Raw genomic sequence first — 55,580 nt, forward strand, 5'->3', positions numbered from 1 at the left:
GGCGCTTCTCCGGCGGCGGAGGCATGGGCTTCGGCGGCGTCCTCGCCTCCTCGATGCTCGGCACGATCGCCGGGTTCGCGATCGGCTCGGCCATCGCGGGCGCGTTCCTCCCCGACGCGGGAGGCGACTACGCCGGCGGTGACGGCGGGGGAGACGCCTCGGCCGACGGCGGAGCGGATGCGGGAGGTGCGGACGCCTCCGGTGCGGACGCCGGAGACGGCGGCGGCTGGGGCGACTCCGGCAGCGGCGACTTCGGTGGCGGAGGCGACTTCGGCGGGGGCGGCGACTTCGGAGGCGGCGACTTCGGCTTCTAGCCTCGTTGCAGAGGGCCCCCGATCACGGACAGTGGTCGGGGGCCCTCGCTCGTTCCGGGCTAGTCCTCGTCGGTCAGCATCGCCTTCACCTGGCGGCGGAGGACCTTGCCGATCATGCTCCGCGGCAGCTCGTCGACGACGGTGATCCGCTTGGGCACCTTGTAGGGGGTCAGCGCCTCCCGGACGGCCTTGCGGGCGGCTGCGACGTCGAGCTGCGCGCCCGGCTCCAGGACGACCGCCGCCGCCACGGACTCGCCGCTGCGCGGATCGGGCAGGCCGACCACCGCCACCTCCTTGATCTCGGGCAGGCGGAGCAGCACCTCCTCCACCTCGGACGGCGAGACGTTGAAGCCGCCCGTGATCACGAGCTCCTTGATCCGGTCGACGATGCGCACGAAGCCGTCCTCGTCGATCGTCGCGATGTCGCCGGTGCGGAACCAGCCGTCGCCGGTGAAGGTCGCCGCCGTCTCGTCGGGCTTGCGGTGGTAGCCCCGGAACACCTGCGGACCGCGCACGACCAGCTCGCCCTGCTCGCCGGTCGCCACCTCCGTGTCGGGATCCTCGGGGTCGACGATCCGCACGTCGGTGCCGGGCAGCGGAAGCCCGACCGTCCCGGCGCGTCGCGTCGGACCGACCGGGTTGGCCATCAGGACCGGAGAGGTCTCCGAGAGGCCGTAGCCCTCGACGAGCGTGCCTCCGGTCAGCGCCTCGAACGACTCGACCAGCGCCGGGTCGAGCGGCATCGCGCCGGAGATGGCGATCTCGATGCCGCGGAGGGAGACGCCCCGCTGCTGCGCGCTGCGCGCCAGGCGCTCCGCGATCGGCGGAACGGCCGGGAGGAAGGTGGCGGGGTGCTTCTTGACGACCTTCAGCACCAGCTCCGGGTCGAACTTCGGGAACAGCACCAGGCGCGCGCCCATGCTCATCGCGAAGGTGAGGCAGAGCGTCAGCCCGTAGGCGTGGAACATGGGGAGCACCGCGTAGACCACGCAGTCGCCGCGGCGGACCGTCGGCACCCAGGCGCGCGACTGGGCGGCGTTCGCCGTCAGGTTCGCGTGGGTCAGCTCGGCGCCCTTGGGCGTGCCGGTCGTGCCGCTCGTGTACTGGATGACCGCGAGGTCCTCCGCGACCGGGCGCGGGTGCGCCGGGTCGATCCGCCGGCGCAGCAGCGTCTCCCAGTCGATCGCGCCGCGGACCGGCCCGGTCAGCGCGGCGCGCGACTCCCGGGCCTTCTTCAGCGGCAGGCGGAGGGCTGCGCGCATCGAGGCGGGCATCGCGCGGGTGAGGTCGACGGCGACGACGGTCTCGACGCCGAGATCGGCCGGGAGGTCCTGCACCGTCGGCACGACGCGGTTCCAGGCGATCGCGACACGAGCGCCGTGGTCCTCGAACTGGTGGCGCAGCTCGCGCGGGGTGTAGAGCGGGTTGTGCTCGACCACCACGGCGCCGAGCCGGAGGACGGCGTAGAAGGCGACGACGTGCTGCGGGCAGTTCGGGAGGACGAGGGCGACAGGATCGCCCGCGCGGACGCCCAGGCGGCGGAGGCCCTCTGCGGCCCGCTCCACCTCGTCGGCGAGCTGGGAGTAGCTGGTCGAACGGCCGAAGAACTCGAGCGCGACCTGGTGGGGATACCGCTCGGCCGACTCGGTGACGATGTCGACGAGCGAGCCGGTCGGGAGCTCGAGCTCCGTCGGCACGCCGGGCGCGTAGCTGCGGATCCAGGGGCGGGGCGGGTGGGTGCTCACCCGCCCCACTCTAGGAGGAGGTGCCGGGGCTCAGGCTCCCTGAGCCACCGCGTCCTCGATCGGGGTGGGACCGGAGACGATCTCCCACGTCTTCGCGATGGAGGTCGGCTGCGCCAGGGCGGCGATCACCGTGGCGGCGACGTCCGCTCGGGGGATGCTCCCCTTCTCGACGGAGGTGCCGAGCGTGATCGTGCCGGTGCCCTCGTCGTCCGTCAGCCCGCCCGGGCGGAGGATCGTGTAGTCGAGGCCGGAGTCGCGCAGTGCCGCGTCGGCGTCGCGCTTGGCCTCGACGTAGGCCTTCCAGCCCTCCTCCGTGTCCTCGGGGAGCGGCTCGTCCACACCGATCGCGCTGACCTGCACGAAGTGCTGGACCCCGACGATCGCGGCGGCCTTCTGGCTGAGGACGGACGCCCCCAGGTCGACGGTGCGCTTGCGCTCCGGGCCCGAGTCGGGTCCGGCTCCGGCGGTGAAGACCATGCCGTCGACGTGGCCCAGCGCCTCGGCGAAGGCCTCGGGCGTCGTGTCCTCGAGGTCGTGCACGAGCGGCTCGCCGCCCAGCCGGACGATGTCCTCGGCGTGATCGGGGTTGCGGATCACTCCGACCGACTCGTGGCCGGCGTCGTAGAGCAGGTGCAGGATCTGCTGCCCCACCTTGCCGTGGGCTCCGATGACGGCGATGCGTGTCATGGACGTTCCTCTCCTCGTCGGGGCGGGTCGCCCCGTGTTCGTGGTCCACTCCATCCTGCCGCGGCGTCCCTGGACGCCCCCAGGCCTTGACGGCGTCCGGGCGCCGGGCCGTCAGGCGGCGAGGCGGTCGTCGCGTCCGGTGATGGCGAGCAGGCGGCTCTGGAGGGAGGCGGCGTCGTCGACCGGCACGGGCGCGGCGTAGAGGCCGCTCGCGCGCAGGGTCTCCTCCTGGGGTGCGAAGAGCTCCCAGACCGCTGCGACGAGCTCCTCGTCCAGCCGCTCGTCGCTGCCGGTCGCGCGGGCGAGGTCCCAGGCGTGGACGGTCACATCGGCCGTCTGCTCCTGCAGCAGCTCGACGGCGCTGACGGTGTCGCGCCCCAGCTGCACGGTCGCCGCCGGGTCGACGGTGCGGACAGCGACGCGCAGGCGGTCGGTCACGCGGCGCCACTCGCTCCTCAGATCGGTGGCGACGGACTCGAGTCGCAGCGCCGACTCGTCGCCGCCCGAGAGGAGCGTGTGCGCGCGCTGCTGCTCGCGGACGACGTGCAGCACGAGCGCGCGCGTGTCCCACTCGGTGTCGGGCGTGGGGGCCGACCAGTCCTCGACGGCGCTCAGCCGGAGCTCGAAGGCGCGGTGGGCGCGGTCCTGCAGATCGAGCCAGCGGCTCATCTCGGCGCCGGGGCCGGTCTCGGTGGCGGTGGGGGAGTCGGGCTGCTCGTGCGTCATGGTCTCTCCGGAGCGTCGTGGTGCTCGGGTCAACCGCGAGTGGTCGGCGCTCATTCCCGGCCGGCCCGCGCGCAGCGGTCGAGCGGCCGATGTCGGTGGTGCGTGCGAGCATGTCCCAGGGCGTGGGCGAGCAGGACGGAGCGGCGTGAGCAGGCAGGACGGCACGGCGTGAGCGAGCAGGACGGCACCGCGTGAGCAAGCAGGACGGCACGGGGCGGCAGGTCACGACCGAGCCCTTCGACGACCCGCGCGCGAGCATCATGCACATCGACATGGACGCGTTCTTCGCCTCCGTCGAGCTGCTCGACCGGCCGGATCTGCGCGGGAGGCCGGTCATCGTGGGGCACCACGGAGCGCGCTCCGTCGTCACAGCGGCGACCTACGAGGCGCGCCGCTACGGCGTCAACTCGGCGATGCCCATGGCGGTCGCCCTCCGCCGCTGCCCGCAGGCCGTGGTCCTCGAGCCGCACATGGAGCGCTACCGCGAGGCCTCTCGCCGCGTCATGGCGATCTTCGACTCCTTCACGCCGCTGGTCGAGCGCCTGAGCATCGACGAGGCGTTCCTCGACGTCGCGGGTGCCCGCCGCATCTCGGGCTCGCCGTTCGCGATCGGCACCGAGATCCGCCGCCGGGTGCACGCCGAGCTCGGGCTGACCTGCTCGGTCGGGATCGCCAGCACCAAGTTCGTCGCCAAGCTCGCCTCCGGCCGCTCCAAGCCCGACGGTCTGCTGGTCGTCCCCGCCGACGGCGTCCGCGAGTTCCTCGATCCGCTGCCCGTGAGCGCGCTGTGGGGAGTCGGCGCGAGCACGGAGGAGGCGCTCGTCCGCCGCGGTCTGCGCACCGTCGCCGACGTCGCGACCACCCCGCTGCCGTCGCTGGTGTCCGCCCTCGGCGAGGCGACCGGGAGGCGCCTGCACGCCCTGGCGAACGGGGTGGATCCGCGGCCGGTCGACACCCGCCAGATCGAGAAGAGCGCCGGACACGAGATCACGTTCGCCGACGACGTGGCCGACCCCGAGCTCGTCCGTCGTGAGCTGCTGCGGCTCTGCGACAAGGTCGCCGTGCGGATGCGCCGCTCGGGAGTGCGCTGCCGCACCGTCGCGGTGAAGGTGCGCTTCGGCGACTTCAGCACCCTCACCCGCTCCCGCACGCTCGTCGAGGCGACGGACGTGGCCCGGGTCCTCTACGAGGCCTCCTCCGCGCTCCTCGAGGCGGCCAACCCGATGCGGCGGCCCGTGCGGCTGATCGGCGTGCGCGGCGAGCAGCTGGTCGAGGGCGACGACGTCGCGTTCTCCCTGTGGAGCGACTCCGACGACTGGCGCGACGCGGAGCTCGCGGTCGACGGCGTGGCCGCCCGCTTCGGCTCCGGGGCCGTGCGTCCCGCCTCGCTCCTGTCCCGGTCGGCTCCCGAGTCGGCCAAGGGGATCGACCTCAGCGACACGCTCGCTACGCGGAACCGATCGTCAGACTGATCGGGCGGTGGTCGGAGCCGTTCGGCGGCAGGACCGCGACGGTCGCGGCGGTGACGCCGTCGGCGAGCGCGTGGTCGAGCGAGACGAGCGGCAGCAGGGACGGCCAGGTCGCCGGGAAGCCGACTCCGCCCGTGCGGACGAGACCCGCCTCCGCCAGCACCGGAGCGAACAGGTGGTCGTCCGTCGGCGTGTTGAAATCGCCGATGACCAGCGTCCGCTCCGACTCGTCGTCTCGGAGAGCGGTGGCGAGGTTCGAGAGCATGGTGTCCCGCTCCTCGTGGTCGCCCGGCCGGAACGAGGCCAGGTGCACCACGAACAGGCGAGCGCTGCCGACCGGCGTGTCGACGTCGACGGCGAGCGCGCGCTCCCAGCCGAGACCGAGGTCGAGCGGCTCCTCGTCGGTCAGCTCGGTCCGGCTCCAGACGCCGACGGTGCTCGAGACGGACGAGTACGGGTACTCGTCGGCCAGCTCGGCGTCGACCGCGTCCACGGCGTCTCCGTCGAGCTCCTGCAGCGCGATCACGTCGGGGCCGCGGGCGGCGAGCGAGGCGGCGAGCCCGCCGGCGTCGCCGCTCGTCTCGATGTTCTGGCTGACGACGGTGAACGAGCCGGAGCGCACGGCCGGCGCCGGCAGTGCGACCGGCAGCACCAGCACGCCGTAGACCATCGCCAGCACGGTGACCGCGGCCGCCGTCCGGCGCGACCGGAGGGCCGCCGCGGCCGCGATGAGGAGCAGCACGAGGAGCCCCGTCCAGGGGATCCCGACCTCGAGGACCGACAGCCAGCCGATCGGATCGGGCAGTGCGCGGTGGAAGGCGAGGAAGGCGGCGAGCACGAGGCTCGCGACCGCCACCGCGGCCGAGCGCACGGGGCGGCGGCGGCGGGTGCGGGCGGACATCCGTCGATCATGGCAGCAGGTCCCCGGAGGTCCATGGACGAGTCCTGTGCGCCCCGGCGGGCCGCTTGTCGCCGCGGAGAGCCGCGGAGTACCGTCGCACCATGCCCAACATCGCAGTCTCCCTGGCCGACACCGTCACCACCGCGGGTACCGCGACGATCTACGGCGAGCCCGTCACCGTCGACGGCGTCTCGCTCGTCCCCGTCGCCCTCCGCTGGTTCGGTTTCGGCGGAGGCAGCGGCTCCGAGGACGGCCAGGAGGGCGGCGGCGGAGGCGGCGGCGCCACGGTCATCCCGATCGGCGCCTACATCAAGGACGACCTCGGCCTGCGGTTCCAGCCGAACGTGATCTCGGTCCTCGCCGTCGGCATCCCCTTCGTGTGGGTGACCGGCAAGGCCCTCGCGCGCATCATCCGCGCCCTCAAGAAGTAGCCGGAGCGGCCCCGCGTCAGCTGGCGCGCTGCTGGCGCGCGGGGTACCACTTCTTCTTCGTCCGGCCGAAGCCGACGATCAGACGCTCGGCGTCGTCCGGCCGGCGGGGGTCGTAGATCACCGCGGCGGGCTCACCGGCCATCCACGCGTCCCCCCGCTTCAGCGGGTACTTCTGCGCGCGCTTCTCCACACCCTCGGCGGTCCGGTAGACGACCAGGAGCCTGCCCAGATCCCGTGCCGAATCGCGATCGCCGCGTGCCGGATCCGGCCCGACGACGCGCGCCGGCACCCGCGTGCCGTAGCTGAGCAGCTCGCGGCGGATCCGCGCACGGCGCTGCCAGAGCAGGGCCTGCAGCAGGACGATCAGCAGCACGGCCAGGACGACGACCACCGACCACGACATGACGTCTATGATTGCCGATGAACACGGGAGTCCGGTGCACCGGGCTGAGAGGAAGGCAGCAGCCTTCGACCGTCGAACCTGATCTGGGTCATGCCAGCGAAGGAACGTTTCGATCTCCTCTTACCAACCCGTGCCCTCCATTCGCTTCCACGAAAGGGCACGTCAGTGCAGAACACGAACGCGCAGAACACGAACGCGCAGAACACGAACGCGCAGAACCTCACCTCCTCCGCCCCGGCCCGGCGCGATCTGCGCTGGCGGGTCGTCGACATCGTGGTGGCGAGCGTCGTCGCCGTCGCGAGCGGGATCGTCTTCTGGGCCTGGGGCCTGGCGACGAACGTCCTCGGCCTCGCCTTCGAGTTCCTGCCCGGGCTCGGCGGGCTCCTCGGCGGCGGCTGGCTCTTCGCCGGCGTCCTCGGCGGCCTGATCATCCGCAAGCCCGGAGCCGCGCTCTACACCGAGCTGGTCGCCGCGGCCGTGTCGGCTCTGATCGGCACCCAGTGGGGCTTCACCGTGCTGATCTCCGGACTCGTGCAGGGACTCGGCGCGGAGATCGTCCTGGCGCTCTTCCTCTACCGCAGCGGCCGTCCGCTCGTCGCGATGCTGGCCGGTGCCGGTGCCGGGCTGGCCCTCGCGATCAACGACCTGCTGTCGTACTACGCCGTCAACGACGCGCTCTTCAAGACCGTCTACGTCGCCTCCTCGATCGTCTCGGGCGCGCTCCTGGCCGGGCTGCTGTCCTGGTTCGCGGTGCGGGGGCTCGCGGCCTCGGGAGCGCTGGACCGCTTCGCCTCCGGGCGCGAGGGCCGGACGGTCGAGGGAGCCGGCGCGGGCGCTCGATGAGCGGCGCTTCCGTCCGGGCGCGGGGCTGGAGCTGGCGGCACGCGGGACGCTCCCGCGACGCCCTCTCCGGCCTCGATCTCGCGCTGGAGCCGGGGGAGCGCGTGCTGCTCCTCGGCCCCTCCGGCGCGGGAAAGAGCACGCTGCTGCACGCCCTGGCCGGCGTCCTCGGCGGGGAGGAGGACGGCTCCGCGGCGGGCGAGCTCGAGATCGACGGAGCCGCGCCGCTCACCCGGCGCGGTGTCGCGGGGCTCGTGCTGCAGGATCCGGACACTCAGGCGGTCCTGGCGCGGGTCGGCGACGACGTCGCGTTCGCCTGCGAGAACCTCGGCGTGCCGCGCGAGGAGATCCCCGCGCGGGTTCGGGAGGCGCTCGGCGACGTCGGTCTCGACGTCCCGTTAAACCACTCCACCTCGGCGCTCTCGGGCGGGCAGAAGCAGAGGCTCGCCCTGGCGGGCGTGCTCGCCATGCGTCCGCGGCTCCTGCTCCTCGACGAGCCCACCGCCAACCTCGATCCGGACGGTGTACGCGAGGCGCGGGCGGCGGTGGAGCGCACGGCCGCCCGCACGGGGGCGACGCTGATCGTCGTCGAGCACCGGGTCGACGTGTGGGTCGGCCTCGTCGACCGGGTCGTGGTGCTCGGGCGGGACGGCGCGGTCGTCGCCGACGGCGCTCCAGTCGAGGTCCTCGATCGAACGCACGACGTGCTCCGCGCCTCCGGCGTCTGGCTGCCCGGTGACACCCCCGCCCGGCGCGGGGCGAGCGTGCTGCCCTCGCCCGCCGCCCTGAGCGCGCACGACCTCGCCATCGGCCGGCCCGTCCTCGGGCGCCGCCGCTCGACCATCGTGGCCTCGGGGCTCGAGCTCGCCGTCGACTCCGCGCGGGCCACGGCCGTGCTGGGACCCAACGGCGCGGGGAAGTCGACCCTCGCGCTCACGCTGGCCGGTCTCCTGCCGCCGGTCGCGGGGCGGGTGACCGCCTCCGAGTCGCTCCGCGCCGGTGCGGGCCCGGAGCCGATCCGCTGGACCTCGGCTCAGCTCGCCGGACGGATCGCGATGGTGTTCCAGGAGCCGGAGCACCAGTTCCTCACCGCTCGCGTGCGCGCCGAGCTCGCGCTGGGCGCCCGCGACGAGACGGAGCGGCATCGGGCGGAGGAGCTCCTGGAGCGCCTCGGCCTCGCGCACCTCGCCGACGCCAATCCGTTCACCCTCTCCGGAGGCGAGAAGCGGCGCCTGGCCGTCGCGTCCGCCCTCACCCGGTCGCCGTCCGTGCTCGTCCTCGACGAGCCGACGTTCGGGCAGGACCGCCTGACCTGGGAGGTGCTCGTCGACCTCCTCGCCGAGCAGCGCGACGCGGGCACGGCGGTGCTCGCCGTCACCCACGACGAGGCGCTGGTCGCCGCCCTCGCCGACTCGGTCGTCACCCTCGGCGCCCGCGAGGTGGTGTCGGGATGACGCTCCTCGACTCCGTTCCCGCGCGCAGCCGGATCGCCCGGGCCAACCCGGTGGCCAAGCTCCTCGCCAGCCTGGTCATCGCGTTCGCGCTCCTCCTCACGGTCGATGCGGTCTCCGCGGCGACGGCGCTGGCGCTCGAGCTGCTGGTTCTGCCCTTCGCGGGGCTCCGGGCGGGCGAGCTCGTGCGGCGGACGGCTCCCGTCTGGATCGCGGCTCCGCTCGCCGGCCTCTCGACTGTTCTCTACGGTCGCGACAGCGGCGCCGTCTTCGCGGAGTTCCTCATCGTCTCGGTCACGGAGGGATCCGTCGCCCTCGGGCTGGCCATCGCGCTGCGCGTCCTGGCGATCGGACTGCCGAGCGTGGTCCTCATCGCCACCACCGACCCGACGGACCTGGCGGACGGCCTCGCGCAGATCCTGCGCCTGCCCTCGCGCTTCGTGCTCGGCGCTCTCGCCGGCATGCGGCTCGTCGGTCTGCTCGTCGACGACTGGCGCACCCTGTCGATGGCCCGCCGGGCCCGTGGGGTCGCCGACGGCCGCGGGCCCGTCGAGGCGCTCCGCAGCCTCGCGGCCCGCACGTTCTCGCTGCTCGTGCTGGCCATCCGGCGGGGGAGCAGGCTCGCGACGGCGATGGAGGCGAAGGGCTTCGGCTCCGGCGTCCCGCGCACCTGGGCGCGGCAGTCGCGCCTCGGAGCCGGCGACCTCCTGCTGCTCGCGGGCGGAGTGCTGATCGCTGCCGTCGCCGTGACCGCCGCCGTCGTCACCGGCTCCTGGAGCTTCGTCCTGCATGGCTGAGCGGATCCTGCCGCTGACGGATCACACGGCGGGCGACCTCGCCCGCTCCGTGATCGCGCGGCGTCGTCGGACGGTGCTGCTGGACGGACCGAGCGGCTCCGGCAAGTCGACGTTCGCGCGCGCGCTGGTCGAGCAGCTCCGTCTCGCGCCGGCGGCACCGTCGGTCGCGCTCGTGCGGATGGACGACCTCTACCCCGGCTGGACGGGCCTGGACCGGGCGTCGCGGGAGACGGCCGGGACGCTCGTCCGCCCCCACGGCCTCGGCCTCGCGGCGCACTGGCGGCCCTGGAACTGGGCCGCGGGGACGACGGCCGGGCGCCGCGTCGTCCGCGAGACGCTTCTCGTGCTCGAGGGCTGCGGATCGGCCGGCGCCGCCGCGCGCCGCCACGCCGATCTGGTGGTCTGGCTCGAGGCCGACGACGAGGTGCGGCGCGTGCGCGCGCTCGAGCGCGACGGCGAGCTCTTCGCTCCGCACTGGGACGCCTGGGACCGCGACTTCCGCTCCTACTGCGCTCGGGAGCGGCCCCGGGAGAACGCCGACCTCGTGCTGGACACGGGCGGCGGGGGAGCGGTGCGCGGCTGAGGGGTCCCCTCCGAGCGCGGCGACGCGCGGATGCCGGTGGGGGGCTCTCCCTCGGCGGCGATCAGGCCCAGCCGAGCTCGTGCAGACGGTCGTCGTCGATGCCGTAGAAGTGCGCGATCTCGTGGACGAGGGTGACGTGGATCTCGTCGCGCAGCGCGTCCAGATCGTCGCACGCGGCGAGGTGCGGCTCGCGGAACAGCACGATGCGGTCGGGCATCTCGCCGAAGCCGTAGCGCTCGCGCTCGGTCAGGGCGACGCCGTCGTAGTAGCCGAGCAGATCCAGGGTCCCGTCCTCGGGCCGGTCCTCCACGACGAAGACGACGTTGTCGAGCCCGTCGACCATGTCGTCCGGGAGCGCGTCGAGCTCGGAGATCACCAGGGCTTCGAAGGCGTCCTCGTCCAGCTCGAGCATCCGGGACCTCTCTGCGTCGGCGATCGCTGCCGGTCGCCGGATGTGCGAAGAGGCCCGGAGTCGGAACTCCGGGCCTCTTCCGCTGCATGCACAGCCACTGGGGTGAGTAACGGGGCTCGAACCCGCGACCTCCTAGACCACAACCAGGCGCTCTGCCAACTGAGCTATACCCACCAGGAGCGTGTTCCGGCGGGGTGACCCGCCGAAGCAACTGTACGAGAGTACTACATCCGCGAGGCGAACTCGTCCACGACGGCGGCCGACACGGCCTGCACCTCGGCGGTGCTCGGCCCCGGCTGCTCCACGAATACGGCACGGCGGTAGTACTGCAGCTCTCGGATGCTCTCGAGGATGTCGGCGAGAGCGCGGTGTCCGCCGTGCTTCTTGGGCGCGTTGAAGTAGATGCGCGGGAACCAGCGCCGTGCCAGCTCCTTGATCGTGCTGACATCGACGTTGCGGTAGTGCAGGTGACCGTCGAGGCGCGGCATGAACTTCGCGAGGAAGGCGCGGTCGGTGCCGATCGAGTTGCCGGCGAGGGGGGCCTGCTGCTCCGCCGGGACGTGCTTCAGCACGTACTCCAGCACCTCGTACTCGGCCTCCGCGACGCTGACGCCGGAGGGGATCTCGACCAGCAGCCCGGAGGTCTCGTGCATCGACCGGACGAAGTCGCCCATGTTCTCGAGCGCGGTCGCGTCGGGCCGGATGACGAGGGAGAGCCCCTCGTCGAGCGGGTTCAGCTCGAAGTCGGTGACGACGACGGCGATCTCGACGAGCTCGTCGACGGAGAGGTCGAGCCCCGTCATCTCGCAGTCGATCCAGACAAGACGGTCGGGGGCGCTACTCATGCGGGGCAGTCTATCGGCGGCCGCCGACACCCGGTCCGGCCGTCCCGCTCCTCCTACACTGGACCCTCGTGATCACGCTCGCCTGCTGCCTCCTGATCGTCAACGCCGTGTGGAACGCGATCGTCTGGCCGCCCTTCCTCCGCCGCGTCCGCAAGGACCCGCGGGCGCGCGACGCGGACGGCCGCGCGACGACCTTCCTCCGCGTGCACACGGTGCTCATCGGCGTGTCGCTCGCCCTCGCCGTGGTCTCCCTGGTCGTGGGAGTGCTGGGACTCGTCCGGGGCGCCTAGGCCCCGGCGGGCGCGGCCTCTGCGCTTCGGTATCGTGGTCGCAGTCCGCCCCCGTAGCTCAGCGGATAGAGCAGGAGCCTTCTAATCTCTTGGTCGCAGGTTCGATTCCTGCCGGGGGCACCATCGGATCGGGAGCGCGCCGGTCGCCGTCCCTAGTCTTGTCCCGGTGGCGTGCGGATCAGCGTCGACGCCTCGCGCCCGTCCTTCGACCGCGTCGCGGCCTCTCCTCGGGCGGCGCTGCGCTCCTCCGAGGAGTGACGCCCGGCACCCACGGGGTTTTCCTACGCTCCGGTGACCCTCGGACGAGGACTCGCGGTCGCCCCACCAGTAACACACCGGCAAATCGGAGGCAACACCGGCGTGTTTCCCACCCGAAGTCGTTTGAGTGTCATTCAGGCACCTAGTCTTGGGGTGTCCGGAATTACAACGACGTAACGAACGGAGGTACGACCATGCTGCTCCTCGCCATCCTCGGTGGAATCGCCGTCGCGTGGACGATCGTCGCGGCGCCCCTCGCCGTACTGGTCGGCCGAGTCGCCCGTGCACGTGATGCACACAGCTAGTCAGTACACGCACCGCCCGCACCACGGAGAAGGCCCCGATCGCACTCGCGATCGGGGCCTTCTTCTCGTGGTCGGGAGCACTCAGACCGAGCTGCGCTCCTGGCCTCGGTCGTCGTCCGAGGCGGACCGCTCGAACCGGGCCTCGTCCGCCCGGACGACCGCCTCGTCGTCGGCCGGCACGTCGTCGCGGTCTCCGTCGGCCGGAGCCGACGGCGTCGCGTCGTGCTCCGCGTCCGGCTGCGGCTCGGCGGCAGGAGCCGAGCGCTGCGGGTCGACGGGCGGCAGCTCCTCCACGGGACGCTCGCGCGACGGCACCTCCAGGCGGTCGACGTCGGCGAGCAGGCGGCGGGTCTCCTCCTGCGAGGCGTCCCCGGCCGACGCGGGGAGGACGATCGTGGGCGTCTGCGGGGCTGCAGAGCCGGAGGCGGAGCCCGCGCCGACGACGACCGGTGCGACGGCGGTCGGTGCGGCGGCCGGGGGAGCGGTGCGCTGGGGAGCGGCGTCGGCGGTGCTCGCGGCCCGATCGGACGACGGAGCGGACTCGGCGGAGCGGTCTCGACCCGTCTCCGAGAAGCGCCAGCGCTCGAGGTCGGCGAGGAAGGCCTTCCGGGCGCGCCCGGGCTTGTCCCGCCACTGCACGAGGCGGTCGCGGAACTCGCCCACGCTCGCCTGCGTCTGGTAGCCGCCGGTGCTCGACGTGTGCTTCAGCTCGGCGAGCTCGTGAGCGGCCCAGTTGGCCGCGACGCCGGAGCCCTTGACGGGCAGGAGGCGCAGGTGCGTCTCGGCCTGCGCGGACGCGCGGTCGCTGAGGACGCGCTCCGGGCTGCTGAGGACGTTCCAGGCCGAGGCGTCGACCGCGGCGTCGACGAGCGTCGCGATGACCGCGTTCTTCCGCTCGTGATCCTGCTGACGGATGAGGCGCGCGATGGACGCTCGGAAGACAGAGGCGATCACGATCGCTCCGACCACCACGGCCAGCAGGACCACAGCGGCCGTGAAGACCGCCTGGTGTCCGTCGCTCGTGCGGATCCAGGACATGAACTCGTTCCACCACTGCATGGGGCGAACGCTATCCGGGGCGGTCGCCGCGGCCCGGTCGGCACGCCGCCGACCGGGCGGATCGGCGCGTCAGGCGACGCGGAAGACCTCGATCGCGTCGTCGACGCTCCAGAACTCGCCGAGCTCGGCGCCGGCGGGCATGCCCGCCCGCAGCAGCCGGGCGCGGTACCGCTCGCCGAGCGGATCCTCGACCAGCTCGATGTGACCGACCACGGCGCCCGAGCCGGTGCTCACGCGCCACAGCCGGGCGTTGACCCGGGTGAGCGTCGGCGGGGTGCGGGTGGCGTGCAGCGTGGACAGGGACATCGGTTCCTCCTGCTCGAGTCTCGGAGCACCCACCGGCCGAGTGCTGTCGCAGACTACGGCCGACCACCGACATCCCCGCCGGGGCGTCAGCGCAGGGTCGTGCCGTGCACCGCGAACTCCTCGATCGCGTCGATCTCCTCCTGCGAGAGGGGGCCGGCGTCCAGCGCGGCGACGTTCTGCTCGAGCTGCGCGACGCTCGACGCGCCGATGATGGCGCTCGTGACGGTGGGCACCCGGAGCACCCAGCTCAGGGCGAGCTGGGCCAGCGACTGGCCGCGCTGCTGCGCGATCGCGTTCAGGCCGCGGGCGCGCGTCAGGTACGCCTCGTCGATCCGGTCGGAGGAGAGGAAGCGCGACGTCGCCGCACGGGACCCCTCCGGCACGGTGCCGTCGAGGTAGCGGTCCGTCAGGAGCCCCTGCGCCAGCGGCGAGAAGACGATGCAGCCGGTGCCGAGCTCGTCGAGCACGGGGAAGAGGCCGTCCTCGGGTCCGCGGTCGAAGAGCGAGTAGCGGGGCTGGTGCAGGAGGAGCGGGACTCCGCTGCCCGCCAGTGCCGCCTGCGCGGCCCGGGTCTGCTCGGGCGAGTAGTTCGAGATGCCGGCGTAGAGCGCCTTGCCCGACTCCACCGCCGAGACGAGAGCGCCCATGGTCTCCTCGATCGGAGTCTCCGGGTCCGGACGGTGCGAGTAGAAGACGTCCACGTAGTCGACGCCGATCCGCTGCAGGCTCTGGTCGAGCGAGGAGAGCAGGTACTTGCGCGAGCCGCCGTCCCCGTACGGGCCGGGCCACATGTCGTATCCGGCCTTGGACGAGATGACGATCTCGTCTCGGTACGGGCGGAGGTCCTCCGCGAGGATGCGGCCGAAGGCCGTCTCGGCGGCGCCGTAGGGCGGTCCGTAGTTGTTCGCGAGGTCGAAGTGGGTGACGCCCAGGTCGAACGCGCGGCGGAGGATCGCGCGCTGCGTGTCGAGGGAGCGGTCGGATCCGAAGTTGTGCCAGAGGCCCAGCGACAGGGCGGGCAGCAGCAGGCCGCTCCGTCCTGTGCGTCGGTAGTCCATGCGGTCGTAGCGGGCGGGGGCGGCGTCGTAGCTCACGGCGCGACTCTATTGCAGGGGGCGGATCCGCGGAATGCAGGAGGTGGTGAGCGTGTTGGACCGACTGACGCCTCCGGCACCCCGGACGCGTCGACGCGACAGGAAGTGAGTCACACGCAATGCGCACATTCGTACTCGCCGGAGGATGCTTCTGGTGTCTGGACGCCGTCTACCGCGTCCTCGACGGCGTGACCGACGTCGTCTCCGGCTACACCGGCGGCCGCACGACCGAGCCCGACTACGAGGACGTCTGCTCCGGGCGCACCGGCCACGCCGAGGCCGTCGCCGTCACCTTCGACCCCGAGGTCATCCCCGAGCAGGTCGTCCTCGACGTCTTCTTCACCCTTCACGATCCGCGACAGCTGAACCGCCAGGGCAACGACGTCGGCACGCAGTACCGCTCGGCGATGTTCTACTCCTCCGACGAGGAGAAGGAGCTGTTCGAGACCGCGCGCGACCGTGCGTCCGAGTGGTGGGACGGCCCGATCGTCACCGAGATCTCGCCGCTGGGCGTCTACTACCCCGCCGAGGACTACCACCAGGACTTCTTCGCGAAGAACCCGGGCCAGGGCTACTGCATGGCGGTCGCACTGCCCAAGGTGAACAAGATCCGCAAGTCCTACTCGAGGTACATCACCGCGTCGTAACGCTCCTCCACAGGGGACGATCCGCTCGTCCTCTCCCCAGAAGGGCCCGCCTCCACCTCGGAGGCGGGCCCTTCGTCGCGACACTGGCACTGCGGCGCCCGAGCGGTACCAGCCCCCTCCGCCCGGGCGCCGTGCCCGTCGCAGCCGTGGCGGGGCAGGAGTAGAGAGGACACGACCATGACCGACACGCTGACCGTCATCGGGACCATCGGCACCGAGCCCCGGAGCATCGACACCTCCAGCGGCACCGCGATGACCAGCTTCCGGCTCGCCTCGACGCAGCGGCGCTACGACCGCTCGGAGCAGCGCTGGGTCGACGTCTCGACCAACTGGTACACCGTCACCGCGTTCAACGGCCTGGCCGGCAACGCGCTGTCCTCCCTGTCGCGCGGCGACCGGATCCTGGTCACCGGGCGGCTCGGGGTGAGGGCCTGGGAGGCGGGAGGCAAGGCCGGTACCGATGTGGTCCTCACGGCAGAGGGCATCGGGCACGACCTCGCCTGGGGGACCAGCAGCTTCACGAAGACCGTCGGGCGCGCCTCTGCTCCCGCCCCTGCCGCCGAGCCCGCGTGGAGCGAGGAGGCGCCGCGCGAGGGCGCCGCGGCGGGGGACTGGGGCGCGTCGGGCCTTGACCGCGGTGATGCCGCGCCAGAGCCGCCGGTGGCGGCGGGCGTCGGCGGAGGCCCTCCCGGTCTCTCGGTAGGATCCGGGGAGACCCCGTTCTGATCCGGGGGACCGGAGCGAGAGCCGTCCCGGTCGGGAGGAGCCGGGCGTGACACGGAACCGAGCGGCCCGCATCGCGCTCGTGCTCGGCGGTCTCGCCGTCTGCCTCTCCGGCTGCACGTCGCCGTCGGCGCCGGACCCCGTAGTGTCCTCCTCCGCGGCCGAGGCGCCGGCACCGGCGGAGTCCACCGCACCCGTCGCCTTCGTGCCGGGCGGGACGACGGAGCAGAACCTCCCCGTGTTCGAGCAGACCCTTCGCGCGGCGGCCGAGCCCGATCCGGAGGTGAGCGGCTCCAGTGTGGTCGACGCGCTCGTCGCGGCGGGGTTCTCCCGCGAAACGATGCAGCTGACGGCCGACGAGACCTCGGTCGGACTCGACGCGGACTCGGTGCAGGTCTCCGTCAAGCTCGGGGAGTCGTGCCTCATCGGCCAGTACGGCCCGAAGAGCGGCGGGGTGCGGGCGGTGATCGCGGCTCCGATCGCGACCGGCGCCTGCCTGGTCGGCCGGACCGTACCGATCCAGCGCTGACGCGCTCGCCTCGACCGGGGTCCGCTCTGCCATGCGCCCCGGTCGGGGTCGGAAGGGACGAAAGGATCCTCGACAATGCCCCTCGCCCGTCGAGTCCGAGAGAGCCCGGTGTTCGCCCGACGCTCCTGCAGGACCACTCCGACCGGTACGGATCCGAGCGTGAGCACCGCCTCGTGCGAGCGGACAGGTCGGCGATCCCGGTGGTCGGCGGCGCCCTCCCCTCCCCGGGACGCCGCTCCGCACGGTTAGGCTGCCCGGACCGACACGTGGGCCCCAGCGCGGGCACCGCGACGGACGTGCCGACGGGAGTGCTCGGCACGAGGACCACGACGAGGGGGAACTCGCCATGACCACATCCCGACCGCAGACGACGACGCGAGCGAGGTGGAGGCGCACCGCCATCGCGGTCGCGAGCACGGCAGCCGTCGTCCTCGGAGTGACGACAGGAGCCGGAGCGGCTGCCGCAGCGGAGAAGCGTCTGCTGACGAAGGTCACCCCCTACAACTGGTCGACCACCGAGACGTTCTCGGCCGCTCAGACCGCTCCCGTCGCGGGAGACGTCACCGGGCTCAACGTCACGCTGTCCGACTCCGCCCGGCCGACGGGGAGGTACCCAGCGTTCACGACGTACAACTGGGTGATCGGCGACTACGCCCTCACAGGGGCGGTGGACCTCGACGCCGGGGATCGCACCTTCCGCATCGACCTGAAGCAGCCTCTCTCCTCGTTCGGCGGTGGGACTGTCGCCCTCCAGATCACGGCGCAGAAGCAACCGCTGGAGGAGAACCAGAGTCCGATCGGCCAGCCGGTCGACAGCGGCTTCGAGCTGACCACGTCGGCCACCCTCTCCGTCGCCGGAGCCTCCGGCGCCGGCGGTGTCGGCGGGGTCGACCTCAGCAGCAGCGCACAGACGCTCCAGCGGAGCGCCGCGTACTTCGCGTACGAGAAGGTCGACACGGCTCTGGACGTCAAGGGCGGCGACACCGTCGTCCTCGAGTCCAACCGGGACGGCTTCTACGACCTCCAGGGGCTCGCCGCCTACGTCGGTCCCAGCAGGACCGAGCGGATCCCCGCCCAGGTGGTCGCGGACAACGATCAGTCCAAGGTCACCGTGACGATCCCGTCCAGCGCCTACGACGCCTACAAGGACCGCGTGAGCAGCCTGCTCCAGGTCACCGGCATCAGCAACGGCAGGGTGGAGCAGCCCCGCGGAGCGACCATCACGTCGGACGCCGCGGTCCGTGTGACGGGAAGCGGAGCCACCACCCCGCCGGTCACGCCGTCCCCGACGGCCACCGCGACCACCCCGCCGGTCACGCCGACCCCGACCACTCCTCCGGTCACGCCCACGCCGACCGCAACGCCGACGGCCCCGCCCGCCGGCTCGCCGGTCGTCTCGCGCATCTCGGGCACCGACCGTCAGGGCACTGCGGTCGAGGTGTCCAAGCGCACCTTCCCGGCGAACGTCCCCGTCGTCTACGTCGCCACCGGGCAGAACTTCCCGGACGCGCTCAGCGCCGGACCCGCCGCGGCCAAGGCGGGCGGGCCGCTGCTCCTGGTCGACCGCGACTCGATGAGCCAGGTCGTCCGCACCGAGCTGACGCGTCTCAAGCCCGCGAAGATCGTCGTCGTCGGCTCCGAGCTCAGCGTCGGCAGCCAGGTCTACAACGACCTGGCCGGGTATGCGCCGAAGGGGAAGACCACACGCATCGGCGGAGTCGACCGCTACGACACCTCGAAGCTGATCCTCCAGGACGCCTTCAGGGGCGTCTCCTCGATGGCCTGGCTGGCCACGGGCGAGAAGTTCCCCGACGCCCTGAGCGCCAGCGCCGCAGCCGGCGCGAATCGCGCTCCGGTGGTGCTGACCAACGGAACCGGCTCCACGGTGGACCCCCTCACCCAGCAGATCATCAGCGGCCTCAAGGTCAGTAGCTTGACGATCGCGGGCTCGACGCTCTCGGTCAGCGCCGGCATCGAGCGCTCGATCACGGGCCCGGTGATCACCCGCATCGGCGGGACCGACCGGTACGACACCTCGGAGAAGCTGAACAAGGCGGCCTTCACCTCGGCGACGACCGTCTACCTCGCGACCGGTGAGAAGTTCCCCGACGCCCTGGCCGGAGCCACGGCGGCGGGCTACACCAGGAGCCCGCTCTTCGCGGTCCAGCCCACCTGCGTGCCCCGGGCGGTCCTCGCCGACATCACCGCGTCCAAGGCGACGCAGGTGATCCTGCTCGGCAGCACGGACACGCTGTCCGAGGCGGTGGAGCGCCTGACGCCCTGCAGCTGATCCGCACCGTCGTCCGCTGACGCGATCCGCCCTCCCCACCGGCCCGGCCGGAGCGGAGGGCGGTCCGCGTTCAGGCGCTCCCTCCGACGCGGACCGGCGAGTTCCCGTTATCCTCGACTGGTGCGGACGGTCCCGCGGCCTGCGCTCCGCGTCGGCCGGGGCCCGGCGTCCCGCCCCGGTCCGAGCCTCCGTCAGCGCCTCCGCGCGGAGCAGGGGACCGGCGGGCGACCCGACTCCGCGCAGACCGACGGACTTGAGGACTGGGCATGGCTGAATACATCTACTCGATGGTGCGCGCGCGGAAGGCGGTCGGCGACAAGCTGATCCTGGACGACGTCACCATGTCGTTCCTGCCGGGAGCGAAGATCGGCGTGGTCGGGCCCAACGGCGCCGGCAAGTCGACGATCCTGAAGATCATGGCGGGGCTGGACACGCCGAGCAACGGCGAGGCGCGGCTCAGCCCGGGCTACACCGTCGGCATCCTGATGCAGGAGCCCGAGCTCGACGAGACCAAGACGGTGCTCGAGAACGTCCAGGAGGGCGTGGGCGAGATCAAGGGCAAGATCGACCGCTTCAACGAGATCTCCCTCGCGATGGCCGACCCGGACGCCGACTTCGACAGTCTCCTCGCCGAGATGGGGACCCTGCAGGAGGCGATCGACGCCGCCGACGCCTGGGACCTGGACTCGCAGCTGGAGCAGGCGATGGACGCGCTGCGCACCCCGCCGGGGGACTCCCTCGTCACCAACCTCTCGGGTGGCGAGAAGCGCCGCGTGGCGCTCACCAAGCTCCTCCTGCAGAAGCCCGACCTGCTGCTGCTCGACGAGCCCACCAACCACCTCGACGCCGAGAGCGTGCTCTGGCTCGAGCAGTTCCTCTCGAAGTACCCCGGCGCCGTGCTCGCCGTCACCCACGACCGGTACTTCCTCGACAACGTCGCGGAGTGGATCGCCGAGGTCGATCGCGGACACCTCTACCCCTACGAGGGCAACTACTCGACGTACCTCGAGAAGAAGAGCGCCCGCCTGGAGGTCCAGGGCAAGAAGGACGCCAAGCTCGCCAAGCGGCTCACCACCGAGCTCGACTGGGTGCGCAGCAACGCCAAGGGCCGTCAGGCCAAGTCGAAGGCGCGCCTGGCGCGCTACGAGGAGATGGCGGCCGAGGCCGAGAAGACGCGCGTGCTCGACTTCGAGGAGATCGTCATCCCGGTGGGCCCCCGTCTGGGCTCCCAGGTCATCGACGCGAAGAAGCTGCACAAGCAGTTCGGCGAGCGCGTCCTCATCGACGACCTCAGCTTCACGCTGCCCCGCAACGGCATCGTCGGCGTCATCGGCCCGAACGGCGTCGGCAAGACCACGCTCTTCAAGACGATCGTCGGCTTCGAGCCGCTCGACTCGGGCGACCTGAAGATCGGCGAGACGGTCGACATCTCCTACGTCGACCAGAGCCGCGGCGGCATCGACCCGCAGAAGAACCTGTGGGAGGTCGTCTCCGACGGGCACGACTACATCACCGTCGGGAAGACCGAGATCCCCTCCCGCGCCTACGTCTCGCAGTTCGGCTTCAAGGGCCCGGACCAGCAGAAGAAGGCCGGCGTCCTCTCCGGCGGCGAGCGGAACCGCCTCAACCTCGCGCTGACGCTCAAGCAGGGCGGCAACCTGCTCCTGCTCGACGAGCCCACCAACGACCTCGACGTCGAGACCCTGGGCAGCCTCGAGAACGCGCTCCTCGAGTTCCCGGGCTGCGCCGTGGTCATCACTCACGACCGGTGGTTCCTCGACCGGATCGCGACCCACATCCTCGCCTACGAGGGCACCGAGGAGGACCCGGCCAACTGGTACTGGTTCGAGGGCAACTTCGAGGCGTACGAGGAGAACAAGATCGAGCGCCTCGGCCCGGACGCGGCGAAGCCGCACCGCTCCGCGTACCGCAAGCTCACCCGCGACTGATGCGCCTGCACGTCGCCATCCCGCTGCGCTGGTCGGACTTCGACGCCTACGCGCACGTGAACAACGCCGAGATGCTGCGCCTGCTCGAGGAGGCGCGCATCCAGGCGTTCTGGAAGCCGGACTCGCCGCAGCCCGGCGGGATGGCGACGGCGGTGCTCGACGCACGGCCGGGCGCCGAGTCGATCAGCCTCATCGCCCGGCAGGAGATCGAGTACCTCGCGCCGATCCCGTACATGCGCGCGCCGATCGACGTGGAGCTGTGGATCGGGCGGATCGGCGGGGCGAGCCTCGAGGTCTGCTACGAGCTCTACTCGCCCGCCGGCGTCGTCCCGCGGGTGCTCTTCACGAAGGCGGCCACCACTCTGGTGCTGGTCACGGCCGCGACGGGCAGGCCCCAGCGCATCCCGGAGGAGCTCCGCGAGGCGTGGGGCCCCTATGTCGAGGAGCCCATCACCTTCTCGAAGCGGGGCTGAGCTCAGCCCAGGGGGACGCGGACCATGCCCTCCTGGGCGACGCTCGCCACGAGCACGCCCTCCTGCGTGTAGATGCGCCCGAGCGAGAGCCCGCGTCCGCCGGACGCGCTCGGAGCCTCCTGCACGTAGAGGAGCCACTGGTCCACGCGCGCGGGGCGGTGCCACCACATCGCGTGGTCGAGGCTCGCTATCCGCAGGCCCGGCGTCGTCCACGCCGCACCGTGCCGGCGGAGCGTGGATTCGAGGATCGTGTAGTCGCTCGCATAGGCGAGGGCGGCGCGGTGCAGCATCGGATCGTCCGGCAGCGGTCCGAGCGAGCGCATCCACACGCTCTGGTGCGCGACCCGCTCGGGGTCGGCCCGGAGGTACACCGGCTGCTCGACGTGCCGCACGTCGAAGGGGCGCTGCGTGGCCCAGAAGCTGCCGACCGGGTGGTCGACCCCCGCGAGGATCTCAGCGGTGCTCGGCAGCGACTCCGGGTCGGGGATCCCCTCCGGCATCGGCGCCTGGTGGTCGAGGCCCTCGTCCTCGGTCTGGAACGAGGCGATCATCGAGAGGATGGGGCGTCCGTTCTGGTAGGCCTGCGTCCGCCGCGTGCAGAAGGAGCGGCCGTCGTGGATCCGGTCGACCGAGAACGTGATCGGCAGGGAGACGTCCCCGGGGCGGAGGAAGTACCCGTGCATCGAGTGCACGGAGCGCCCCTCGACGGTGCGACCGGCCGCGATGAGCGACTGCGCGAGGACCTGGCCGCCGAAGACCCGCCCCTCGGGCATCCACTGCGAGGGACCCGTCGAGATGTCCTCGCTGGTGCGGGCGCCGGTGTCCGTCAGGTCGAGCGCGGTGAGGAACGAGGACAGGGGATCGGGCACGGTACCTCCGGGGTGTCGGGCGGTCGGGCGAGCGGCCTCGGGTAAGTTTATCGACGCGATGAGTTCGTCCTTCTCCCTGGCGGATCCGCCCAGCCTGTCGGATCTGCGCGTCTTCCTCGGCCGTTCGGCCCGGGTCGAGGACGGTGCGGTCCGGCTCCTCGCCGACGACCACGTGCTGGCCGCCTACACGCCGATCCTCCAGCCCCGCGGTCTGCTCGACCGCTCCGCGACCGTGCTGGGCCTGCGCGTCTTCGCGCTCGACGAGCCCGCCGGCTTCGACCGGGTCGTGCCGATCCGTGCGCTGTCGGACCGCCTCGCCCGCCTGCAGTGGGAGCCGGGCGGAGCGGACGGCAAGCCGGTCGTCCTGCCCGACGGCGACGACGCGACGGCGGGGCCCTGGGCGGGCGTCTCCCCGCCCCGCGGTGGCTGGACCCGGCGCGAGCCCGTGGACCCGGGCTTCCTGGAGCGCGTCGCGCGCGAGGGGATCGACGAGATCGCGGCGGCCGTCGGCTCCGAGACGGGCGAGCAGATCGTCGGCCGCGTGCGGTCGAGCGTCTGGGGCCGCCCGCTCGACGGCCTCGAGGACGTCCCGGCGGGAGCGGCGTTCGCCCTCTTCGCGCTCGGGTTCCTCGGCGCCGACGACCCGGTCGCCCTGCTCGAGAGCGGCGCCTGGCGCCGCCTCACCTCACGGCGCGGACACGTGCTGGTCCGCACCCCGGGCTGAGCGGCTACTCCTCGAAGGTGTTCACCATCGCGTGGGCGGCGCGCTCCAGGTAGTCCCAGAGCAGGGCGTCGTCGGCCGGAGCGAGCTCGAGATCGTCGACGGCCGTCCGCATGTGCTGGAGCCAGTGGTCGCGGGCCTCGGGGTTGATCCGGAACGGCTGGTGCCGCATCCGCAGGCGCGGGTGGCCACGCTCCTCGCTGTAGGTGCCCGGGCCGCCCCAGTACTGCTCGAGGAAGCCGGTCAGCCGCTGGATCGCGCCCTCGAGGTCGTGCTCGGGGTACATCGGCCAGAGGACCTCGTCCTCGCGGACGCCCTCGTAGAAGCGGCGGACCAGGCGCTCGAACGTCGGCCGGCCGCCGATGTGCTCCCAGAAGCTGCGCAGTGGAGGCGTGCCGCCGATCTGCAGGCCGCTCACGAGCGCGCTCCCGTCGGGCCGGAGGTGCCGCCGCCGTCCTGGGGCGGCGTCCCGCTCCCGCGCCGCAGCGCGCGGGGGAGTCGCACGGGCTTGCCGTGCTCGGTGCTGATCGTGGGGGAGGGCGTGGTCCGCGGCGGTTTGGCGCCTCCGACGCTCGTCGCCCCCTCGAAGCCCTCGAGGACCACGGTGGCCAGCGAGGGGAGCTTCACGTCGAGCGCGTCGAGCGACTTCTTCAGGCGCAGGCGCAGCTCGCGGGCGACGTCGTCCTTGGCGGTGGTGCGGGTCTTGACCACGACCCGGATGACCAGGGCGTCGTCGGCGATGGACTCCAGGCCCCAGAGCTCGGGCTTGTCGATGATCCGGGCCCGCCAGCGACTGCTCGCCGCCAGCTCGTTCGCTGTCGCGAGGACCGTGGACTGCACCTGCTCGAGGTCCGTCTCGTAGGGCACGGCCAGGTCGACGATGACGCGCGACCAGCCCTGCGACATGTTCCCGACCCGGACGATCTCGCCGTTGCGGACGAACCAGAGGGTGCCGTTGACGTCGCGGATCTGCGTCACCCGGACGCCGACCGACTCGACCACGCCCGTCGCCTGCCCGGTGTCGACGACGTCGCCGACCCCGAGCTGGTCCTCCGCGACCATGAACAGCCCGTTGAGGACGTCCTTGACGATGTTCTGCGCGCCGAAGCCGAGGCCCGCGCCGAGGGCGGCCGTCAGCAGGGCGAAGGAGCCGATGAGGTCCTTGTCGATCGTCGTCACGATCATGACCAGGGCGATGACGACGATCAGGATCGAGCTCAGGTTGTTGAGGATCGACCCGAGCGTGCGCGTGCGCTGCACCACCCGCACGGCCGCGAGCGGCGACGCGGCGATCGACTGGGTGTCCTCGACGCGCTGGCGGCGCTTCACTCCCGACACGATCTGGTCGACGACGCGGCCGATCACGAAGTGGGCGATGACGCGCACCAGCAGCGCGCCCAGCACGATCCCGAGGATCGCGACCACCTTCCAGAAGGGCTCGGACTCGAAGAAGGAGACGGTGGCGGCGACAGGGTCCGGGGTGGAGGTCTGAAGAAGCAGCATGACCGCTCCAGGCTACGGGACGCCTCCCTCCGAGACGGGTGCACGAGCTCCGCGCGCGTATAGATTCGAGTCGGGTCCGCTCGGACCCGGACACCGCCCTGGGAAGGACGCCCGATGCTCCACTCCACCCGGACTCCCGCCGAGAAGCGCCGCCTCTTCCGCGAGCGCCTCGCCTCGGGCGAGCTGCTGCAGCTGCCCGGCGCGTTCACTCCGCTCTCCGCGCGCCTCATCGAGGCGAAGGGCTTCGACGGGATCTACGTCTCGGGCGCCGTGCTCTCGGCCGAGCTGGGGCTGCCGGACATCGGGCTCACCACGCTCAGCGAGGTGGCCGGCCGCTCGCAGCAGATCGCGCGCCTGACCGACCTGCCGGTCCTCGTCGACGCGGACACCGGCTTCGGCGAGCCGCTGAACGTCGCGCGCACGGTCCAGATGCTCGAGGACGCCGGAGTCGCGGGGCTGCACATCGAGGACCAGGTGAACCCCAAGCGCTGCGGGCACCTCGACGGCAAGGCGGTCGTCGACGAGGCGACCTCGGTGCGGAGGATCGCGGCGGCCGTCGACGCGCGCCGCGACTCCGATCTGGTGATCATGGCCCGCACCGACATCCGCGCCCTCGACGGCCTGCCGGCCGCGATCGACCGCACCAAGCGCCTCGTCGACGCCGGAGCAGACGCGGTGTTCCCCGAGGCGATGCGCGACCTGTCCGAGTTCGAGGCCGTGCGCGCCGCGATCGACGTGCCGATCCTCGCCAACATGACCGAGTTCGGCAAGAGCGAGCTGTTCACCGCGCAGCAGCTCGCCGACGTCGGCGTGAACGTCGTGATCCACCCGGTCTCGCTGCTCCGGATCGCGATGGGCGCCGCGATGCGGGCACTCGACGCCCTCAAGGCGGAGGGCTCGCTCCGCTCGGAGGTCCCGGGCATGCAGACGCGCGCCGAGCTCTACGAGCTCCTCGACTACGCCTCGTACAGCCGCTTCGACGAGGGCGTCTTCGACTTCTCGCTCGCCGACCACTACGGCGCCTGAGCGCGCCGACCCGCATGAACCGGCGGCGCTCCCCGGCGCCGCCGCCCGCCTCTCGCGAAGGAGCGAAGGATGAGCACGACCGATCAGGACATCCGCAAGGGACTCGTGGGGGTCGTCGTCGACACGACGGCCGTCTCGAAGGTCGACCCGGCGTCGAACTCGCTGCTCTACCGCGGCTACCCCGTGCAGGAGCTCGCGGCGGGGACCTCGTTCGAGGACGTGGCCTGGCTGCTCTGGCACGGCGAGCTCCCCACTGCGGAGGAGACGGCCGGGCTGGCCGCCGTGGAGCGGGCCCACCGCGCCCTGGCCCCCGAGGTGCGCACCGTGATCGACCTGCTGCCGCTGTCGGCGCACCCGATGGACGTGGTGCGGACGGCGGTGAGCGTCCTGGGCGCGCTCGAGGAGGATCCGGACGCCGACGCTCCCGAGGCCGTGCTGGAGCGCTCCGTGCGGCTCTGGGCGGCACTGCCGGCGATCGTCGCCTACGCTCAGCGCCGCCTGCGCGGCCTCGAGCCGATCGATCCGCGCGACGACCTCGACTACTCCGAGAACTTCCTCTGGACGACCTTCGGCGAGGTGCCGGAGCCGGTCGTCGTCGACGCGTTCCGCGTCTCGCTGGTGCTCTACGCCGAGCACTCCTTCAACGCCTCGACCTTCACGGCCCGCGTCGTGACGTCGACGCTGTCGGACGTCCACTCCGCCGTGACCGCCGCCGTCGGAGCGCTCAAGGGACCGCTCCACGGCGGGGCGAACGAGGCCGTGCTGCACGTGCTCGACGAGGTCGGCACCGGACCGGAGGCGGACCGGCGGTCCCGCGAGTGGCTCGCCGAGGCGCTCGGGCAGCGCCGGAAGGTCATGGGGTTCGGCCACCGGGTCTACAAGTCGGGCGACTCGCGGGTGCCGACCATGGACGCCGCTCTCCGGCGGCTCGCCGCGCACGAGGGGGCCGGCGAGATGATGGAGCTGTACGACGCCCTGGCCGCGGCGATGGCCGAGCGGACGGGGATCCTGCCGAACCTCGACTACCCGTCCGGCCCCGCCTACCGGCTGATGGGCTTCGACACCGGGATCTTCACTCCGCTGTTCGTCGCCGCGCGGGTGGTGGGCTGGACGGCCCACGTGATCGAGCAGCGGGGCTCGAACGCGCTCATCCGGCCGCTGTCCGCCTACGACGGGCCGGAGCGCCGCTCGGTCCCGCAGCGCTAGGCGCCGGGAGAGGGGACAGCCGCCCGGTCCCGCAGCGCCGAGCGCCGGGGGACCGGGCGGCTCACTGTCAGCCCCGGGTGTCGCGCTCCTGGGCCCGGAGCGCACGCTCCACGCCGGCCAGGTTCTCGATCACGAGTCGGCGCAGCGCCGGGACCTCCGGGTTCGCGTCGAGCCAGGCGCGGGTGGAGTCGACGATCTCCTGCGATGGCGCGGCGGCCGGGTAGAAGCCGACGACCAGGTACTCGGCGATCTTGTAGCTCTTCGACTCCCAGAGGGAGCTGAGGGCGTCGAAGTAGACCGGGACCATCGCGTCGAGCAGGCGCGGGTCGGCGGAGCGCTGGAAGCCCAGGCCCGTCGAGCGGACGATCGTGTTCGGTGCCGAGTCGTCGGCCGTGACGGAGTCCCAGGCCGCGCGCTTCGCCTCCGCGGTCGGCAGTGCGGCACGGGCGTGCGCGGCCGACTGCTGGCCGGTCGCCGTGTTGTCCGAGGCGAGCGCCGCGTCGATGTCGTCAGCGCCCGCACGCCCGCCTGCGACGAGAGCGATCAGCAGCTCCCAGCCGAGGTCGGTGTCGATGTCGAGGCCGCCGAGGGCGGTGGAGCCGTCGAGCAGCGCCTGCACGGCCTCGAGGTGCGCCGGGGTGGACGCGATCGCGGCGAAGAACTTCACGAACTGGAACTGCGCGTCGCTGCCCGGCCCGGCGCCCTGCGCGAGCGTCCACAGCTGATCGCCCGCCTCCTCGAGGACCTCGGCCCGGTACTCCGGAGCGACGTACTGGGTGGCGGTGGCGACGAGCTGGTTGAGCACCGTCCGCAGGGTCGTGGACTCGGTCTCGGTCGCGACGTTGCCCAGGACGAGGCGGACGAAGTCGCGCGGCGCCGACTCGGCGTCGCGGGTCGAGTCCCAGACCGAGCCCCAGACCAGCGAGCGGGCCAGTGGGCTGTCGATGCTCGCGAGGTGCTCGACGGCCACGGCGAGCGAGGCGTCGTCGAGGCGGACCTTCGCGTAGGCGAGGTCGTCGTCGTTGAGCAGCACGAGCGCCGGACGGGTGCGGCCGATCAGCTCGGGCACCTCGGTGCGCTCCCCGTCGACGTCCAGCTCGAGGCGCTCGACGCGGACGAGGCGCTCGCCCTCGAAGTCGTACAGGCCGATCGCCAGGCGGTGCGGGCGGATCGTCGGGTACTCCTCGACCGCGGTCTGCAGGATCGCGAAGGACGCGATCGCTCCGCTCTCGTCGACCGCGATCTCGGGGCGGAGCGTGTTCACGCCGGCCGTCTCGAGCCACTGCGCCGACCACTCGGTGAGGTCGCGCCCGCTGGTGGCCTCCAGCTCGACCAGCAGGTCGCGCAGCTCCGTGTTCGAGAAGGCGTGCTTGACGAAGTACTCGTGGACGCCGGCGAGGAACTCCTTCTCGCCGACCCACGCGACGAGCTGCTTGAGCACCGAGGCGCCCTTGGCGTAGGTGATGCCGTCGAAGTTGACCTGGACGTCCTCGAGGTCGTTGATGGTCGCGACGATCGGGTGGGTCGAGGGCAGCTGGTCCTGGCGGTAGGCCCAGCTCTTCTCCATCGCGGCGAAGGTGGTCCACGCCTCGGTCCACTCCGTCGCCTCCGCGGTGGCGAGGGTGGAGGCGTACTCGGCGAACGACTCGTTGAGCCAGAGGTCGTTCCACCACTTCATCGTGACCAGGTCGCCGAACCACATGTGGGCGAGCTCGTGGAGGATCGTGACGACCCGGCGCTCCTTGATCGCGTCCGTCACCTTGGAGCGGAACACGTAGGTCTCGGTGAAGGTCACCGCTCCCGCGTTCTCCATCGCGCCGGCGTTGAACTCGGGGACGAACAGCTGGTCGTACTTCGCGAACGGGTACGGGACGCCGAACTTCTCCTCGTAGAAGGCGAAGCCCTGCTTCGTCTTCTCGAACACGTAGTCGGCGTCGAGGAAGGGCGCGAGCGAGGCCCGGGCGAAGACCCCCAGCGGGATGGTGCGGCCGTCGGAGGAGACGAGCGAGTCGGTCTCGACTACGTAGGGTCCGGCGACGAGGGCCGTGATGTAGGAGGAGATGCGCGGGGTGGGCTCGAAGCTCCAGGTCGCGATCCCCTCGCCCGCCGGGACCGGCTCGGGAGTGGGCTGGTTCGACACGACCTGCCACTGCGCGGGTGCGGTGACGGTGAAGCGGAACTCGGCCTTGAGGTCCGGCTGCTCGAACACCGCGAAGACGCGGCGGGAGTCGGGCACCTCGAACTGCGAGTACAGGTACACCTCGCCGTCGACGGGGTCGACGAAGCGGTGCAGGCCCTCGCCCGTGTTGGTGTAGAGCATGTCGGCGACGACGGTGAGCTCGTTGTCCGCAGCCAGGGAGTCGAGGCGGATCCGGACGCCGTCGGCGACGTCGGCGGGGTCGAGCTCCGCGCCGTTGAGGGTGACGGAGTGGACCGTGCCCGTGACGGCGTCGATGAAGCTCGAGGCGCCCTCGGTGGCGGAGAAGCGCACCGTGGTGGTGCTGAGGAAGGTCTCGGCTCCCCGGGTCAGGTCGAGGGCGATGTCGTAGTCGTGGACCTGGATCAGCGAGGCGCGCTCCTGCGCCTCGCTCCGGGTGAGGTTGTCTCCTGGCACGGGGGTGCTCCATCCGTTCGTCTCGGGCGCTGCCGCGGGCGCCGGGGTGCGGGCGCCGCCGATCCACCCTAGAGCTGCCGGGACCCGCCGTGGAGCCCCGTGGCGCCGATCCTGCGGAGCCGCCGGGGAGCGCGGACGCGGCCCCGGCGAGCGGCGTAGCGTGTCCCCATGACCTCTGTGGACTTCTGGTTCGACCCCTCCTGCCCGTGGGCCTGGATGACCTCGCGATTCGTGGACGAGGTGACCCCCGCGCGCGACCTCGACGTGCAGTGGCACATCATGAGCCTCGCCGTCCTCAACGAGGACAAGGACGTGGACGACTCGTACCGCGCCTTCCTCCCGCGCGCGCTGCGCTACACGCGCCTGGTCGCCGCCGTCGCCGAGCGCGAGGGCCGCGAGCACGTCAAGCCGCTCTACGACGCGCTCGGCACCCGGATCCACCCGGGCGGGCGCACCGACGTCGACGCGGTGATCGCCGAGTCGCTCGCCGAGCTCGGCCTGCCCGCGGAGCTCGCCGCCCACGCCGACTCGGACGAGCACGACGAGCCGATGCGCGCCTCCCACTTCGACGGGATCGAGCGGGTCGGCCAGGACGTCGGCACCCCGGTCATCGCGATCGGCGACGTCGCCTTCTTCGGCCCCGTCATCTCGCCGATCCCGAGGGGCGAGCAGGCGCTGACCCTCTGGGACGGCATCGTCGCCGCCGCCTCCTTCGACGGCTTCTTCGAGCTCAAGCGCTCGCGGACCCGCGACCCGCAGTTCGACTGAGCCGACCCGCGGTACTCTGGCTCCCGGCCCGGGCACCGCGGGTCCCAGACGGCTCTTCCGGAGGAGTTCTCTCGTGCGCATCCACATCGCCACGGACCACGCAGGGCTGGACTTCAGCCGTCACCTGATCGAGCACCTCGGCGCCGCCGGTCATGACGTGATCGACCACGGCCCCACGTCCTACGACCCGCTGGACGACTACCCGTCCTTCTGCATCAACGCCGCCGCCGCGGTCGTCCGCGATCAGGAGGCGGGGGTCGAGGCTCTCGGCGTCGTCTTCGGCGGCTCGGGCAACGGCGAGCAGATCGCGGCGAACAAGGTCGCGGGCGTGCGCGCGGCGCTCGTGTGGAATCTGAGCACCGCCGTGCTGGCCCGCCAGCACAACGACGCGAACGTCATCTCGATCGGGGCCCGCCAGCACTCCGTCGAGGAGGCCACCGGCTTCATCGACGCGTTCGTCGCCGAGCCCTTCACCTTCGAGGAGCGGCACGTGCGCCGCATCGCGCAGCTCGCCGAGTACGAGGCCACCGGCGACATCGCCGGCCGGGTCGTCGACTCCGCCGCGAAGGAGCGCTGAGTGCCCGAGGGGCACTCCGTCCACCGGATCGCCCTGCAGTTCGAGCGCGACGTCGTCGGGCACCGCGTCGCGACCAGCAGCCCCCAGGGTCGCTTCACCGAAGGAGCCGCGCTCCTCGACGGGCGCGAGGTCCTCGAGTCCACGGCCGTCGGCAAGCACCTGCTGCTGCGCTTCGAGGGCGACCTGACGCTGCACGTCCACCTCGGCCTCTACGGTGCGTGGGACTTCCTCGGGCACGTCTCGCCGCTGTTCCCGGACGGCAAGGCGGGCAGCAGCATCGGCGCTCCCCGGCGCCGCCGCGCCGTGCGCCTCTCCGAGACGGAGCACGAGACCGACTCCGATCTCGACGAGTTCCCGCCGCCGCCCGTGGGCGCGGTGCGCGTGCGCATCATGACGGAGGAGACGGTCGCCGACCTGCGCGGCCCCACCGCCTGCGAGGTGATGGATCCCGCCCAGGTGGAGGCCCTCCTCGCCCGCCTCGGTCCGGATCCGGCCGACGACGACTCCGACGAGGCGCGCGACCGCTTCGTGAACCGGCTCCGCAGGACGGCGACGCCGGTCGGGCTGGTGCTGATGGACCAGTCCGTGGTCAGTGGCATCGGCAACATCTACCGCGCGGAGCTGCTCTACCGCGCCGGCCTCGACCCGCACACTCCCGGCAAGCAGGTGCCGCTGGAGCTCGCACAGGAGCTGTGGCGGGACTGGGCGGACCTGCTCGAGGACGGCATCCGGACCGGGATGATGATCACGCGCCGCGGCCTGACGAAGACCGAGCGCTCGAAAGCCGTCCGCAGCCGCGCCGAGCGCAACTACGTCTACAAGCGCGAGGGCCTGCCCTGCCGCGTCTGCGGCACGAACGTGCTGCTCGAGGAGATCGGCGCGCGCAAGCTCTACTGGTGCCCGGTGTGCCAGTCGTGAGCGCGGGTGGAGAGCGGTCGGCCCGGTCGCGCACCCGCCGAGCCGTCCGCCCCGCGCTCCGCGAGGCCGCCCGATGACCGGCGGTCTCCTGCTCCGGGGCGCCCGCCTCCTCGGCTCGTCCCGACCCGGTGCCGTGCTCCTGCGCGACGGCCGCGTGGAAGCGGTCGGACCGGACGCCGCCGCCGCCCCGGGCGACGAGGTGCGCGACCTCGACGGGCGCTGGGTGCTCCCCGGCCTCTGGGACGAGCACGTCCACTTCTCCCAGTGGGCGATGACGGCCCCGCGCCTGGACGTCTCGTCAGCCGACTCGGCCCGCGGAACGGCGGACGCGGTCCGACGTCGCCTGGCGGAGGAGCCCGGTACCGGCACGCTGATCGGCTTCGGCTTCCGCGACGGCCTCTGGCCGGAGCCGCCGACGACCGCGCTCCTGGACGAGGTCTCTCCGGAGCGGCCCGTCGTGCTGATCAGCGGCGACCTGCACTGCGCCTGGCTGAACTCCGCCGCGTACCGGCGCTACGCCGTCGCTCCCGAGCCCGAGCTGCTGCGCGAGGACGCCTGCTTCGAGCTCGTCACCGCACTCGGCGCCCTCGGCGACGACGAGCTCGACGCACTCGCCGACGCTGCGGCGCAGCGGGCTGCGGCTCGCGGGGTGGTCGGCGTCGTCGACCTCGAGATGCGCTGGAATGTGGGGGACTGGCCCCGTCGCGTCGCTGGCGGAGCACGCTCCCTCCGCGTCGACACCGGCGTCTACCGCGACCACCTCGACCGCGCCCTCGCGGAGGGACTGCGCACTGGCGACGAACTCGACGGCGGTGACGGCCTGCTGCGGATGGGCCCGCTCAAGGTCCTGATCGACGGCTCCCTCAACACGAGGACCGCCTATTGCGCCCACCCCTACGCCGACCACGACGGCAACGGCGTCCTCACCGTGGAGCCCGCCGAGCTGGACGAGCTGCTCGCCCGCGCGGCCGCCGGGGGCATCCGCTCCACCGTGCACGCGATCGGAGACGCCGCGGCGACGCTGGCTCTGGACGCGCTCGGCCGGGTCGGCGGGGGCCGGATCGAGCACGCTCAGCTGCTCGCGGAGACCGACCTTCCGCGGTTCGCCGCGCTCGGCGTGGAGGCCGGAGTGCAGCCCGCGCACGCGCTCGACGACCGCGAGGTGGCGGAGCGGTACTGGCCGGGACGCACCGGCCGGGCGTTCCCGCTGCGCTCGCTGCTCGACTCCGGGGCCCGCGTGGTGCTCGGCTCGGACGCTCCGGTCGCTCCGCTCGACCCGTGGGTCGCGATCTCGGCCGCGGTCGCGCGGGCGCTGCCGGGCGACGAGCCCTGGCATCCGGAGCAGCGGGTGAGCGTCGAGGAGGCGATCGTCGCCTCGACCCGGGTGCGCCGGCTCACGCCCGCGGCCGACGATCCCGCCGATCTGGTGGTGGTCGACCGCGATCCGCTCGCCGCCGATGCAGGAGCCCTCCGATCCATGCCGGTCGCCGCGACCCTCCTGGCGGGCCGCTTCACGCACGGCGGCTGACCCGCGCCCGTCGCGACACCGGCTGCTCCGGATCGCGCGGACGGGCCCGGGAACGACGACGGCCCGCGGGATCCGAGGATCCGCAGGCCGGTCGAGGCGTGGTGCTCAGCTCTCGCTGACGTGGGCGAAGAGGAACCAGCGGTCCTTCTCGAGGCCGCGGCCGATCTCGATCGCGACGTCCTGGCTGCTCGCGTCGATCTCGGCGAGCTCGGCGATCGCCGTGTTGACGGTCGCGATGGCGACGTCCATCTGGCGGATGATCTCGACGATCGCGTTCTCGGAGCGCTGGAAGCCGGGGGTGAGGGGTTCGGACCGCGTCGCCGAGGCGACGGTCTGGATGCGGGCGTCGACCGGGAGGCCGAGGGCGACGACGCGCTCCGCGGCGAGGTCGGCCCACTCGATGGCGCGGCCGACGATCGCGTCGAGCAGCTCGTGGACGCCGATGAAGTTGGCGCCGCGGACGTGCCAGTGCGCCTGCTTGCCGTTGACGGCGAGCGCGGTCATCTCGATGACGACGGGGCTGAGGAACTGAGCGACTCCGGATGCGACATCCGGGTTCGACGAGGTGAGCGACGTGACGGACGTGGTGGACATCGTCTGGTCCTTTCGAGAGGGGGTGACTGATCGTCAACAGTACGCAGATCCCTCGGCGCCGCAAGGAAGCGCAGGCTCGGCTCAGTCCGGTGAAGGACAGGCTCACCTCGGTCGCGGAGGGGCGTCACGGGGGCTTCCCCCCGGGTGCCCGGAGCCGTGCCGCCGGTACGCTCGACCGGGTCGCGGCGGCGGCGGGAGCGGACAGGAGGCGCGGATGAGCGGAGCATCGACGGCCCTCGGCGAGGCCTCGCGCGCCTACCTCCGGCTCTGGCGCGGACTGCCCCGGGAGGTGGTCGCGCTGGTGGCCGCGATCCCGGTCGCGCTCCTCGGCGCCTTCTGCGCCGGCGTCGCGCTGGCCGTCGCGCTCGGGCTCGTCGGAGTCCTGATCGGCCTGGTGTTCCTGCCTGCCGCCCTCTATACGGCGCGCTTCTTCTCGCGGGCCGCCGTCGGCCTCGACGTGCTGGCCGGACGGCCCGCCGTCCCCCGGCCGCAGTGGCGGCGACCGCCCTCCTCCGTCACTCCGTCGACCTTCGCCCTCTACGGTCCGGTGATCGACGGGCACTACTGGCTCGCTCTCCTGCACACGCTCGTCGTGGCTCCGGTGCTCGCGCTGCTGTCCGGACTGCTCCTGGCGCTGTGGACCTGGGCGGGCCCGGGCACGGTGGCCGCCGCGCTCACGGGGGCCCCCGGTCCGGCCCGCCTGCTGGCCGAGAGCGGAGCAGCTCTGCTGGGCGCCCCGCAGCCTCCGGCGGGACTGGTCGCCGCGGCGACGGTCGCCACGACCGTCCTCTTCGTCTCGACCCTGCCGTTCGCCACCCGCGGTCTCTCCCTCCTGCACTGGCTGGTCGACCGTCTCCTGCTCGGCCCGTGGGAGTCGGAGGCGCTCCAGCGCGAGGTCGCCGAGCTGAGCGCCTCCCGCGGCGCAGCCGTCGCCGCCGAGGACCGCGCGCTGCGCCGGCTCGAGCGCGACATCCACGACGGCCCGCAGCAGCGCCTGATCCGGGTGCAGATGGACCTGGCCTCGGCCCGCAACCGACTCGCCGCCGACCCGGAGTCCGCCGCCCGCCTGGTCGACGAGGCTCGCGAGCACGTGCGCGCCGCGCTCGACGAGCTGCGCGCCCTCTCCCGCGGAGTGGCGCCGCCGATCCTGCAGGACCGGGGCTTCGAGGCGGCGGTGCACTCGCTCGCCGAGCTCAGCCCGGTGCCGGTCGAGGTCCTCACCGAGCACCCCGTGGCGGACGTCCCGCCCGAGGTCGAGCGCAGCGTCTACTTCGTCGTCGCCGAGCTGCTCGCCAACGCCTCCAAGCACTCCCGTGCCCGATCGGTGCGGGTGCACCTCGACACCCGCGACTCCGGCACTCCGGGGGAGCGATGGCTCGACGCCTGGGTGGTGGACGACGGAGTCGGCGGGGCGTCGCCGGTCGCCGGTCACGGTCTCGAGGGGGTCGGCGGGCGCGTCCGGGGCCTGCGCGGGATCCTGAGCGTGGAGTCGCCGGTCGGCGGGCCGACCACGGTCGGGGTGCACGTCCCCTACCGCCCGGCCGCCCTATCCTGAGGGCGTGCCCGTGATCCGCGTCGCCATCGCCGAGGACTCGGTCCTCCTGCGCGAGGGCCTGGTCCGCCTCTTCGAGGACGCGGGGTTCGCCTCCGTCGGCGCCTTCGGGGACGCGGACGCCCTGCTCGCCGATCTGGCGCGGGACCCGGCCGGGGTCGACGTCGCCGTGCTCGACGTCCGGATGCCGCCGACCTTCCGCGACGAGGGCGTCCGCGCGGCGCTGGAGATCCGCCGGCGCTACCCGCAGGTGTCGGTTCTGCTGCTCAGCCAGTACGTCGAGGTCACCTACGCGCAGGAGCTGCTCGGCTCCGGCGACGGCGGACTCGGCTACCTCTTGAAGGACCGGGTCGCCTCCGTGGAGGAGCTGCGCGACGCCGTCGAGCGCGTCGCAGCGGGCGGAACAGTCCTCGACCCGCAGGTCGTCGCCTCGCTCCTGCAGCGCAACCGCGACCCGCTCGCCTCGCTGACCCCGCGGGAGCGGGAGGTGCTGGAGCAGATGGCCCAGGGGCGCACGAACGCGGGCATCGCCTCCGCTCTCTTCGTCGGCGTGGGCGCCGTGGAGAAGAACGTGACCGCGATCTTCCAGAAGCTCGGGCTCGAGGACTCGGGCTCCGACCACCGGCGGGTGCTGGCGGTCCTCGCCTTCCTGCGCGCCGGGCGCTGACCACCGGAGAAGAGGAGAACCCGATGCCGTCGAGTCCTGCGGAGGGCGCCCGCGTCCTCGCCCTGACCGGGGGACGCGCCCCGGAGATCGCCGACACCGCGTGGGTCGCTCCGGGCGCCACCGTGATCGGCTCCGTGCGCCTGGGGGAGCGGGCGAGCGTCTGGTACGGCGCCGTCCTGCGCGCGGAGCACGCGCGGATCGAGCTCGGCGCCGGCAGCAACCTCCAGGACGGCGTCGTCGTCCACGTCGACGCCGACTACGACGCGGTCATCGGCGCCGGAGTCTCGGTCGGGCACAACGCCGTGCTGCACGGCTGCACCCTCGAGGACGACGTGCTGGTCGGCATGAGCGCGACCGTCCTGAACGGGGCCGTCGTCGGCACCGGCTCGCTGATCGCCGCGGGCGCCGTCGTCCTCGAGGGGACGGTCGTCCCGCCGGGCTCGCTGGTGGCGGGCGTCCCCGGGAGGGTCCGGCGGGAGCTGACGGAGGAGGAGCGCGAGGGCATCCGCCGGAACGCCGCCTCGTACCTCGCCCTGACGGAGGAGCACCGCGGCGCGGTCGGCTGAGCACGCCCGGAACGCCTCGGAACGACGAAGAGCCCCGGACATCCGGGGCTCTTCGAGAGGAGAGGGGCTGACGAGAATCGAACTCGCATCATCTGTTTGGAAGACAGAGGCTTTACCACTAAGCTACAGCCCCGGATCGGCGGCCTGACGACCGCGAACCGGTGCGACCGGTTCTCTCGACCGGGCACCAGGACAGCGTAGTACATCGCGCGAGCACCGTGGACACCCCGGTCGTCCTCCGCCGCGCGGTTCCGGTCGCCGTTGCCGCGGTGCAGTACACTTGCGAAGGCCATTTCGGCGTGTCGCGCAAGCGCACGTGCGGGGACGGCTCGACGAGAGTCTCACGCACGGTGCCCAGGCCCGCGCATCCGGGGCGTAGCTCAGCTTGGCTAGAGCGCCCGCTTTGGGAGCGGGAGGTCGCAGGTTCGAATCCTGTCGCCCCGACCACGAGTACTCATCGTGACGACATCGACCCGTGACGACCGTCATCCGGCGCCGACACCAACCAGCACAGGAGATCCCCTCACGTGAAGACCACGGTAGAACAGCTGAGCCCGACCCGCGTGAAGCTCGCGATTTCGGTCACCCCGGACGAGCTCGGCCCCAGCATCACGCACGCCTACGGCCACATCGCCGAGCAGATCAACGTCCCCGGCTTCCGCAAGGGCAAGGTCCCGCCCGCCATCGTCGACCAGCGCGTCGGCAAGGCCGCGGTGCTCGAGCACGCGGTCAACGAGGGCCTCGACGGCTTCTACCGCGAGGCCGTCCGCGAGACCGAGGTCCGCCCCCTGGGCCGCCCGCAGGCCGACATCGTCGCCTGGCCGAGCGACAAGGACTTCACCGGCGACCTCGAGCTCGCCATCGAGGTCGACGTGCGCCCCGAGATCACCGTCCCGGACTACGACGGCATCGAGCTCACCGTCGAGGCGGCCGAGGTCACCGACGCCGACGTCGACGCCGAGCTGGACAAGCTCCGCAGCCGCTTCGGCACCCTGGTCACCGTGGACCGCCCGGCGAAGACCGGCGACTTCGCGCAGATCGACCTGGTCGCCTCCATCGACGGCGTCGAGGTCGACACCGCCAACGCCATCTCGTACGAGCTCGGCTCGGGCGAGCTGATCGAGGGCATCGACGAGGCGCTCGACTCGCTCACCGCGGGCGAGAGCACCACGTTCACCGCTCCGCTGCTCGGCGGCGACCACGCCGGCGAGCAGGCCGAGATCGCCGTCGCGCTCACCGCCGTCAAGGAGCGCGAGCTCCCCGAGGCCGACGACGACTTCGCGCAGATCGCCAGCGAGTTCGACACCATCGCCGAGCTGCGCGAGTCGCTCAAGGAGCAGGCCGCTCAGCAGAAGACCTTCGGCCAGGGCGGCGAGGCCCGCGAGAAGCTCGTCGAGGCGCTGCTCGCCCTCGTCGAGGTCCCCGTGCCCGCCGGTCTCGTCGAGGACGAGGTGCACCGCCACCTCGAGGGCGAGAACCGCCTCGAGGACGACGAGCACCGCGCCGAGGTCAAGGAGGCCAGCGAGAAGACCTTCAAGACGCAGATCCTCCTCGACCACGTCGTCGAGCAGGAGAAGGTCCAGGTCAGCCAGGACGAGCTCACGCAGTACCTCATCCAGGGTGCGGCGCAGTACGGCATGGAGCCGAACGAGTTCATCAAGATCCTGTCCGAGAACAACCAGATCGGCCAGATGGTCGGCGAGGTCGCCCGCAACAAGGCGCTCGCGATCGTCCTCGGCAAGGCGAAGGTCACCGACACCGAGGGCAACGCCGTCGACCTGACCGCGTTCACCGCGGTCCCCGGTGACGACGAGGCCGTCGAGGCCTCCGACGAGGCCGTCGCCTCGGACGAGACCGAGGTCGCGGAGGAGGCTCAGGCCGACGCCGACGCCGAGGTCCCCGCCGAGCCCGTCGCCGAGGAGCCCGCCGCCGAGGAGGAGCCCGCCCCGGCCCCCAAGAAGAAGCGCGCGCCGGCCAAGAAGAAGGCCGCCGCTCCCGCCGAGGAGACCCCGGCCGCGGAGTAGTCGCCGCGAGCACGTCAGGAGCCGCCCCCCGATCCGTCGGAGGGCGGCTCCTCTCGTTGGGGGGGCTCCGGTCCGCCCCGGGCGAACACGGGCGACTCCCGCTCCGCCCCGGGCGAACACGGGCGACTCCCGCTCCGCCCCGGGCGAACACGGCCGGATCGGCCTGGCGGCGTCCGATAGATTCGCCTCCGAAGCGACAACTGAAACGGAGCAATACATGGCCGACATGGTTATGCCCAACAGTGTTTTCGACCGCCTGCTCAAGGACCGGATCATCTGGCTCGGTTCCGAGGTGCGCGACGAGAACGCGAACGAGATCGCCGCGAAGCTCCTGCTCCTGGCAGCCGAGGACTCCGAGCGGGACATCTACCTCTACATCAACTCGCCCGGCGGCTCCATCACCGCGGGCATGGCGATCTACGACACGATGCAGTTCGTCCCGAACGACATCGTGACCGTGGGCATCGGGATGGCGGCCTCCATGGGCCAGCTGCTCCTCACCGCCGGAACCCAGGGCAAGCGCTACATCACCCCCAACGCGCGGGTGCTCCTCCACCAGCCGCACGGCGGCTTCGGCGGCACGGCCTCCGACATCCAGACCCAGGCGCAGCTCATCCTCGACATGAAGAAGCGCCTCGCCGAGATCACCGCCAAGGCGACCGGCAAGACCGTCGAGCAGGTCAACGAGGACGGCGACCGCGACCGCTGGTTCAGCGCCGAGGAGGCCCTGGCCTACGGCTTCGTCGACCACATCCGCTCGTCGGCGACCGACGTGGCCGGCGGTGGCGGAACCGCCATCGACGAGTAGTCCAGCGAACGCGCCGAGAGATCAGGAACAGACAATGACCACACCCACCTTCGGCGGAACGGCGTTCGGCTCCGGAGCCGCACCGTCCTCGCGCTACATCCTCCCCACGTTCGAGGAGCGCACGGCCTACGGCTACAAGCGCCAGGACCCGTACGCCAAGCTCTTCGAGGACCGCATCATCTTCCTCGGAGTCCAGGTCGACGACGCCTCCGCGGACGACATCATGGCCCAGCTCCTCGTGCTCGAGAGCCAGGACCCGGACCGCGACATCGTCATGTACATCAACTCGCCCGGTGGCTCCTTCACCGCGATGACGGCGATCTACGACACGATGCAGTACATCCGCCCGCACATCCAGACGGTCGTGCTCGGCCAGGCCGCCTCGGCCGCCGCCGTGCTCACCGCCGCGGGAACGCCCGGCAAGCGCCTCGCGCTGCCGAACGCGCGCATCCTCATCCACCAGCCCGCCGTGCAGCAGGGCGGGGGCCAGGCCTCGGACATCGAGATCCAGGCCGCCGAGATCATGCGCATGCGCGAGTGGCTCGAGGAGACGCTGTCGCACCACTCGAACCGCTCGATCGAGCAGGTCAAGAAGGACATCGACCGCGACAAGATCCTCGGCGCGAGCGACGCGCTCGAGTACGGGCTGATCGACCAGGTGCTCACCAGCCGCAAGAGCCTCCCGGCTCTCACGGCGTAGGGCGTCCAGGAGGGGCCGGGTGGCGGAGCGATCCGCCGCCCGGCCCCTCTCTGCGTCCTCCGTCGCCGTAGCAAAGCGCCACACGAGGCGCAAGGCACGGCGAATCCGGCCCGCCTGCCGAGCCCTCGCGGCTCAGCGGCTAGGCTCGGAGCAGTGTCAGGGGGCTCGTCCCGCTCGCACCGGCCGGAGCTCCGGGCTCCGTTGCACGACCGACCGACGCACGACAGACGCACGACAAGGAAGTGGGGCATCCCCGTGGCACGTATTGGCGAAAGCGCCGACCTGCTGAAGTGCTCCTTCTGCGGCAAGAGCCAGAAGCAGGTCCAGCAGCTCATCGCGGGACCGGGCGTCTACATCTGCGACGAGTGCGTCGAGCTCTGCAACGAGATCATCGAGGAGCGCCTCTCCGAGTCGAGCGAGGAGACGAGCCACGAGTTCGACCTCCCGAAGCCGAAGGAGATCTTCGGCTTCCTCGAGGAGTACGTGATCGGGCAGGAGCAGGCCAAGAAGGCCCTCGCCGTCGCCGTGTACAACCACTACAAGCGCGTGCGGGCCCGCAACACCATCACCGCCGCCGACGCGATCCACGACGAGGTCGAGATCGCCAAGAGCAACATCCTGCTCATCGGCCCCACGGGCTGCGGGAAGACCTACCTCGCCCAGACCCTCGCGAAGCGCCTCAACGTGCCCTTCGCCGTCGCGGACGCCACGGCCCTCACCGAGGCGGGCTACGTCGGCGAGGACGTCGAGAACATCCTCCTCAAGCTCATCCAGGCCGCCGACTACGACGTCAAGCGTGCCGAGACCGGCATCATCTACATCGACGAGGTCGACAAGATCGCGCGGAAGGCCGAGAACCCCTCGATCACGCGCGACGTCTCGGGCGAGGGAGTGCAGCAGGCGCTGCTCAAGATCCTCGAGGGCACCGTCGCCTCCGTGCCCCCGCAGGGCGGGCGGAAGCACCCGCACCAGGAGTTCATCCAGATCGACACGACGAACGTCCTCTTCATCGTCGCCGGCGCCTTCGCCGGACTCGAGGACATCATCTCGTCGCGGGCGGGCAAGCGCGGCATCGGCTTCGGCGCCCCGCTGCACAACAAGGAAGACGAGATCAACATCTTCAGCGAGGTCCTCCCGGAGGACCTGCACAAGTTCGGGCTGATCCCCGAGTTCATCGGGCGCCTCCCCGTCGTCACGACGGTCACGCAGCTCGACCAGGACGCGCTCATGCAGATCCTCACCGAGCCGCGCAACGCGCTCGTGAAGCAGTACCAGCGGATGTTCGAGATCGACGGCGTCGAGCTCGAGTTCGACCGGGGCGCTCTCGAGGCCATCGCGGACCTGGCGGTCCTCCGCCAGACCGGAGCTCGCGGACTGCGCGCCATCCTCGAGGAGGTGCTCGGCCCGATCATGTTCGAGGTGCCCTCCTCGGACGAGGTGGCGCGCGTCGTCGTCACCCGCGCCGCGGTGCTCGACAACGCGGCCCCGACGATCGTGCCCCACGCTCCCCGTCGCCAGGAGAAGAGCGCCTAGTCGCTCCCCGCCCCGCTCTGCCAGTTCACCGCGATTGGCCCGGCGGATCGTCGGGCGAGGCGCTCCCGCTTCCCTAACCTGGCGGAGCGCGCCGACGGCGCGTCCGGTCGCCTCGGTGCCGGTCGATCCTCCGGGAGGCTCCGCCATCGTCCAGCCGCTGCTCGCCGGGATCGTCGCCGCCCTGACCGGCTTCTCGAGCTCGTTCGCGATCGTGCTCGCCGGGGTGGTCGCGGTGGGCGCCACCGACGTGCAGGCCGCGTCGGGCCTCCTCGCCGTCTGCGTGCTGCAGGGGGTCCTCTGCATCGTGCTGAGCATCCGCTACCGCGTGCCGATGACCTTCGCCTGGAGCACGCCGGGCGCCGCCCTGCTGGCCGCGACCGCGACGCTCCCCGGCGGCTTCGACCGCGCGGTCGGGGCGTTCCTGGTCGCCTCCGCTCTGCTGGTGGTCACCGGGCTGTGGCCGGCGCTCGGGAGGCTCGTCGCGCGCATCCCGCGGCCGCTCGCGAACGCCATGCTCGCGGGCATCCTGTTCCCGCTCGTCCTGGCGCCGGTGCGCGCGGCGGTCGAGATCCCCGCGCTCGCGCTGCCGGTGATCCTGCTCTGGCTGCTGCTCCTGCGGCTCCTGCCCCGCTGGGCGGTGCCGGCCGCGATCGCCCTGGCGATCGTGCTGCTGATCGTGACGGACGGCGCGGCACTCGCCGGTGCGCCGCTGCTCCCCGTGCCGCAGTTCGTCGCTCCGGTGTTCGAGATCGGAGCGATGGTCGGGATCGGCCTGCCGCTCTACGTGGTCACCATGGCCGGGCAGAACATCCCGGGCATCGCGGTGCTGACGAGCTTCGGCTTCCCGGCCCACTCGCGTCCCGGGATCGTCTCGACCGGTGCTCTCTCCGGGGTCTCGGCGATCTTCGGCGGCGTGCCGATCAACTACGCCGCGCTCAGCGCCGCGCTGACCGCGGGTCCCGAGGCCTCGCCGCGGCCGGAGCAGCGCTGGGTCGCCTCGGTCTCGGCGGGCGCCTCCTACCTCGTGCTGGGCGTGTTCGCCGGAGCGGCCGCCGCGCTGGTGTCCTCCGCGAGCCCGCTGCTGATCGAGGCGGTCGCCGGTCTGGCGCTGCTGGGGGTGTTCGTGTCGGCGGTGCAGGCCGCTGTGGAGGACGCGCGGCTGCGGCTGCCGGCGGCGGCGACGCTCCTGGTCACCGCCTCCGGCACGACCATCGCGGGGATCGGATCGGCGTTCTGGGGCCTGGTCGTGGGACTCGTCCTCCTCGCCTGGCTCGTCCCCCGGCGCCGCTAGAGGAGGCCGCGGCGCGCGAGCAGCGGCTCGGTCCGCGCATCCCGCCCGCGGAACACGCGGTACGCGTCGAGCGGATCGCGGGAGCCGCCGAGCTCGAGCACCCCGCGGCGGAAGCGCTCGCCCGCCGAGCGGTCGAGGCCGCCGTTCTCCTCGAACCACTCGACCGTGTCCGCGTCGAGGATCTCGCTCCAGATGTAGGAGTAGTAGCCCGCGGAGTAGCCGCCGGAGAAGACGTGCGCGAAGTACGTGCTGCGGTAGCGGGGCGGCACGGCGGGAAGGAGGAGGCCCGCGCCGTCGAGCACGTCGCGCTCGAAGGCGGCCGCGTCGCGCGGCTCGACCGGGGCCGGCAGGGAGTGCCAGGCGAGGTCGAGCAGGGCGGACGCCAGGTACTCGCTCGTCGCGAAGCCCTCGCCCCACAGCGCGGACGCCTCGAGGCGCTCGACGGTCCCCGCGGGCAGGGCCTCGCCGGTCTCGACGTGGCGGGCGTACTCGGCGAGGAGCCCGGGGCGGCGCACCCACGTCTCGTTCACCTGGCTCGGGAACTCGACGAAGTCCCGGAACACCGCGGTACCGGCGAAGCGCGGGTACCGCGTGCTCGCGAACAGGCCGTGCAGGGCGTGCCCGAACTCGTGGAAGAGCGTCTCCACCTCGTCGAGGCTGAGAAGGGCGGGCTCGCCCGGGCCCGGAGCCGACAGGTTCAGGTTGTTCACGACGACGGCGGAGTCGCCGAGCAGCGAGGTGCGGCTGGACAGGGAGTTCATCCACGCCCCGCCGCGCTTCGAGTCGCGGGTGAAGGGATCGAGCAGGAACAAACCCAGCGGCGTCCCGTCCTCCTCGTGCACCTCGAACACGCGGACGTGCTCGCTGTAGCCGGCCAGGTCGCTCCGCTCCGAGAAGCGGACGCCGTAGAGACCGGTGGCGGCGGCGAACACGCCGTGCCGGAGCACCCGCTCCAGCTCGAAGAAGGGACGCAGTGCGCTGGAGTCGACGGAGTAGCTCTCCGACCGCACGCGCTCCTCGTAGTAGGCGCGATCCCACGCCTCGATCGTGAAGCGCGGCGCTCCGGCGGCGTCCTGCTCGGCGTCGGCGGAGGCCTGCATCCGCTCGAGCTCGATCCTCGCGTTCCGGGCGGCGGGAGCGGCGAGCTCGCGCAGCAGCGACAGGACGCGCTCCGGCGAGCCCGCGGTCTGGCCCGAGATCACGAACTCGGCATGCGAGGCCGCGCCCAGCAGAGCTGCGCGCTCGGCCCGCAGCGCGACGATCTGCTGCAGAGTCGCGGTGGTGTCGTGCGGCCCGCCTTCCGCACCGCGGCCGACAGAGGCGCGCAGGACGCGCTCGCGGACGCCGCGGTCGCGCAGACGCGCGAGCCAGGGGTGGCCGGAGTAGAGGGGCAGGGTGATCAGCCAGCCGTCGACGCCGCGGTCGGCGGCGGCGCGCGCGGCGGCGGAGACGTCGGACTCGTCGAGCCCGTCGAGGCCGGCGACGTCCTCGAGGAGGACCGCCCGGTCGTTCGACTCGGCGAGCAGGTCCTTCTCGAAACGCGTGGTCAGGGTCGAGAGCTGCTCGTTCAGCTCGCCGAGCCGTGCCTTCCCCACGTCGTCGAGGAGCGCACCGGAGCGCTCGAACCCGGTGATCCTCCGCTCGAGGAGGTAGGCCGTCTCGGCGTCGAGGTCGAGCTCCGTCGACTGCTCGGCGAGAGCGCGGAGCCGCACGAAGAGGCGCGGGTCGAGGCTGATCGCATCGCTGTGGGCCGAGAGCAGCGGAGCGAGCTCGGCCTCCAGAGCGTCGGTGAGCGGAGTGCGGTCGGAGGCGGCGACGGTGAAGAAGACGGCGCTCACCCGGCGCAGCTCGCGCCCCGCCCGCTCGAGGGCGACGAGGGTGTTCTCGACGGTCGGCGGCTCGGAGGCGCCGGCGATCGCGTCGATCTCGGCGCGGTGCCGGCGGAGGGCCTCGAGGAACGCCGGGCGGTAGGCCTCGGGGTCGACGGCGGCGAAGTCGGGGAGCCCGTGGGGGAGTCCGCTCGGCTCGAGCAGGACGGCGACGGGATCGGGAGCGCTCATCCTGCGAGCCTAGAGCGCGAGCGGGGGAGAGGGCTCCGGCTCAGGATCGCAGGACGCGCGCGCTCACCGGGCTCGGCGACCGCGCCGCGAAGGGGCGTCAGCCCCAGTCGTCGTCGTCCTCGCCCTCCACGCGGCCCTGCGGCTGCGTGATGTAGGCAGCGTCCTCGGCGGGACGGTGGGTGATCGTCGTGCCGTCGTCGAGCTCGAGGACGGGCCTGCCCTCGAGCCAGGTGAGCGTCCAGCGCCAGTCGGCGGTCGCCGTGCCGGCCGCGGTGAGCTCGCCCTCGACGTCGCCGATGGCGGTGACGACGATCTCGGGGAGGGTCTGCGGCGGCACCTGGCCGACCGACCAGCGGGTTCCGAGCTGCATGGGAGGGGTCCTCTCGACGGTGGGGAGGGAGGCGGGACCATTCCCGCCTCCCGGGAGCGGCGCTACGCCTCGGTCTCGAGCTCGATGCCGACCGCGAGGGCGTCGCCCTCGGCGAAGTCGAGCGTCGCGATCCTGCCGACGGCCGCGAGGTCTCCCGCGGCGAGTCGGAGAGACGCGACGAGCTCGGCGGGCGCCGTCACCAGGGCGGAGCGGGCCGGCGTCTTCTGCGAGGCCTTCGCATCGGTCTTCGCGCGCCGGATGGCCGTGAGGACCGAGCTCGCCGCGGCCAGGACGGCGGGGTCGCCGCCCAGGCCCTCGACGGCCGGCCAGGGGCGCAGGTGCACCGAGTCGTCGTGCGACCACGACCAGGTCTCCTCCGTCGCGAACGGCAGGAACGGCGCGAAAAGGCGCTGGAGGACGTCGAGCGCCCGGTGCAGGGAGGCCGCGGCGGACGCGCCGTCCTCGCTGTACGCGCGCTCCTTCACCAGCTCCAGGTAGTCGTCGCAGAACGTCCAGAAGAACGCCTCCGTCGTCTCGAGGGCGCGGGCGTGGTCGTAGTTCTCGAGCGCCGTCGTCGCGTCGGCGACCACGGTGTCGAGGGTGGCCAGCATGCTGAGGTCGAGCGGGTCGGTGACCTCGGCGCCCTCGGCGAGAGGGAAGCCGTGGATGAACTTCGCCGCGTTGAGGATCTTGATCGCCAGTCGGCGGCCGATCTTGATCTGCGTCGGGTTCTGCGGGTCGAAGGCCGCGTCGGTGCCCAGGCGCGAGGAGGCGGCCCAGTAGCGGACCGCGTCCGAGCCGTGCTGCTCGAGCATCGCGGCGGGAGTGACCACGTTGCCCTTCGACTTCGACATCTTCTTGCGGTCGGGGTCGACGATGAAGCCGGAGACGGTCGCCGTGCTCCACGGGGCGCGGCCGTCCTCGAGCTGCGAGCGCAGGAGGGTAGAGAAGAGCCAGGTGCGGATGATGTCCTGGCCCTGCGGGCGCAGGTCGTAGGGAGCGACCAGCTGCCAGAGCTCGTCGTCGCGCTCCCAGCCGCCCGCGAGCTGCGGGGTCAGCGAGGAGGTCGCCCAGGTGTCCATCACGTCGAGCTCGCCCTGGAAGCCGCCCGCCGCTCCGCGCTGGTCCTCCGAGTAGCCGGGGGCCGGGTCGCTGGAGGGATCCACCGGCAGCGCCGCCTCGTCCGGCACGATCGGGGAGTCGAAGACGGGGTTGCCGTCGCCGTCGAGCGGGTACCACACCGGGATCGGCACGCCGAAGAAGCGCTGGCGCGAGATCAGCCAGTCGCCGGAGAGGCCGTTCACCCAGTTCTCGTAGCGGACGCGCATGAACTCCGGTACGAAGCGCACGTCGCGGCCGAGCTCCAGCAGGCGCTCCTTGAGCACCGCGTCGCGAGCGCCGTTGCCGATGTACCACTGGCGGGTCGACACGATCTCGAGCGGCTTGTCGCCCTTCTCGAAGAACTTGACCTGGTGCGTGATGGGGCGCGGGTCGCCGACCATCTCGCCGGACTCCTTCAGCAGCGCCACGACGGCCTGCTTCGCGGAGAAGACGGTCTTGCCGGCGAGCTGCTCATAGGCGGCGCGGCCCGCGTCGCTCGTGATCGCGGCGGGAGCCTCCGAGATCAGGCGGCCGTCGAAGCCGATGATCGCACGGTTGGGCAGGTCGAGCTCGCGCCACCAGACCACGTCCGTGATGTCGCCGAAGGTGCAGATCATCGCGATGCCCGAGCCCTTGTCCTTCTGCGCGAGGTGGTGCGCGAGCACCGGGACCTCGACGTCGAAGAGCGGCGTGCGGACGGTGGTGCCGAACAGCGCCTGGTAGCGCTCGTCGTCGGGGTGCGCGACGAGGGCGACGCAGGCGGGCAGCAGCTCGGGACGGGTCGTCTCGATGAAGACGTCCTCGCCGCCCTCGCGGTGGAAGCCGAGGCGGTGGTAGGCGCCGGGCTGGTCCTTGTCCTCGAGCTCCGCCTGGGCGACGGCGGTCCGGAAGGTGATGTCCCAGAGCGTCGGGGCCTGCGCCTGGTAGGCCTCGCCTCGGGCGAGGTTGCGGAGGAAGGCGCGCTGCGAGGCGGCCTGCGACTCGTCGCCGATGGTCCGGTAGCTCTGCGACCAGTCGACGGACAGGCCGAGGGCCCGCCAGACGTCCTCGAACTGCTTCTCGTCCTCGACGGTGAGGCGCTCGCACAGCTCGACGAAGTTGCGGCGCGAGATCGGCTTCTGGTCGGCGGCCTTGCTGCTCTTGTTGTCGCCGCCCTCGAACGGAGGCGTGAAGCCGGGCTCGTAGGGGAGCGTCGGGTCGCAGCGCACACCGTAGTAGTTCTGCACGCGGCGCTCGGTGGGCAGGCCGTTGTCGTCCCAGCCCATCGGGTAGAAGACGCTCTTGCCGCGCATCCGCTGGAACCGCGCGACGACGTCGGTGTGCGTGTAGGAGAAGACGTGCCCGATGTGCAGCGACCCGGACGCGGTGGGCGGCGGGGTGTCGATCGAGTAGACGTCGGCGCGGGTGAGGCCGGTGCGGTCGAACCGGTAGGTCCCGTCGGTCTGCCAGCGGAGGCCCCACGTGCCCTCCAGGCCCTCGAGGGCGGGCTTCGCGGGGAGGCGGTCGGCGAGGGTCATGATGCTCCGGTTCGCTATGGGCGGCACCGTGTCGGTGGTGATGGTGCCTGGATGGGGGCTCCGGGGCGAGTCGCCCGCCGGCCGCGACGATTCTACCGGAGCGGCGGGAGCCGGGTCAGTCGACGACGGGGGTGAAGCCGGGTCAGTCGACGACGGGGGTGAAGCCGGCGCGGACGGGCGCGAGCGCCTCGTCGAGATAGGGCACGAGCTCGCCGCGGGTGGGGCCCGCCGCGGCCCACGCCTGCACGGCCGCCACCGCGGCTCCGACGCTCGCGTAGGCGATGGCGCGCGAGAGGTGCGAGGGCAGCGGGCGCGCGCTCCGCTCCTCCACGAAGCGGGCGATGACGGCCGCCTGCCGGGCGAGGCGGCCGAGGGCCGACGCCTGCAGCTCGTGGACGCTGCCGATCATCTCGGACTGGGTGAGCACCCACGGCACCGTCGCGGGTCCGAAGCCGGAGCCGATCGCGAGCAGCGCGTCGCCGAGCGCGTCCATCACCGGCGCCTCTGCCGCCGTCTCGGCCAGCGCTTCCGGGAGCTCGGCCAGCCGGTCGTCGACCAGCACCCAGAAGACGTCGCTCTTGGACTCGAAGTAGTTGAAGAAGGTGTTGCGCGAGACCCCCGCCCGCTGGGCGATCTGCTCGATCGTCGTGCCCGCGTAGCTCTGCTCGACGAAGAGGTCCAGTGCGGCGTCCTCGAGCATGGAGCGCGACGACGCGCGGGGCCGTCCGCGCTGCACTCCTCGCACCATGAACCGCTCCTGCTCCGCTTCCCCCGACGCGCTAGGATAGCGCCGGACGACTTCGACCCGGCCATCACCGGTGAGTCTCCGGAAGAACGGCGCCGGCTCCGGCCTGCGCCCAGTAGACCCGGACGGGTGCGGCCCGTGACAGCCGATCGAGTGGGAACGCGTCAGCGGGCACTCCTCCGGGAGCGACCGGCCGACCGGTCCAAGCGAGGTGGTACCGCGACCCGGCCCGGGGTCTGAGATCCGGGCGGGCCGTCCTCGTGCAGACCAGCAGCACTGCCAGGAGACCGCACGTGACCTACCCCCTGACCCCGCCCACCCCGCACGGAGCCGAGCCCGCCGAGGGCTCCGCGTTCGGCCGGGGCGTGTCCCCGTCGCCGCGCTTCCCCGAGATCGAGGAGCGCGTGCTCGCGTACTGGAAGGCGGACGACACCTTCCAGGAGTCGATCCGGCAGCGCGAGGGAGCGCCGGAGTGGGTCTTCTACGACGGCCCGCCCTTCGCCAACGGCCTGCCGCACTACGGGCACCTCCTCACCGGCTACGCCAAGGACGTCTTCCCCCGCTTCGAGACGATGCGCGGACGGCAGGTGCACCGCCGCTTCGGCTGGGACACCCACGGCCTGCCCGCCGAGCTCGAGGCGGAGCGGCAGCTCGGCATCACCGACAAGTCCCAGATCGAGGAGATGGGCGTCGCGGCCTTCAACGCCGCCGCGAAGGAGTCGGTGCTGCGCTACACCGGGGAGTGGCAGGACTACGTCACCCGCCAGGCGCGCTGGGTCGACTTCGACGACGACTACAAGACGCTCGACCCCACCTTCATGGAGTCGGTGATCTGGGCGTTCAAGCAGCTCTACGACAAGGGCCTCGCCTACGAGGGCCACCGCGTGCTGCCGTACTGCTGGCGCGACCAGACGCCGCTCTCGAACCACGAGCTGCGGATGGACGACGACGTCTACAAGATGCGCCAGGACCAGACGGTCACCGTCACCTTCCCGCTGGTCGGCGAGACGGCGGAGGCGCTCCAGCTGACGGCGGTCCGCGCTCTCGCGTGGACGACGACCCCCTGGACGCTGCCGACGAACCTCGCGCTCGCCGTCGGGCCCGACATCGAGTACGCGGTCGTCCCCGCCGGCCCGAACGGCGCGGCCGACGGCAGGGGCGAGCCCGAGGAGCGCGAGCTCTCGGCCGAGTACCTGCTCGCCATCGACCAGGTCGGCGCCTACGCGAAGGACCTCGGCTATCCGGACGCGGAGTCGGCCCTGGCCGCCGTCTCGCGCACCCATCGCGGCTCCGAGCTCGAGGGGATCAGCTACGACCGCCTCTGGGACCACTACGCGGACAACGAGGCCTGGGGCACGCAGAACGCGTGGCGCATCCTCGTCGCCGACTACGTGACCACCAGCGAGGGCACCGGCATCGTGCACCAGGCGCCCGCCTACGGCGAGGACGACCAGAAGGTCTGCGAGGCGGCGGGCATCCCCGTCATCATCTCGGTCGACGACGGCGGCCGTTTCCTGCCGCAGATCAGCGAGGTCGCCGGCCTCCAGGTCTTCGACGCGAACAAGCCCCTCACGCAGCTCCTGCGCGCGGACCACCGGCTGCTCCGCCAGGCGAGCTACGAGCACTCGTACCCGCACTGCTGGCGCTGCCGCAATCCGCTGATCTACAAGGCGGTCTCGAGCTGGTTCGTCCGCGTCACCGCGATCCGCGACCGCATGGAGGAGCTCAACCAGGAGATCACCTGGGTCCCCGAGAACGTCAAGGACGGCCAGTTCGGCAAGTGGCTCTCGGGCGCGCGCGACTGGTCCATCAGCCGCAACCGCTACTTCGGCTCGCCGATCCCGGTGTGGAAGAGCGACGACCCGGAGTACCCGCGGATCGACGTCTACGGCTCGCTGGACGAGCTGGAGCGCGACTTCGGCGTGCGCCCGGACGACCTGCACCGGCCGTTCATCGACGAGCTGACCCGCCCGAACCCCGACGACCCGACCGGGCGCTCGACGATGCGCCGGATCAGCGACGTCCTCGACGTCTGGTTCGACTCCGGATCGATGCCCTTCGCCCAGGTGCACTACCCGTTCGAGAACGCGGACTGGTTCGACACCCACAACCCGGCGGACTTCATCGTCGAGTACATCGGGCAGACGCGCGGCTGGTTCTACACGCTGCACGTGCTCTCCACCGCGCTCTTCGACCGCCCGGCGTTCCGCAACGTGGTCAGCCACGGCATCGTGCTGGGCAACGACGGGCAGAAGATGTCCAAGTCGCTGCGCAACTACCCGGACGTGGCCGAGGTCTTCGACCGCGACGGCTCCGACGCCATGCGCTGGTTCCTGATGTCGAGCCCGGTCCTCCGGGGCGGCAACCTCGTCGTGACGGAGGAGGGCATCCGCGAGGGCGTCCGCCAGGTGCTGCTGCCGCTGTGGAGCACCTGGTACTTCTTCTCCCTCTACGCCAACGCCTCGGCGGGCGGCGGCTACGAGGCGACCAGGCGCACCGGCTCCGAGGACGTCCTCGACCGCTACCTGCTGGCCAAGACCCGCGATCTGGTCGAGACCGTGACCGGCCGGCTCGAGGCGCTGGACTCCACGCTCGCGGCCGCCGCGCTCCGCGACTTCAGCGACGTGCTCACGAACTGGTACGTGCGCCGCTCCCGCGACCGCTTCTGGCAGGGCGTCGACGAGGACGGCCGCGGATCGGAGGCGTTCGACACGCTCTACACGGTCCTCGAGACCGTGTGCCGCGTCGCCGCCCCGCTCCTGCCTCTCGTCACGGAGCAGATCTGGCGGGGCCTGACCGGCGGCCGCAGCGTCCACCTCACCGACTGGCCGGAGGCGGACGAGTTCCCCGCCGACCCGGCGCTCGTGCACGCGATGGACGCGGTCCGCGGCATCTCGTCCACCGCGCTCTCCCTCCGCAAGCAGGCCGGGCTCCGCGTCCGCCTGCCGCTCGCGCGCCTGACCGTGGTGGTCGCCGACGCCGCCGAGCTCGCGCCGTTCGAGGCGATCCTCCGCGACGAGCTGAACGTGAAGGAGGTGTCGCTGGTGCCGCTGGTCGACTCCAGCGCCGCCGACTACGGCGTCACCTCCCGTCTCGCGGTCAACGCGCGCGCCGCCGGGCCCCGGCTCGGCAAGGGCGTGCAGACCGTGATCAGGGCCGCCAAGGCCGGCGACTGGAGCGAGACGGACGGCGTCGTCACCGCCGGCGGCGTCGAGCTGGTCGAGGGCGAGTACGAGCTCACGCTCGAGGTCGGCGGCTCGGCCGGCGACGACCGCGCCATCGCCCTGCTCCCGCGCGGGGGCTTCGTGCTCCTCGACACGGCGACCACCCCCGAGCTCGAAGCGGAGGGGCTCGCCCGCGACCTCATCCGCGCGGTGCAGGACGCCCGCAAGGCGGCCGGGTTCGAGGTCAGCGACCGCATCGTCCTGGAGGTCGTGCTCGACGAGCCGAGCCTGCAGGCGCTCGAGCCGCACGCGCTCTGGATCGCGGAGGAGACCCTCGCGACCGGATGCGCGTTCACTCCGCTCACCACGGCTCTCGAGGGCGGCGAGGGCGCGATCGCCGTCGGCCCCGCGGGCACCGCCATCATCCGCGTCGAGAAGGTCGAGGCCGCCGATGTCTGATCCGTTCGAGCCGGACGACGCCGACCGCGCGGCCGCCGACGCCGTCTACGCCGCGCTGCTGGAGCGCCTGGGCGAGGCGAGCGTCCGCCCGCGCCTCGCTCCGACCCGGCGCGCCGTCGAGATCCTCGGCGACCCGCAGCGCGCCTACCCGGTGATCCAGATCGCCGGAACCAACGGCAAGACCTCGACCAGCCGGATGATCGAGAGCCTGCTGCGCGCCCACGGGCTGCGGGTGGGCCTGTTCACCAGTCCGCACCTCGAGCGCTTCAACGAGCGCATCGTCATCGACGGAGAGCCGATCTCGGACCGGAGCCTCGCCGACAACTGGCAGGACGTCGAGCCGTACCTGCGGATGACCGACGCCGAGCTGGCCGAGCAGGGCGAGGCGCCGCTGTCCTTCTTCGAGGCGATCACCGTCCTGGCCTACGCGGCCTTCGCCGACGCGCCGGTCGATGTGGCCGTCGTCGAGGTGGGGATGGGCGGCGAGTGGGACTCGACGAACGTCGCCGACGCGCAGGTCGCCGTCTTCACGCCGATCGCCCTCGACCACACCGACCGCCTCGGCTCGACGATCGAGGAGATCGCGCGCACCAAGTCGGGCATCGTCAAGCCGCTCGCATCGGTGGTCTCCGCGAGGCAGGTCCCGGAGGCGGAGGCGGTGCTGCGGCACGCGGCCGAGGCCACCGAGTCGACGATCGTCGTCGAGGGGGCGGAGTTCGACGTCGAGTCGACGACCGTCGCCGTCGGCGGCCAGGTCGTCACCGTCCGGGGACTCGTCACCACGTACGAGCAGCTGCTGCTGCCGTTCTTCGGCGACCACCAGGCCGAGAACGCCGCCGTGGCCGTCGCCGCGGTCGAGACGTTCCTGGGAGGCGGGACGCAGGAGCTCACCGGCGACGTCCTCGACGAGGGCTTCGCCGCCGCGACCTCCCCGGGCCGCCTGCAGCTCGTCGGACTCGCTCCGCGCACCGTCGTCGACGCGGCGCACAACCCGCACGGTGCCGCGTCCCTCGCCGCCGCTCTCGGCCGCTACTTCGACTTCGACCGCGTGACGGCCGTCCTCGGCGTGCTGGCCGAGAAGGACGCCGAGGGGATCCTCCGGGAGCTCCGCCCCGTGGTGGACGAGCTGATCCTGACCACGGCGCCGAGCGATCGGGCGATGCCCGCCGAGGAGCTCGCCGCGCTCGCCCGCACCGTGTTCCCGGAGGAGGCGGTCCGCGTCGCCGACGACCCGCTGGGTGCTCTCACGGCCGGTCGCGTCCTCGCGGCGCGCACCGACAAGGGCGCCCTGCTGGTCACGGGCTCGATCACCCTCGTCGGCCGCACGATCACCGCGGCCCGCGACGAGAACTGGATGGGCGCGTGAGGGCCGGACGCCCGCGGCGCTCGCGGACCGTCCGGGAGAGCCTCGGCTCGATCGTGCTCGGCTTCGAGGCGGTCATCGTCTTCCTCGCCACCCTGGTCGCCTTCGGGCTGAAGGCGGCCGACCCCGTGGTCGTGCTGGTCGGGGGAGCGGTGGTCTGCCTCGCGCTCGTCGCCACTCTGGGCCTGCTGAACCGGCCGGTCGGCTTCCGCATCGGCTGGGTGCTCCAGTTCGTTATCGTGGCCTCGGGCCTGCTGGTCCCGATCATGTACGTGATCGGCGCCGCCTTCGTGGCGCTGTGGACGTACTGCATGGTGACCGGCACCCGCCTCGACGCTCAGACGCGCCGGGCGGCGGAGCCCACCGACCCCACCGAAGGAGACCGCTGAACCATGGCCACCCAGGAGACCCTCGTCCTCGTCAAGCCCGACGGCGTCGCCCGCAACCTCACCGGCGAGATCCTCCGCCGCATCGAGGCGAAGGGCTACTCCCTCGTCGACGTGAAGCTCGTCGAGGCCGACCGCGAGCTGCTCGCCGCCCACTACGCCGAGCACGAGGGCAAGCCCTTCTACGAGCCGCTCGTCGAGTTCATGGAGAGCGGCCCGATCGTCGCCCTGCGCATCGCGGGCGACCGCGTGATCGAGGGCTTCCGCGCCCTCGCCGGCACCACCGACCCGACCACGGCCGCTCCCGGCACCATCCGCGGCGACCTCGGCCGCGACTGGGGCCTCAAGGTCCAGCAGAACCTCGTGCACGGGTCCGACTCCGAGGAATCGGCCGCGCGCGAGCTCGGCCTCTGGTTCGCCTGAGCCGCTCGGCCGCCTGCCTCTGACGACGTCCGTCAGAGGTAGGCGAGCACGTTCAGCCTCACCTGCGCGATCACCGCGATCAGCAGGTAGCAGAGCAGCGTGATGAACGGGACCCAGCCGTAGGCGGCACCGGCGAAGCGGCGCACCCCGGCGGGGACGGGGAACACGCCCTCACGGAGGTTGCGGAGCGTCACCAGCCAGAAGCCCGGGATGACGACGGCCCAGGTGAGCATGCACCAGGGGCAGAGCGTTCCGAGCGCGAAGACGCTCGTCGCGATGAGCCAGCCCACGAACACCAGGGCCAGCAGGAAGCCGACGTTGAAGGCCGCCCAGAACCACCGGTCGAACCGGGCGCCTGCGAGCAGGCCCAGCCCCACCACGATCGGCGCGATCCAGGCCGCCAGGCCGATGAGAGGGTTCGGGAAGCCGAAGACCGCGCCCTGCGCCGAGTTCAGGTTCGCACTGCACTGCACGAGCAGGCTGAAGTCGCAGCCGAGGCCCGCATCGGGGTTCTCGAGAGCGGCGAACTTGTCGTTCGTGAGAGCGAAGGCGGCGGTCCAGCCGATCACGCCGAGGACGATCAGCAGGACGGCGAAGACGACGGGGCGCTGCTGGGTGGGGGCGTCGCGCACCCCGGGATCGCTGGACACCGGGGGATTATGGCACGCGCCGGATCGGCGCCTCTGGGAATGCGTGCGATAATCGGAGCCGTCGGTCCGGGGGACCCCGCATCGACGCGAAGAAGGTTTACCGGGCGAGTACCGGGCCACAGGAGATCGACAGCGTTCCGCGAATGGACGCGCCGGATCTCCGCTCCGCCGGGAGTCGACCGCAGGTCGCACCGCGGAGGAGCGCGTGTCGGATAGTCAGTTCCGAGAGTGCAGCTGCAACCGGAGTCCCGCGCCACGAGCGCGACGGGACCGGGGGAGCGGAAGGATTCGCGGCGGGCCGAGGCCCCTCGCACGAGAGAAGCATCCGGGAAGACGACGCGGCGGACGAC

52 protein-coding genes, 4 tRNA genes, 1 pseudogene and 1 riboswitch are annotated in these 55,580 nt (G+C 72.2%); of the genes and pseudogenes, 35 read left to right on the forward strand and 22 right to left on the reverse strand.

What is annotated here, in order from left to right; translation table 11 throughout:
• Positions 1-314, forward strand: a pseudogene (locus C5C99_RS09570) (hypothetical protein); the annotation flags it as partial.
• 59 nt (positions 315-373) lie between these two features.
• Here C5C99_RS09570 and C5C99_RS09575 read toward each other — a convergent pair.
• From C5C99_RS09575 to C5C99_RS09585, 3 genes are all read right to left on the reverse strand, one after another.
• Positions 374-2,059, reverse strand: coding sequence for a long-chain-fatty-acid--CoA ligase (locus C5C99_RS09575; protein ID WP_104261291.1), 1,686 nt, complete (start codon positions 2,057-2,059; stop codon positions 374-376).
• A 30-nt stretch (positions 2,060-2,089) separates the two neighbouring features.
• On the reverse strand, positions 2,090-2,746 hold the full coding sequence (locus C5C99_RS09580) for an SDR family oxidoreductase (protein WP_104223727.1): 657 nt from the start codon (positions 2,744-2,746) through the stop codon (positions 2,090-2,092).
• Between the two features lie 111 nt (positions 2,747-2,857).
• A complete protein-coding gene (locus tag C5C99_RS09585) occupies positions 2,858-3,472 on the reverse strand; it encodes a TIGR03086 family metal-binding protein (RefSeq protein ID WP_258059445.1) in 615 nt (204 codons plus the stop codon).
• A gap of 191 nt (positions 3,473-3,663) precedes the next feature.
• On the opposite strand from C5C99_RS09585, the gene dinB reads away from it, so the two are divergent.
• On the forward strand, positions 3,664-4,944 hold the full coding sequence (dinB, locus tag C5C99_RS09590) for a DNA polymerase IV (protein WP_104223726.1): 1,281 nt from the start codon (positions 3,664-3,666) through the stop codon (positions 4,942-4,944).
• Here dinB and C5C99_RS09595 read toward each other — a convergent pair.
• A complete protein-coding gene (locus C5C99_RS09595) occupies positions 4,919-5,842 on the reverse strand; it encodes an endonuclease/exonuclease/phosphatase family protein (RefSeq protein WP_104250548.1) in 924 nt (307 codons plus the stop codon). The genes dinB and C5C99_RS09595 overlap by 26 nt on opposite strands.
• 101 nt (positions 5,843-5,943) lie before the next feature.
• On the opposite strand from C5C99_RS09595, the gene C5C99_RS09600 reads away from it, so the two are divergent.
• On the forward strand, positions 5,944-6,273 hold the full coding sequence (locus C5C99_RS09600) for a hypothetical protein (protein ID WP_104223724.1): 330 nt from the start codon (positions 5,944-5,946) through the stop codon (positions 6,271-6,273).
• A gap of 16 nt (positions 6,274-6,289) precedes the next feature.
• Here C5C99_RS09600 and C5C99_RS09605 read toward each other — a convergent pair whose 3' ends face one another.
• Positions 6,290-6,676 (reverse strand): DUF3592 domain-containing protein, encoded by a 387-nt coding sequence (locus tag C5C99_RS09605; RefSeq protein WP_104223723.1) that lies wholly within the window; start codon positions 6,674-6,676, stop codon positions 6,290-6,292.
• Positions 6,677-6,690: 14 nt separating this feature from the next.
• Positions 6,691-6,798: riboswitch (TPP riboswitch) on the forward strand.
• Between the two features lie 43 nt (positions 6,799-6,841).
• Here C5C99_RS09605 and C5C99_RS09610 point away from each other — a divergent pair.
• The 4 genes from C5C99_RS09610 to C5C99_RS09625 are packed head-to-tail and all read left to right on the forward strand — an operon-like array spanning position 6,842 to position 10,347.
• The gene (locus C5C99_RS09610; RefSeq protein ID WP_104223722.1) at positions 6,842-7,519 is read left to right on the forward strand and encodes an ECF transporter S component; all 678 of its coding nucleotides are present in this window, start codon (positions 6,842-6,844) and stop codon (positions 7,517-7,519) included.
• Positions 7,516-8,970, forward strand: a complete 1,455-nt coding sequence (locus C5C99_RS09615) for an ABC transporter ATP-binding protein (protein WP_104340012.1) — start codon at positions 7,516-7,518, stop codon at positions 8,968-8,970. Before C5C99_RS09610 ends, C5C99_RS09615 begins: the two co-directional genes overlap by 4 nt.
• Positions 8,967-9,764, forward strand: coding sequence for an energy-coupling factor transporter transmembrane protein EcfT (locus C5C99_RS09620; RefSeq protein WP_104232521.1), 798 nt, complete (start codon positions 8,967-8,969; stop codon positions 9,762-9,764). The genes C5C99_RS09615 and C5C99_RS09620 overlap by 4 nt, the downstream gene beginning before the upstream one ends.
• Positions 9,757-10,347 carry an AAA family ATPase gene (locus C5C99_RS09625; protein WP_219813621.1) on the forward strand — a complete coding sequence of 197 codons (591 nt, stop codon included), beginning with the start codon at positions 9,757-9,759 and terminating at the stop codon, positions 10,345-10,347. Before C5C99_RS09620 ends, C5C99_RS09625 begins: the two co-directional genes overlap by 8 nt.
• Positions 10,348-10,408: 61 nt before the next feature.
• On the opposite strand, the gene C5C99_RS09630 is transcribed toward C5C99_RS09625, so the two are convergent.
• From C5C99_RS09630 to orn, 3 genes are all read right to left on the reverse strand, one after another.
• Positions 10,409-10,759 carry a metallopeptidase family protein gene (locus C5C99_RS09630; RefSeq protein WP_104223719.1) on the reverse strand — a complete coding sequence of 117 codons (351 nt, stop codon included), beginning with the start codon at positions 10,757-10,759 and terminating at the stop codon, positions 10,409-10,411.
• Between the two features lie 98 nt (positions 10,760-10,857).
• Positions 10,858-10,933 (reverse strand) — tRNA-His (locus tag C5C99_RS09635).
• A 50-nt stretch (positions 10,934-10,983) separates the two neighbouring features.
• Positions 10,984-11,604, reverse strand: coding sequence for an oligoribonuclease (orn, locus tag C5C99_RS09640; RefSeq protein WP_104223718.1), 621 nt, complete (start codon positions 11,602-11,604; stop codon positions 10,984-10,986).
• A 68-nt stretch (positions 11,605-11,672) separates the two neighbouring features.
• Here orn and C5C99_RS09645 point away from each other — a divergent pair, with 68 nt between their 5' ends.
• Both C5C99_RS09645 and C5C99_RS09650 read left to right on the forward strand, forming a co-directional pair.
• Complete coding sequence (locus tag C5C99_RS09645; protein ID WP_104223717.1) at positions 11,673-11,894, forward strand: SCO4848 family membrane protein; 222 nt, start codon at positions 11,673-11,675, stop codon at positions 11,892-11,894.
• A gap of 47 nt (positions 11,895-11,941) precedes the next feature.
• A tRNA-Arg gene (locus tag C5C99_RS09650) sits at positions 11,942-12,017 on the forward strand.
• A gap of 521 nt (positions 12,018-12,538) precedes the next feature.
• Here the strand turns inward: C5C99_RS09650 and C5C99_RS09655 are convergent.
• The 3 genes from C5C99_RS09655 to C5C99_RS09665 form a co-directional block, all read right to left on the reverse strand.
• Positions 12,539-13,516 carry a hypothetical protein gene (locus C5C99_RS09655; protein ID WP_104340013.1) on the reverse strand — a complete coding sequence of 326 codons (978 nt, stop codon included), beginning with the start codon at positions 13,514-13,516 and terminating at the stop codon, positions 12,539-12,541.
• Between the two features lie 69 nt (positions 13,517-13,585).
• Positions 13,586-13,822 carry a hypothetical protein gene (locus tag C5C99_RS09660; RefSeq protein WP_104223715.1) on the reverse strand — a complete coding sequence of 79 codons (237 nt, stop codon included), beginning with the start codon at positions 13,820-13,822 and terminating at the stop codon, positions 13,586-13,588.
• An 86-nt stretch (positions 13,823-13,908) separates the two neighbouring features.
• A complete protein-coding gene (locus C5C99_RS09665) occupies positions 13,909-14,916 on the reverse strand; it encodes an aldo/keto reductase (RefSeq protein ID WP_104223714.1) in 1,008 nt (335 codons plus the stop codon).
• A gap of 119 nt (positions 14,917-15,035) precedes the next feature.
• Here C5C99_RS09665 and msrA point away from each other — a divergent pair, with 119 nt between their 5' ends.
• From msrA to C5C99_RS09695, 6 genes are all read left to right on the forward strand, one after another.
• Complete coding sequence (msrA, locus tag C5C99_RS09670) at positions 15,036-15,563, forward strand: peptide-methionine (S)-S-oxide reductase MsrA (RefSeq protein ID WP_104223713.1); 528 nt, start codon at positions 15,036-15,038, stop codon at positions 15,561-15,563.
• Positions 15,564-15,740: 177 nt separating this feature from the next.
• Positions 15,741-16,289: a single-stranded DNA-binding protein gene (locus C5C99_RS09675; protein WP_104297372.1), complete on the forward strand. Its 549-nt coding sequence runs from the start codon at positions 15,741-15,743 to the stop codon at positions 16,287-16,289.
• 46 nt (positions 16,290-16,335) lie between these two features.
• On the forward strand, positions 16,336-16,815 hold the full coding sequence (locus C5C99_RS09680; protein WP_104340014.1) for a DUF6993 domain-containing protein: 480 nt from the start codon (positions 16,336-16,338) through the stop codon (positions 16,813-16,815).
• A gap of 346 nt (positions 16,816-17,161) precedes the next feature.
• Positions 17,162-19,105: a cell wall-binding repeat-containing protein gene (locus tag C5C99_RS09685; protein ID WP_104340015.1), complete on the forward strand. Its 1,944-nt coding sequence runs from the start codon at positions 17,162-17,164 to the stop codon at positions 19,103-19,105.
• Positions 19,106-19,371: 266 nt separating this feature from the next.
• Positions 19,372-21,054 (forward strand): energy-dependent translational throttle protein EttA, encoded by a 1,683-nt coding sequence (gene ettA, locus C5C99_RS09690; RefSeq protein WP_104223708.1) that lies wholly within the window; start codon positions 19,372-19,374, stop codon positions 21,052-21,054.
• Complete coding sequence (locus tag C5C99_RS09695) at positions 21,054-21,527, forward strand: thioesterase family protein (RefSeq protein ID WP_104223707.1); 474 nt, start codon at positions 21,054-21,056, stop codon at positions 21,525-21,527. Before ettA ends, C5C99_RS09695 begins: the two co-directional genes overlap by 1 nt.
• 2 nt (positions 21,528-21,529) lie before the next feature.
• Here C5C99_RS09695 and C5C99_RS09700 read toward each other — a convergent pair whose 3' ends face one another.
• Positions 21,530-22,396 carry an acyl-CoA thioesterase II gene (locus C5C99_RS09700; protein ID WP_244230637.1) on the reverse strand — a complete coding sequence of 289 codons (867 nt, stop codon included), beginning with the start codon at positions 22,394-22,396 and terminating at the stop codon, positions 21,530-21,532.
• Positions 22,397-22,454: 58 nt separating this feature from the next.
• Here C5C99_RS09700 and C5C99_RS09705 point away from each other — a divergent pair, with 58 nt between their 5' ends.
• On the forward strand, positions 22,455-23,120 hold the full coding sequence (locus C5C99_RS09705) for a hypothetical protein (protein ID WP_104247302.1): 666 nt from the start codon (positions 22,455-22,457) through the stop codon (positions 23,118-23,120).
• 4 nt (positions 23,121-23,124) lie between these two features.
• Here the strand turns inward: C5C99_RS09705 and C5C99_RS09710 are convergent, their stop codons facing one another.
• Together C5C99_RS09710 and C5C99_RS09715 are read right to left on the reverse strand one after the other, a co-directional pair.
• Entirely contained in the window at positions 23,125-23,535 is a 411-nt protein-coding gene (locus C5C99_RS09710; RefSeq protein WP_279630823.1) for a globin, read from the reverse strand.
• Positions 23,532-24,620, reverse strand: coding sequence for a mechanosensitive ion channel family protein (locus tag C5C99_RS09715; RefSeq protein ID WP_104223705.1), 1,089 nt, complete (start codon positions 24,618-24,620; stop codon positions 23,532-23,534). The genes C5C99_RS09710 and C5C99_RS09715 overlap by 4 nt, the downstream gene beginning before the upstream one ends.
• Positions 24,621-24,734: 114 nt before the next feature.
• Between C5C99_RS09715 and prpB the strand changes: the two genes are divergently transcribed.
• Together prpB and C5C99_RS09725 are read left to right on the forward strand one after the other, a co-directional pair.
• A complete protein-coding gene (gene prpB / locus C5C99_RS09720; protein ID WP_104340016.1) occupies positions 24,735-25,646 on the forward strand; it encodes a methylisocitrate lyase in 912 nt (303 codons plus the stop codon).
• A gap of 69 nt (positions 25,647-25,715) precedes the next feature.
• Positions 25,716-26,852 (forward strand): bifunctional 2-methylcitrate synthase/citrate synthase, encoded by a 1,137-nt coding sequence (locus C5C99_RS09725; RefSeq protein WP_104340017.1) that lies wholly within the window; start codon positions 25,716-25,718, stop codon positions 26,850-26,852.
• A gap of 67 nt (positions 26,853-26,919) precedes the next feature.
• Here C5C99_RS09725 and pepN read toward each other — a convergent pair whose 3' ends face one another.
• Positions 26,920-29,466, reverse strand: a complete 2,547-nt coding sequence (gene pepN, locus C5C99_RS09730; protein WP_104340018.1) for an aminopeptidase N — start codon at positions 29,464-29,466, stop codon at positions 26,920-26,922.
• Positions 29,467-29,634: 168 nt separating this feature from the next.
• Here pepN and C5C99_RS09735 point away from each other — a divergent pair, with 168 nt between their 5' ends.
• The 4 genes from C5C99_RS09735 (at position 29,635) to C5C99_RS09750 (ending at position 33,257) form a co-directional block, all read left to right on the forward strand.
• Positions 29,635-30,234 carry a DsbA family protein gene (locus C5C99_RS09735; RefSeq protein WP_104232533.1) on the forward strand — a complete coding sequence of 200 codons (600 nt, stop codon included), beginning with the start codon at positions 29,635-29,637 and terminating at the stop codon, positions 30,232-30,234.
• A gap of 73 nt (positions 30,235-30,307) precedes the next feature.
• Positions 30,308-30,811, forward strand: a complete 504-nt coding sequence (locus tag C5C99_RS09740) for a ribose-5-phosphate isomerase (protein WP_104223700.1) — start codon at positions 30,308-30,310, stop codon at positions 30,809-30,811.
• Positions 30,812-31,729 carry an Fpg/Nei family DNA glycosylase gene (locus tag C5C99_RS09745; protein ID WP_104262810.1) on the forward strand — a complete coding sequence of 306 codons (918 nt, stop codon included), beginning with the start codon at positions 30,812-30,814 and terminating at the stop codon, positions 31,727-31,729.
• A 73-nt stretch (positions 31,730-31,802) separates the two neighbouring features.
• Positions 31,803-33,257, forward strand: coding sequence for an amidohydrolase (locus C5C99_RS09750; RefSeq protein ID WP_104340019.1), 1,455 nt, complete (start codon positions 31,803-31,805; stop codon positions 33,255-33,257).
• 105 nt (positions 33,258-33,362) lie between these two features.
• Here the strand turns inward: C5C99_RS09750 and C5C99_RS09755 are convergent, their stop codons facing one another.
• On the reverse strand, positions 33,363-33,851 hold the full coding sequence (locus tag C5C99_RS09755) for a Dps family protein (protein ID WP_104223697.1): 489 nt from the start codon (positions 33,849-33,851) through the stop codon (positions 33,363-33,365).
• Between the two features lie 214 nt (positions 33,852-34,065).
• Between C5C99_RS09755 and C5C99_RS09760 the strand changes: the two genes are divergently transcribed.
• Genes C5C99_RS09760 through C5C99_RS09770 form a run of 3 tightly spaced genes read left to right on the forward strand, consistent with a single transcriptional unit; the run spans position 34,066 to position 36,636 of the window.
• Positions 34,066-35,406, forward strand: coding sequence for a histidine kinase (locus tag C5C99_RS09760; protein WP_219813622.1), 1,341 nt, complete (start codon positions 34,066-34,068; stop codon positions 35,404-35,406).
• Between the two features lie 4 nt (positions 35,407-35,410).
• Entirely contained in the window at positions 35,411-36,070 is a 660-nt protein-coding gene (locus tag C5C99_RS09765; RefSeq protein WP_104247297.1) for a response regulator transcription factor, read from the forward strand.
• A gap of 23 nt (positions 36,071-36,093) precedes the next feature.
• Positions 36,094-36,636 carry a gamma carbonic anhydrase family protein gene (locus tag C5C99_RS09770; RefSeq protein WP_104223695.1) on the forward strand — a complete coding sequence of 181 codons (543 nt, stop codon included), beginning with the start codon at positions 36,094-36,096 and terminating at the stop codon, positions 36,634-36,636.
• A 62-nt stretch (positions 36,637-36,698) separates the two neighbouring features.
• On the opposite strand, the gene C5C99_RS09775 is transcribed toward C5C99_RS09770, so the two are convergent.
• Positions 36,699-36,769: transfer RNA gene (locus tag C5C99_RS09775), tRNA-Gly, on the reverse strand.
• A 236-nt stretch (positions 36,770-37,005) separates the two neighbouring features.
• On the opposite strand from C5C99_RS09775, the gene C5C99_RS09780 reads away from it, so the two are divergent.
• The 6 genes from C5C99_RS09780 to C5C99_RS09805 all read left to right on the forward strand — a co-directional run bounded on the left by C5C99_RS09780 (position 37,006) and on the right by C5C99_RS09805 (position 42,992).
• Positions 37,006-37,083 (forward strand) — tRNA-Pro (locus tag C5C99_RS09780).
• 80 nt (positions 37,084-37,163) lie between these two features.
• Positions 37,164-38,660, forward strand: a complete 1,497-nt coding sequence (gene tig / locus C5C99_RS09785) for a trigger factor (protein WP_104247279.1) — start codon at positions 37,164-37,166, stop codon at positions 38,658-38,660.
• A 217-nt stretch (positions 38,661-38,877) separates the two neighbouring features.
• Positions 38,878-39,468, forward strand: a complete 591-nt coding sequence (locus tag C5C99_RS09790) for an ATP-dependent Clp protease proteolytic subunit (RefSeq protein WP_097165884.1) — start codon at positions 38,878-38,880, stop codon at positions 39,466-39,468.
• Positions 39,469-39,502: 34 nt separating this feature from the next.
• Entirely contained in the window at positions 39,503-40,168 is a 666-nt protein-coding gene (locus tag C5C99_RS09795) for an ATP-dependent Clp protease proteolytic subunit (RefSeq protein ID WP_068253282.1), read from the forward strand.
• A 255-nt stretch (positions 40,169-40,423) separates the two neighbouring features.
• A complete protein-coding gene (gene clpX, locus C5C99_RS09800) occupies positions 40,424-41,701 on the forward strand; it encodes an ATP-dependent Clp protease ATP-binding subunit ClpX (RefSeq protein WP_104247278.1) in 1,278 nt (425 codons plus the stop codon).
• Between the two features lie 115 nt (positions 41,702-41,816).
• Positions 41,817-42,992, forward strand: a complete 1,176-nt coding sequence (locus tag C5C99_RS09805) for a benzoate/H(+) symporter BenE family transporter (RefSeq protein ID WP_104261277.1) — start codon at positions 41,817-41,819, stop codon at positions 42,990-42,992.
• Here the strand turns inward: C5C99_RS09805 and C5C99_RS09810 are convergent.
• From C5C99_RS09810 to C5C99_RS09825, 4 genes are all read right to left on the reverse strand, one after another.
• Complete coding sequence (locus tag C5C99_RS09810) at positions 42,989-45,052, reverse strand: M3 family metallopeptidase (RefSeq protein ID WP_104340020.1); 2,064 nt, start codon at positions 45,050-45,052, stop codon at positions 42,989-42,991. The genes C5C99_RS09805 and C5C99_RS09810 overlap by 4 nt on opposite strands.
• A 97-nt stretch (positions 45,053-45,149) precedes the next feature.
• The gene (locus C5C99_RS09815; protein WP_104340021.1) at positions 45,150-45,422 is read right to left on the reverse strand and encodes a hypothetical protein; all 273 of its coding nucleotides are present in this window, start codon (positions 45,420-45,422) and stop codon (positions 45,150-45,152) included.
• A 62-nt stretch (positions 45,423-45,484) separates the two neighbouring features.
• Positions 45,485-48,040, reverse strand: coding sequence for a valine--tRNA ligase (valS, locus tag C5C99_RS09820; protein ID WP_104223689.1), 2,556 nt, complete (start codon positions 48,038-48,040; stop codon positions 45,485-45,487).
• A gap of 142 nt (positions 48,041-48,182) precedes the next feature.
• Positions 48,183-48,788, reverse strand: coding sequence for a TetR/AcrR family transcriptional regulator (locus C5C99_RS09825; RefSeq protein WP_104223688.1), 606 nt, complete (start codon positions 48,786-48,788; stop codon positions 48,183-48,185).
• Between the two features lie 290 nt (positions 48,789-49,078).
• Between C5C99_RS09825 and ileS the strand changes: the two genes are divergently transcribed.
• The 4 genes from ileS to ndk are packed head-to-tail and all read left to right on the forward strand — an operon-like array spanning position 49,079 to position 54,580.
• Positions 49,079-52,408, forward strand: a complete 3,330-nt coding sequence (gene ileS, locus C5C99_RS09830) for an isoleucine--tRNA ligase (protein ID WP_374953734.1) — start codon at positions 49,079-49,081, stop codon at positions 52,406-52,408.
• Positions 52,401-53,774, forward strand: coding sequence for a folylpolyglutamate synthase/dihydrofolate synthase family protein (locus tag C5C99_RS09835; protein ID WP_104327685.1), 1,374 nt, complete (start codon positions 52,401-52,403; stop codon positions 53,772-53,774). Before ileS ends, C5C99_RS09835 begins: the two co-directional genes overlap by 8 nt.
• Positions 53,771-54,160: a DUF4233 domain-containing protein gene (locus C5C99_RS09840; RefSeq protein WP_104262805.1), complete on the forward strand. Its 390-nt coding sequence runs from the start codon at positions 53,771-53,773 to the stop codon at positions 54,158-54,160. The genes C5C99_RS09835 and C5C99_RS09840 overlap by 4 nt, the downstream gene beginning before the upstream one ends.
• A 3-nt stretch (positions 54,161-54,163) precedes the next feature.
• On the forward strand, positions 54,164-54,580 hold the full coding sequence (gene ndk, locus C5C99_RS09845; protein ID WP_104223686.1) for a nucleoside-diphosphate kinase: 417 nt from the start codon (positions 54,164-54,166) through the stop codon (positions 54,578-54,580).
• Between the two features lie 32 nt (positions 54,581-54,612).
• Here the strand turns inward: ndk and C5C99_RS09850 are convergent, their stop codons facing one another.
• Complete coding sequence (locus C5C99_RS09850) at positions 54,613-55,230, reverse strand: vitamin K epoxide reductase family protein (protein ID WP_258062881.1); 618 nt, start codon at positions 55,228-55,230, stop codon at positions 54,613-54,615.
• Positions 55,231-55,580 lie beyond the last annotated feature (350 nt).

The sequence above is a fragment of the Rathayibacter sp. AY1C4 genome (assembly GCF_002932195.1).
In the GTDB taxonomy this organism is placed as follows: Bacteria; Actinomycetota; Actinomycetes; order Actinomycetales; family Microbacteriaceae; genus Rathayibacter.

Bases quoted from the DNA above. Each gene is read 5' to 3' on its own strand.
- C5C99_RS09580 (WP_104223727.1), bottom strand. From the start codon at position 2,746: ATGACACGCATCGCCGTCATCGGAGCCCACGGCAAGGTGGGGCAGCAG.
- C5C99_RS09585 (WP_258059445.1), bottom strand. From the start codon at position 3,472: ATGACGCACGAGCAGCCCGACTCCCCCACCGCCACCGAGACCGGCCCC.
- C5C99_RS09595 (WP_104250548.1), bottom strand. From the start codon at position 5,842: ATGTCCGCCCGCACCCGCCGCCGCCGCCCCGTGCGCTCGGCCGCGGTG.
- C5C99_RS09600 (WP_104223724.1), top strand. From the start codon at position 5,944: ATGCCCAACATCGCAGTCTCCCTGGCCGACACCGTCACCACCGCGGGT.
- C5C99_RS09605 (WP_104223723.1), bottom strand. From the start codon at position 6,676: ATGTCGTGGTCGGTGGTCGTCGTCCTGGCCGTGCTGCTGATCGTCCTG.
- C5C99_RS09615 (WP_104340012.1), top strand. From the start codon at position 7,516: ATGAGCGGCGCTTCCGTCCGGGCGCGGGGCTGGAGCTGGCGGCACGCG.
- C5C99_RS09620 (WP_104232521.1), top strand. From the start codon at position 8,967: ATGACGCTCCTCGACTCCGTTCCCGCGCGCAGCCGGATCGCCCGGGCC.
- C5C99_RS09625 (WP_219813621.1), top strand. From the start codon at position 9,757: ATGGCTGAGCGGATCCTGCCGCTGACGGATCACACGGCGGGCGACCTC.
- C5C99_RS09630 (WP_104223719.1), bottom strand. From the start codon at position 10,759: ATGCTCGAGCTGGACGAGGACGCCTTCGAAGCCCTGGTGATCTCCGAG.
- orn (WP_104223718.1), bottom strand. From the start codon at position 11,604: ATGAGTAGCGCCCCCGACCGTCTTGTCTGGATCGACTGCGAGATGACG.
- C5C99_RS09655 (WP_104340013.1), bottom strand. From the start codon at position 13,516: ATGCAGTGGTGGAACGAGTTCATGTCCTGGATCCGCACGAGCGACGGA.
- C5C99_RS09660 (WP_104223715.1), bottom strand. From the start codon at position 13,822: ATGTCCCTGTCCACGCTGCACGCCACCCGCACCCCGCCGACGCTCACC.
- msrA (WP_104223713.1), top strand. From the start codon at position 15,036: ATGCGCACATTCGTACTCGCCGGAGGATGCTTCTGGTGTCTGGACGCC.
- C5C99_RS09675 (WP_104297372.1), top strand. From the start codon at position 15,741: ATGACCGACACGCTGACCGTCATCGGGACCATCGGCACCGAGCCCCGG.
- C5C99_RS09685 (WP_104340015.1), top strand. From the start codon at position 17,162: ATGACCACATCCCGACCGCAGACGACGACGCGAGCGAGGTGGAGGCGC.
- ettA (WP_104223708.1), top strand. From the start codon at position 19,372: ATGGCTGAATACATCTACTCGATGGTGCGCGCGCGGAAGGCGGTCGGC.
- C5C99_RS09695 (WP_104223707.1), top strand. From the start codon at position 21,054: ATGCGCCTGCACGTCGCCATCCCGCTGCGCTGGTCGGACTTCGACGCC.
- C5C99_RS09705 (WP_104247302.1), top strand. From the start codon at position 22,455: ATGAGTTCGTCCTTCTCCCTGGCGGATCCGCCCAGCCTGTCGGATCTG.
- C5C99_RS09715 (WP_104223705.1), bottom strand. From the start codon at position 24,620: ATGCTGCTTCTTCAGACCTCCACCCCGGACCCTGTCGCCGCCACCGTC.
- prpB (WP_104340016.1), top strand. From the start codon at position 24,735: ATGCTCCACTCCACCCGGACTCCCGCCGAGAAGCGCCGCCTCTTCCGC.
- C5C99_RS09725 (WP_104340017.1), top strand. From the start codon at position 25,716: ATGAGCACGACCGATCAGGACATCCGCAAGGGACTCGTGGGGGTCGTC.
- C5C99_RS09735 (WP_104232533.1), top strand. From the start codon at position 29,635: ATGACCTCTGTGGACTTCTGGTTCGACCCCTCCTGCCCGTGGGCCTGG.
- C5C99_RS09750 (WP_104340019.1), top strand. From the start codon at position 31,803: ATGACCGGCGGTCTCCTGCTCCGGGGCGCCCGCCTCCTCGGCTCGTCC.
- C5C99_RS09755 (WP_104223697.1), bottom strand. From the start codon at position 33,851: ATGTCCACCACGTCCGTCACGTCGCTCACCTCGTCGAACCCGGATGTC.
- C5C99_RS09760 (WP_219813622.1), top strand. From the start codon at position 34,066: ATGAGCGGAGCATCGACGGCCCTCGGCGAGGCCTCGCGCGCCTACCTC.
- C5C99_RS09770 (WP_104223695.1), top strand. From the start codon at position 36,094: ATGCCGTCGAGTCCTGCGGAGGGCGCCCGCGTCCTCGCCCTGACCGGG.
- C5C99_RS09790 (WP_097165884.1), top strand. From the start codon at position 38,878: ATGGCCGACATGGTTATGCCCAACAGTGTTTTCGACCGCCTGCTCAAG.
- C5C99_RS09795 (WP_068253282.1), top strand. From the start codon at position 39,503: ATGACCACACCCACCTTCGGCGGAACGGCGTTCGGCTCCGGAGCCGCA.
- C5C99_RS09810 (WP_104340020.1), bottom strand. From the start codon at position 45,052: ATGAGCGCTCCCGATCCCGTCGCCGTCCTGCTCGAGCCGAGCGGACTC.
- C5C99_RS09815 (WP_104340021.1), bottom strand. From the start codon at position 45,422: ATGCAGCTCGGAACCCGCTGGTCGGTCGGCCAGGTGCCGCCGCAGACC.
- valS (WP_104223689.1), bottom strand. From the start codon at position 48,040: ATGACCCTCGCCGACCGCCTCCCCGCGAAGCCCGCCCTCGAGGGCCTG.
- C5C99_RS09825 (WP_104223688.1), bottom strand. From the start codon at position 48,788: ATGGTGCGAGGAGTGCAGCGCGGACGGCCCCGCGCGTCGTCGCGCTCC.
- C5C99_RS09835 (WP_104327685.1), top strand. From the start codon at position 52,401: ATGTCTGATCCGTTCGAGCCGGACGACGCCGACCGCGCGGCCGCCGAC.
- ndk (WP_104223686.1), top strand. From the start codon at position 54,164: ATGGCCACCCAGGAGACCCTCGTCCTCGTCAAGCCCGACGGCGTCGCC.